The organism is Chloroflexus sp. (assembly GCF_034431535.1).
Lineage (GTDB): Bacteria > Chloroflexota > Chloroflexia > Chloroflexales > Chloroflexaceae > Chloroflexus.
This window is the reverse complement of sequence record NZ_DAOUDC010000014.1, coordinates 57,672-102,035: the sequence shown is the minus strand read 5'-3', so window position 1 is coordinate 102,035 and position 44,364 is coordinate 57,672. Positions and strand designations below refer to the sequence as shown.

The window sequence follows — 44,364 nt, the reverse complement described above, 5'->3', positions numbered from 1 at the left end:
GTGTGAGACTAGGGTAGTGTGAGACTAGGGTAGTGTGAGACTAGGGTAGTGTGAGACTAGGGTAGTGTGAGACTAGGGTAGTGTGCTGCCTGAACCTCTTCGCATAAGTTTCTCTAGGCAAGCGTTTCATGAGGTAATTGCTTTACAATGAGGGAAATTCCCCCATCCACATCCCTGCCAAAACACACAAGACAAACGAGGGTAGATGTGGTTCGATGAGTGAAGGTATCAATTTTTCCTACGTCTTGGTAGGAGGAACTATGACCTTTGACTACAACCAACAGCAATGGAATGCCTTAGGCCAACTTGATCCGTTCTGGGCGATGACCGGTATGTCCCGTTGGGATTTGGCCGACTTCTTTCAGACTGGCCGGCATCAGGTAGCGCAGTTGCACGAAGAGATGCAACGTCTCGATTATCCGCGCCGGTTTCAGCGCGTGCTCGATTTCGGTTGCGGCATCGGGCGGGTGGCGCCGGCACTGCGCGAGCATTTCGCCGAGTATATCGGTCTTGATGTCGCCGAAAGTCTCATTCTCAAAGCGCGTGAGTTGCACCGCGATTTGCCCAATGCCCAGTTTCTGGTGAATACGGCCAGCCGGCTCGATCTGCCCGATCATAGTATTGACCTGATCTGTTCCTTCGGTGTCTTCCAGCATATTCCCGATCAGCAAGCGATCCTGCATCTCTTCAGCGAATTTGCGCGGGTTGTAGCGCCGGGTGGATTGATCTTTACGAACGTTTGCCACCATATTCACTGGCCATACCGCTTGCAACTGCGCCGCCGCGCCTACACTGCCCTAAAGCGTTTAGGCTTCCCTGATCACGTACTCTATAACCGCTTTAAGCTGTACCCGCAGTCGGTGCATTCAATTCCGCTACGCCTTTTGTATGCGCATCTGCAAACGCTCCCCTTGCACGTGCGGGTGATGCGCCCGCAGTCATCGCTCGATGCGCCGCACCAGTTATGGGAATATGCGCTGACCAAGGCGGAGATTTCATAGAAAACACTAATACACCGCTAATCTTTTTCTAATAATTGCCGTCTATCTTCCCGAATGTAAGCGGATCTCCGCGGCAGATTGTGCAGTTGCCATCATAAGGGGAGGTAGACGATGCGTGCGTTTCGCATCATCAGCTTGCTCGTGATGTTGGCGCTGATTGCCGTTGTGGGCGCGGCGCCGGCGCTGGCACAAGAGAACCAGCGTGATCTCTTCTTCTACACCCGTTATCCAGCCCAAGAAGCTACTGTTGGTGATGTTGTCACCGTTAAACTCACCCTTGGCACCGATACCACGCCGCAGATCGTGCGCCTTGGCATGCGCGAAGCGCCAAGCGGCTGGAATGTCACCTTCCGCGGCGATGGGCGCGTGATCCAAGCGGCCTACGTTGAGCCGAACAACAACGCGACCTTTGATCTGCGGATCGAGCCGCCGTCAGATGTGAAGGCCGGTTCGTACCGGATGGTAGCGGTGGCGACCGGGGTGAACCAAGAGGTGGCGTTGCCGATCGAGTTGACGCTGAAGGCCAAGACGGTAAACCCCGCTGGTCTTACTTTCAAAGTCGATCTGCCGACGTTGCGCGGTTCGCCTTCGACCACCTTCCGCTACAACGTGACCCTCAAGAACGAGAGCAGTGAAGAGGTGCCGGTGAGCTTGCTGGCCGAAGCGCCGCGCGGCTTCCAAGTCGATTTCAAGCTGTCGGGTCAGAGCATTACTAGCGTGCCGTTTGGCCCCAACGAGTCAAAGAACCTCAGCGTGGAAGTGCGCGCGCTCAACACGGATGTGCCTGCCGGTACGTATGAAATCGGCCTTTTGGCCCGCGGCGGCGATTTGCAAGCGACTACCCGTCTTGTGGCCGATATTACTGGCCAACCGCAGTTGCTGCTGACCACGCCTGATGGCCGGCTATCCGGCGAAGCGCGGATCGGTGAAAAGACCGATGTGAAGCTGATCGTGCGTAATACCGGCAGTGCGCCGGCTCGCACCATCGAACTGAGCGCCTCGCCGCCGGTTGGGTGGACGGTCGAATTCGAGCCGAAGCAGATTCCTGAGCTGGCCAACGGTCAACTGGTCGAAGTCACCGCGAAAGTGCAGCCGTCGAATCAGGCTATCGCCGGTGACTATCTCGTCACCTTTACTGCCCGTCCGGCTGAGGCAGCGGTAGCCACCAGCGAATTCCGGTTTACGGTGTTAACCTCGACGATTTGGGGGTTGGTTGGAATTGCTCTGATTGCAGTGGCGGTGGTTGGCGTCGGCGTGGCGGTGATGCGGTTTGGCCGCCGGTAATGTAAAGCCGCACGGCTGTGCGGCTCCGTGGTAAAGCCGCACGGCTGTGCGGCTTTCCAAAATAACGGGGAAACGATTATGACCGACGTGGTGATTGAATGCCGTGATTTGACCAAACAATACGGCGCGTTTACCGCCGTCGATCATCTCAACCTAACCATGCACAAGGGCGAGATTTTCGGCCTGTTGGGGCCGAACGGCGCCGGCAAGACGACCACCATTCTGATGCTGCTGGGCCTGACCGAGCCAACGAGGGGCAGTGTGAAGGTGTTGGGCCTTGATCCGGCCCGCCAGCCGCTCAGCGTCAAGGCGCGGGTGGGCTATCTGCCCGATCAGGTCGGTTTTTACGACAACTTGACCGCGCGCGAGAACCTGAATTACATCGCCAAGCTCAATGGCATCCGCGAGCCAGAGATGAGCAAGCGCATCAACGAGGCGCTCGATCAGGTTGGGTTGAGCAACGTGGCCGACCGGCGGGTCAAGACCTTCTCGCGCGGTATGCGCCAGCGGTTGGGGGTGGCTGAGATTTTGATCAAGCAGCCGCAACTGATCATCATGGACGAGCCGACGCTGGCGCTTGACCCGGAAGCGGTGCGCGAATTTCTCGATCTCATCCGCCAGCTTACGGCGAGCGGCATTACCATCCTGCTCTCGTCGCACCTGTTGCAACAAGTGCAGGCGGTCTGTGATCGGGTCGGTCTCTTCCACCAAGGGCGCATGGTGCTGGAGGGCACGGTCGGCGAGCTGGCCCAGCGCGTGCTCGGTGGCGCTTACCGCATTCACGTTGAAGCCGAGGGGGGCGATGCAGTGGCGGCGGTGTTGCGCGCCTTGCCCGATGTGGTGAAGGTGTCGGCCAACGGCTCCCAATACAACGTCGAGGCGCGCGCCGATCTGCGTGCCGAGATTGCTCGCAAGGTGGTCGAGGCGGGTGGCAAGTTGCTTGGCCTGAGCGTAGACACCCCAAGCCTCGATGAGGTGTATGCGCGCTACTTCCAGAAAGGAGCGGCCTATGCAGCACGCGCGTAGCCTAGCGCCCGTGCGCCAGCGCGAAGGGTCGCCGTGGACGGGGTTGTGGGCGGTGGTGACCAAAGAGATGGCTGATTACCTGACCAGTGCCCGCATGATGATCCTTGAGGCGCTGATCTTGCTCACCGCCTTTGGCACCGTCTACGCTGCGTCGCAGAATCTGCGCGCCGGCGCCGGTACGAGCGATGATTTTCTCTTCTTGCGCCTCTTTACCACGGCCCGCGAGCCGCTACCGGCCTTTGTCGGCTTCCTTGGCTTGCTGGTGCCGTTGCTCGCGATTGCGCTGGCGTTCGACTCGATCAACGGCGAGTTCAATCAGCGCACGCTCTCGAAGGTGTTGGCGCAGCCGATCTACCGCGATGCCCTGCTGTTGGGCAAATTCTTGGCCGGCTTGGGCACGCTGGCTTTGGCGCTGACCGCGATCTGGCTGCTGATCATCGGCATGGGCCTGCTGCAATTGGGCGTGCCGCCGAGTGGTGAAGAGACGGTGCGTATGCTCTGGTTCTTGCTGATCACCATCTTCTACGGCGGAATCTGGTTGGCGTTAGCGATGCTCTTCTCGATCATCTTCCGCCAGCCGGCCACCGCGGCGCTAGCTGCGATTGCAGTCTGGCTCTTCTTTACCGTCTTCTGGGGCATCATCGCCAGCCTGCTAGCTCGCACGCTGCAACCGGCGCCGCCGGGTGATACGCAAGCGCTGATCAACCAAATTCAACTGGAACTGCTGCTCACCCGGCTGTCGCCGAACACCCTCTTCTCAGAGGTGGCGCTGGCGATGCTCAACCCGGCGGTGCGCGCCTTAGGCATCGTACTGCCCATCCAGTTGCACAACGCCATTCCCGGCACGCCACTGCCGGCTGAGCAGAGCATCTTGCTGACGTGGCCGCACGCCACCGGCCTGATCGCGGCGACGATCGTGCTGTTCGCCATCGGTTACATCCTCTTCCAACGCCAAGAGGTGCGGGCGTAATGATTGTGCTGGGGCGAACAATCCTTCGCCCCAGCATTCCATCTCCAGCCCTATCCCACAATCCCCCAATCGTCGTACAATACAGATAGCTATTGTCGGGCTCTGCCTTAGATGAAGAAGAGATAGGCAGCGATGAACAACGTATTGGCGATTGCGCTGGGGGCGGCGATTGGCGCCAACCTCCGCTACGGCATTGGGTTGTGGGCGGCCCAACGCTTAGGCACGGCGTGGCCGTACGGCACCTTCATCATCAACCTGCTGGGCTGTCTGCTGATTGGCATGTTGCTGACCCTTGCCGCCAACCGGCTGACGCTCAGCGAACCGGTGCGGCTGATGTTGGTGACAGGCTTGCTCGGTGGGTTCACCACCTTCTCGACGTTTGGCTACGAGAGTTTTACCCTCTTTAGCGCTGGCAACTGGCTGGCGGCGGCGGGGTATGTCGGCGGGAGCGTGGTGGGCGGCCTGATTGCCGTGGTGATTGGGGTCGGGCTTGGGCGCTGGATTGGCGGGTAAGGAGTTTGGCGCAGGATAGTAGGTGAGGGCGACGCCTAGCGTCGCCCTTGCCGCCTTGAGAGGAGGTCTCCAATGGAGCAGGCCGTGACACAGCAGCTCTGGATCTATATCGATGAGGGTGACAGCCAGCAGGGGCGTACCATTGCCTCGCGGATTGTCGATACCCTCCGGGCTGCCGGTGCGCCGGGAGTGACCGTTTTGCGCGGGGTGGGGGGCTACGGCACCCACGGCGTCTTTCATAGCGATCTGCTGGTTGATATTCCGAGCCGGTTGCCGCTGATCATCACGTGCATCGACCGCACTGATCGCTTGCAACGGGTGCTGCCCAAGCTGAGCGAGATTGTGCAGGAAGGATTGATCGTTCTCTCACCGGTGCAGGTGGTGAAGGTAGGCCGGCGCGCCGGCGGGCTTTTTCCCTCCCACCTGACCGTCGCCGATGTGATGAATCACGATGTGGTTTCAGTGACGGTTGATACGCCGGTCGGCGAGTTGGTGCGGTTGCTGCTCGAACGCGGCTTGCGGGCGATGCCGGTTGTAGATGGGCAGCGCAAGGTGGTGGGGATGGTTACCGACGCCGATTTGTTGCAGCGTGGTGTCAGCCAGTTGCCGCTGCACTTGCAGCAGTTATTGCCGGGTGATGAACGGGCGGCGCAATTAGCAGCGATGGCGGCGCGTCCGGAACAGGCCGGCGATGTTATGACGCCGAACCCGCGCACCATTTTGGCGACGGCTTCGTTGGCGCAAGCGGCGCTAGTGATGGCTGAGCATGATCACAAGCGGTTGCCGGTGGTGGATAACGAAGGCCGGCTCGTCGGGATCATTAGCCGGTCGGATGTACTGCAAACCGTGGCGAATAATTTTGCGGTAAGCGCCGAAACGACTCCTGCTGGTCTCAGCACAGCCAAGACGGTCGGTGAAGTGATGGTGCGCGATGCGCCAACCGTTACTCCTGAGACGCCGTTGATCGAGACGCTCGATCGGATTTTATCGACGCCGCGCCGGCGCGCAGTAGTGATCGACAATGAACGGCGCGTCATTGGCATCATCAGCGATGGCGATATTCTGCGCCGGGCAATGCGACCGGTAGCGCCGGGCTTGTTGCAACGCTTCGCAGTTTGGATCAGTGGCGGCGCTCGCCCGCCTGAGTTAGAGCTGGCGCTCAAGAATCAAACCGCCGCCAGTGTGATGACGAGTCCGGTGATTACGGTGACACCGGATACCCCGATTGCAGCCGCGGTTGAGCAGACGATCGCGCACCGGATCAAGCGGTTGCCGGTGGTCGATAACGATGGCCGGTTAGTGGGGATCGTTGGGCGAGCGGCATTGTTGGGGGCGTTGTTGGGCAGTGGGCGGTAGAGACAAGGAGAGGGGCGCAGCATTGCTGCGCCCCTCCTGTTGCCTTTACCGTTATCCCTACGCCAATGCGGGGCTTTCTTCGACCTTCTCTTGGTCGATTTCGCGCTGTGAGCGCAACCGCAATTGATCCTCGAGTGTATCAACGATCACCGTATCGCCATCTTGGAACTGCCCAGAGAGCAACCCTTCGGCTAACGGGTCTTCAATCAGATTGGTGATCACCCGGCGGAGCGGTCGCGCGCCGAAGGCCGGGTCGTAGCCGCGGCGGGCAAGGAACTCAAGCGCGTCTGGTTGTACGACCAACTTGATCTGGTGCTCATCGAGCTGCGTTTGCACCCGCCTGAGCATCAGTTGGGTGATCGACTGGATCTCCTCGCTGGTCAGCGGATGGAAGATGATCGTCGCGTCAATGCGGTTGAGGAACTCAGGCCGGAAGAGCATTCTGAGCGCCTCATCAACCTTGCGCCGCATATCGGTCTGATCAATCTCGTTGACATTACCGCCGAAGCCAATCCGTGACGCGCGGCGGATGTGCTCGGTGCCGACGTTGCTGGTCATGATGATGATGGTGTTGCGGAAATCAACCCGCCGGCCTTTGCCATCGGTCAGGTGCCCATCTTCGAGCACTTGCAGCAAGAGATTAAAGGCATCGGGGTGCGCCTTCTCGATCTCGTCGAACAGCACCACGCTGTACGGCTTGCGGCGGACGGCGTCGGTCAGTTGGCCGCCTTCGCCATAGCCGATATAGCCGGGCGGCGAGCCGACCAGCCGCGAGGTGGTGTGGCGCTCTTGGAATTCGGACATATCGATCTTGATCAGCGCCTCTTCGGTGCCGAACATAAACTCGGCCAGCGCCTTGGCCAGCTCGGTCTTACCGACGCCGGTCGGGCCAAGGAAGATAAAGCTCCCGATCGGGCGCTTGGGATCTTTCAGGCCGGCGCGTGCGCGGCGCACTGCTTTCGAGATGGTAACAATCGCCTCGTGCTGGCCGACGATCCGGCTGTGGAGGAACTCCTCCATGTGCATCAGGCGCTGGGTCTCGTTGCCGGTCAAGCGCGTCACCGGCACACCCGTCCACATCCCGACCACTTCCGCGATATCCTCTTCGGTCACGTAGGGCCGGTCGTAGCGTTCATCGCTGCGGGTGCCGAGTTCGGCCTCAATCTCTTGGATGCGCTGGAGCATGCGCTCTTCGCGCTCGCGCAGATTGTCGGCCAGCTCAAGTTGCTGATCTTCCAGCGCCGCCTCTCGCTCTTTGCGCAGGGCTTCGAGACCGCGCAGGGCATCGCGCAGGCGCGGTGGGGTGGCCGAGCGATACATACGCACGCGCGAAGCCGCTTCGTCGATCAAGTCAATCGCCTTATCCGGCAATTGGCGGTCGGGCACATAGCGGGCCGACAGCACCGCCGCAGCGCGGATCGCCTCGTCGCTGATCTGCAACTGGTGGAAATCTTCGTAGCGCGACTTGATCCCGCGCAGGATCTGGATGGTATCCTCGATCGACGGCTCATCGACCATGACCGGCTGGAAGCGCCGTTCGAGGGCGGCGTCGCGCTCGATATACTTGCGATACTCATCGAGCGTAGTCGCGCCGATCGTCTGCAACTCGCCGCGCGAGAGGGCCGGCTTGAGAATATTGGCCGCGTCGAGCGTCCCTTCCGCACCGCCAGCACCGATGATGGTGTGGAACTCGTCGATAAAGAGGATACAGCGCGACTCTTTGATCTCGTCGATCACGCGCTTGAGCCGCTCTTCAAACTGGCCGCGATACTTGGTGCCGGCGACCAGCGCACCCATATCGAGCGTTACCACTCGCTTGCCTTTGATGCTATCGGGCACATCGCCTTGGACAATGCGCTGGGCCAAACCCTCGACGATCGCCGTTTTGCCGACGCCAGGTTCGCCGATCAGGGCCGGATTATTCTTCGTGCGGCGCGAGAGGATCTGGATGACGCGCTCGATTTCGTGCTGGCGGCCAATGATCGGATCGAGCCGGCCCTGTTCGGCCATCTCGGTCAGATCGGTGCCGAGCGCATCGAGGTACGGCGTCTTCGACTGGCGTTGGGCCGGCGGCGTACCAGGAGTAGCCGCAGCGCGCGTTTCGCTGCTGGCGCCAGCGGTGCCGTGGCGTAGGGTGCGCATCACCTGATTGCGCACCTGCTCGAGCGACACACCCAGAATATCGAGCACGCCGGTGGCGACGCCTTCGCCATTGCGCACCAACCCTAGCAACAGGTGTTCGGTGCCGATATAGTGATGGTTGAGGCGATTCGCTTCTTCAATCGCGTACTTAATCACCTTCTGAGCGCGGGCCGTCAGCTCTTGGTCGGTGACCATCGTGTTCTCGCCGGGGCCAACGATAAACTCAACCGCACTGCGCGCCTGCGGCAGCTTAACCCCTAGCTCATCGAGCACGCGGGCCGCGATCCCTTCGCTCTCGCGGATCAGCCCCAGCAAAATATGCTCGGTGCCGATATATGGATGGTTAAACGCGCGCGCCTCTTCGGCGGCTAATTGCAACACCTGCTTGGCGCGCTTGGTAAATTTGCTGTACAGATCAGACATACTCTTCTCCACCTGCTAGACTGGAGGAAACGACTATTGGGCCTGACAGACCGGGGAATACGAGTATTGCCCTCCCGTACCGTTGCGATTAGTTGAGAGCGCCATCTCAACTAAGCAACGGCAGGGGCTAGCCATCATCCTCCGCTTCTGCGCCGCTCTCGGACAGCTCGTGTTGGAGCCGCAGACTCAATCCCATCCGCTTCCGCGCCGGATCGATCCGGATAATCCGGGCTTGCACCACTTGCCCTTCGCTCAATACCTCACGGGGGTGCTGGATCCGCTCATCACCCATCTCTGAAATGTGGATGAGACCCTCTACCCCATCCTCGATCCGGGCAAACGCGCCGAACGAGGTGAGTTGTGTGATCGTCCCTTCGACGATCTGGCCCAACTGGTACCGTTCAGCCACCTTCGTCCACGGCTCGCTCTGGGTGCGCTTGATCGACAACGCGATCCGCTTGCGCTCGTGATCGATGCTCAGGATCGATACTTTCACCTTGCTGCCGACCTTAAGCACCTCGGCGGGGTGTTTCACCCGCGACCACGAGATCTCAGAGAGGTGAACAAGGCCATCAGCGCCGCCAATATCGACGAACGCGCCAAAATCGCACACCGACGAGACGATGCCTTCGCGCACATCGCCCTCGCGCAGTGACGACAGCAACTCATCCTTCTTCGACTCGCGGGTTTCAGCGAGCGCCTGCCGTTCCGACAAGATCAGGCGGTTGCGGTTACGATTAATCTCGATGACCTTCAACGGCAATTCGACATTAACCAGACGGGCCATTTCGGATTGCTTCTGTGTTTCCGAGCTGCGGCTAATGCTCGACACCTGTGACGCAGGCACAAACCCGCGCACCCCGTCGAGATCGACCAGCAGGCCGCCCTTGTTGTAGTTCTTGACACGGGCGTAGATGATCTCGCCCCGCTCGTAACATTCTTGCAACGCGCGCCAGCTCTTCTCTTGCCGAGCCTTGTCGATCGATAGGATCGCGCGGCCTTCCTTGTCTTCGGATTGGACGACGAAAACAAGTACCGGATCACCCACCTTCAATGCAGCGCGATCCTCTTCACTGAGCGTCTGCATCTCGCGGCTGGGGATGACGCCTTCGGCTTTGGCGCCAATATCGACGAGGATTTCGTCGCGGTCGATCCGCATGATCCGCCCGTCAACCGTATCACCGTGCTTGAGGTTGCGATACGCATGAGCAGGATCGCGCAGGATCTCCTCCATCAGCGCCTGATCGCCGCGATCGAGCAGATCGTTCAGATCAGGTTGGCGAACTTCGTCGTTATCGTTTGAATTATTGCCGGCATGATTCAACTCTTCCATGAAAGATCCCTGCGCAGAAGCGGCGGCGCGCCATTCGACGGGGCTTGGTCGGAGCGATACGTAGCAATATTATACGCCGGGCAGATTTAAAACGCAAGGATCATGATACTATTCCGCTTTCTGATGCAGGCAGGTATCGCCGAGCGCGAGGGCGTAACTGCGGGCCGGCGTGGTAAAGCGCACCGCACTGAGGGGGGGCAGGCCGGCGCTGCGGAGGTAAAAATAGGCTTCTTCGGCACAGATGAGGGTGCCGGGTGCGGTTTGGTGGATGAGGTTCGCGGCTTGTTCAAGCGGTTCGCCGATGGTGTGTAGTCCGATCAGCGGCACGACTGCCACCCGGCCATGACCACTGCTCAGGGCCATCGGCGGTATGGGTAAGCCAGCGGCTTCAGCGCAAGCAATGATGTTGGTCGCCGCCGCCACGGCGCTCCGCATCGGATCGGCTTCACCGGCAAGAGCGCCGAAAATGAGCAGAACAGAGCTGTCGCGCCACTGGAGTAAGGCCTGTTGGCGCTCGACCGGTTCGCTGATCAGGTGGGTTCGGGCCCGCATTTCGTCAAGTTCGTTGGCAAGATGAAGCTGGCCGACTGCCAAGACGGCGATGGCCGCATCGTGTCCATTGACCGGCGGATGCAGGTTGAGCGGATTGATCTGGCGCAGCGCCGGTTGGGTCGGCTGTAATCGTTGCAGGTGCTGTTCGGTGCGCCATTGTTGCAACAGCCGGTTGACGGCATGGCAAACTTCTCCCCACGCGCCAGACCCAACTTCGAGTTTCGCGTCGAGGGGAGTGTGGTGGAAACGATGGGCCAAGGCGCGCATCGCGCGCGCGAGCCGGTAGCGTTCCCAGAGCAGCGTGAGCACACAGCCGGCTAAGGCGATGATAGCGAGTGCCGGCGCAACAAACGCGCTGGCTAACGCGAATACGCTGAGTATGAAGATCAGCGATATGGTTGGTGCATACATCCAGCGGCCCATCATCCACCCGTCTTGCCCGGCTTGACTAACGTTGCTTGCAGAGTACCATACGGGTTCAGGTATGCAGATTGTGCGTAGATTACAGATTGGCGAAAGCTTGTACCCCTATTGTCATTGCGAGCCGCCGGAGGCGGCGACGCAATTTCCCGCGAGCACGGGAGATGCCCGCTCAGGCACGAGTCACGCTGAAGCGGGGGATTGCTTCGGTCGGGCGTCCCTCAGCAGAGCTGGGGGCCGCCGCTTCCTCGCAATGACAAGGGGGACGCGCTGCACTGTGCCGGTGTTAAGCCGTATACCGCACCAGCGCATCGTCCTCGTGGCGTGTGATCAGGCCATCGGCCACCAGCAATTCGAGGTGGGAAATCGTTTCGGCAATCGCAAACCGCGCCTCGTGAGGGGTGAAACGCTCGACGGCAAAGACGCGCTGCGCGACGGCGAAGGCTGTTTCCGCCCCATTGCGCACCGCTTCCAACATGGCAGCTAACCGCTCGTGGTGATGCGCTTGCAATTCGGTCACCCGCTCGGCCCACGCTGTGATCGTCTTGCCGTGGCCGGGCAGCGCCAGCTCGACATCGAGCGTCGCCAATTCGCTTAGCGAGGCGAGATATTTGCGCAACGGATCCGGCTCGCTTTCCGGCCAGATGCCAATATGGGGCGTGATCTTGAGCAACACTTGATCGCCAACCAGCGCCAGCCGGTCGTCTGGGGCGTAAAATACTAATTGGCCGTCGCTGTGGCCGGGGGCATGGATCGCGAGAAAGCGCCGCTCTCCCATCGTGAGCCATGTGCCCGCCGGCAGCGGCGTAAGTGGCGGATGGGGCCGGGTGGCGGCGCGTAAGGTTGCGATTGCGCCGACGACCTGTTGTACGAGATCGGCGGGCATGCCGTGACGGAGAAAATGGCGTAAACTAGGATCATCATGGTCGGCGCGGTGCATCCACACCTCTTCGGCTAGTTCGATCTCGCGCGGCGCCAGCAGCACGCGCGCCCCTGAACGCTCGTACAGCCAGCCGGCCATGCCGAAATGGTCGGGGTGAAAATGGGTGAGGACGATGGTGTGAATCTGGCGCGGTTCGATGCCGATCTCGGCGAAGGCCGCCTGCCAACCGGCTTCACCGGCAGGGGTGTGTAAGCCGGTATCGACCACTGTCCAGCCCTGCGCATCGCGCAGCAAATAGACGTTAACATGGTTGAGGGCGAAGGGGAGTGGCAAGCGTAATTGGTACACGTGAGGGAGCAAGGCAGTGATCATACAGTAGTTCCTGTGAAATGGCGCGGTGCGCCGGCGAACAGCTATCTGCATTATAATACCGCGAGGATGTAGACAATACCACATTTGATGTATGGAACATTTTGAAGCTCATACCAACCAACCGCCGGCATGGCGCTTGCCGGCGATCATCGGCGGCATTGTGGCGCTAGCCGGCGTGCTCGCCTTCGTGATCACCGGAACCGGCTCGCCGGCGCCGGCTGCTGCACCGACGGTTGCACCGACCGTTGAGGCAGCAGCCGGTCATGGCGATTTCAGCAACAGTCCGCCCGCACCGGCGATTTCGGTAGCCGATGCGCAACAGCGCTGGCAAGCCGGCCAAGTGATTTTTGTTGATATGCGTTCGGGAGATGCCTACAAAGCTGCGCATTTGCCCGGCGCGCTCAGTTTGGCCTCGCCCGATCTCAACCAGCGACTGGCGGCTTTGCCTCCCGGCTGGGTGATCATCACCTATGGCGATGCTAGCCGGCCAGAGGCGGGCCAGCGCGGAGCGCAGATCTTCCGTGATCTTGGCTACGGGCCGGTCGTCGCGCTTGAAGGCGGGATTGAAGCGTGGCAGGCGGCCAACCTGCCAGTGGAGCGACCATGATCGATTTGCATATCCATACCAACGCCACCCCCCACCATGCGACGTGGACGCCGGTGGCGTTGGCGGTGGCGGCGGCGGCGCGCGGTTTGACGATGATTGCTGTGACCGATCACAATACCACGGCCAATGTGATTACCACCGCGATGGCCGGGATGCACTACGGAGTGCAGGTGGTGAGCGGGGTCGAGATTGATAGCGCTTTTAACGGCAAGCTCTGGCATACGCTGGTGTACGGCGTTGATCCGGAAGCGCCGACCCTGCTCGATCTGTGCGCTGAGGTCGTCAATCGGAATGCGGCCGATGCGGCGCAATTGCTGCGTGATCTGGCGGCAGCCAGTTTTCGACTGCCCGGCCTCAGTGATCGCGATCGCCCGCCGACGGTGGCCGATGTCGCGCTGGCGCTGGCGCGCAACAATGACTTGCCCGGCCGGGTGGCCGGCGAAGGCGACGAAGAGGCCGGGATGCGCTTCATCCTCACCCACTTCGCAGCGGCGTACCGGCCGTTGAGTGTTGACGAGATTATCAGTGTTGCGCACGATCTCGGCGGGTTGGCGGTGTTGGCCCATCCGGGCCGCGACAAAGGCATCTATGCCATTCCGGCTACTGATGATGACATTGCCGCTTTGGCGGCGGCGGGTCTAGATGGGATCGAGGTCTATTACCCAACCCATGATGCCGCTACCCGCACGCGGTTGCTCGCAGCGGCGCAGCGGCATCATCTGCTCGTCTCCGGCGGCAGCGACTCGCACCATCCCCATCAGGATTTGGCCACGTGGCCGGCCAAGGATCTGACGATTGTGGCCCGGCTGCGACGGTAATTCGAGCGTAACGGGCGCGACGGTTCACCCGATCCGGCGCTGGCATTGGTTGCGCTACAACGGAAGATTGCTACGGAGTTGCGCCCTCTCGCCCTGCCAAGAGTGGCGTGCTCTTTGCTATGCCCAATCCGTGCCAATCCGTCACATCTGTGTGTATCCGTGTCCCATGTTCCTTTGTCGCACTGCCAAGCGGTGCGTACTTCTAGCCGTGCCCAATCCGGGTGTATCCATGTCCCATATTCCCTGACCGCACCGCCTAGCATGCGCTCAGAGCGGGAGATTGCTGAGGTAGCACTTATGATGAACATTCAGTCGATTATTACCCATCTGCCAGTTCACCACCAAGCTGAAGTGGCCGAACTTGCCGTCCGGTATGGCATGCCGCGCCATCGCCACGTCGTACTGGCCGATGGCGTCTTCGATCCGCTGATCAAGACCGATCGGGTCGGTGAAGTCGGGATGGTCGTGCGCCGGCGCGACGGCGGCATCTTGGTAGCGCGCAAAACGTATTATCCACCGGCGATTTTCCGGCTGTTGACCGGCGGCGTTGGGCCGGTGGAACGCATCGCCAGCGCGCTCGAACGGGAAGTCGCCGAAGAGACTAGCCTCACAGTGCAGATCAGCCGGTTTTTGAGCGTTATCACCTACGCAACGCTGGATCTCACACCGCGCCGGTTTGTGAGTTACGTGTTTCTGCTCGATGAAATAGGCGGTACCTTGCACGTCGCCGATCCAGCAGAACAGGTGGCCGAGATGCGTACAGTATTGCCGTCCGAGCTGCCGGCGCTGGCTGCCCGCTTGCGGCAACTGTCTGACCGGACTGATCCGGCGATTAGCGGTAAATGGGCCAGTTGGGGCCAATTTCGTGCCGTGATGCACGAAGAAGTGGGTGCGTTGTTAGCCACTAGCACTTGACATGCTCGCCCTTCCATGTAATATTGTACATAATTGTTAAGATTTGTGTAGATTTATGAGGGATAGCATGCTGCAAACAAGTGGTCTCTGGTTGGCGCTGGCAACATTTCTCAGCATTTGGTGGGGGCATGTCGGGGTGCGTTGGCTTGAGGCCAAGAGTGCCGATATTCGCCCGCCAATGGTTGTGTTGATCATCGCCGGTCACATCCTCAACGTTGCTGCCCTCTTCGCGCCGAATGTCACCATTGGCGGCGTGTGCAGCGTGGTTGGGATCGCGCTGTGGTGGGATGCGTTTGAGCTAGTGCGGCAAGATCGGCGAGTGCGCCACGGCCATGCGCCGGCGAACCCCAACAACCCCCGCCATGCCCGTTATCTGGCCGAGGGCAAGGCGACGCTTCACGACCCGCTCGATCGCGAGCCGAGCGATCCGTTCGTTGATGCGCATCCAACGGCGCATCGCAAACCCGAAATCGCCTCGTAGCACGGTACGGATCAGCAGCACATACCACTGAGGTGATCGCTATGATGTGGGAAGGTTTGGCAATCGGTCTCTTCAGCCTTGGCATTATCGGCTTTGGCTTCTTCTGGGTTATTCGCATAGAGTACCATCTCGGCTACTTGTGGTGGCCGTACCCCTTGCTCTTCGGTATTTCGATCATCGTACTCTCGCTGTTGGTGGCGGATGCGGGTTGGTCTGCGTTGCTCGGCGTGACCGGCGCTTCGTTCATCTGGGGAGCAACTGAGCTCAAAGAGCAAGCCGTGCGGGCCGATTTGGGGTGGTTCCCGCGCAATCCGAAGCCCAAGCCGTTGCCGCCGTTTGCGAACATCATTCGCAAAATCAAAGCGCCCCACCTGTAAATGGGTAGAGTCGGACGGTTGTCCGGTTTTAGACGCAGAGGGGGCAAAGGCGCAGGAGAGCCGGACGGCTGTCCGGCTCCGCGAAGGGCGCAGAGGATTGGGGATGTTGTCCTCTGTGCTCTTCGCGTTTTCTGCGGTAAAATAGCTGGTGCAATCCTCTGTTCGATCGAGCTGGTATCATCGCAACTATGACTGAGCTTGCCGCCCAGAAAGCTGCTTTGCGGGCCGCAATGATGGCGTGCCGCGATACGTTGACCGATCGTGACCGGCGCAGTGCGCAGATCTGCGCCTTGGTGCAGCAACTGCCGGCATTTCTGGCGGCGACGGCCATTCATTGCTATGTGCCGATTCGATCCGAGGTCGATACGAGGCCGTTGATCGTGGTGGCGTTATCGGCTGGCAAGGCCGTCGCAGTACCGGTGGTGGCCGGTCAGCGCCGGCTAGAGCATAGCTGGATCGACAGCCTTGCCGAGACGGAATGGGTGCGCGGAAGGTTTGGCACGCTCCAGCCGCGCCAGATCCGTCTGGCCCAACCCGGCGCGTGGTCGTTGACCATCGTACCGCTGCTGGCGTTTGATCGCGAGCTGTACCGACTGGGGTATGGCGGTGGTTTTTACGATGCATTGCTGACCACTGCGCCTACTATCGCGGTCGGTGTCGCTTTTGCTGTGCAGGAAGTGGCTCGCTTGCCGCGCGAGCCGCATGATATCCGGCTTGATCTGGTTGTCTGCGAGGATGGGATCAGAGGGGCCGCGCAGGGGAGCGCGCGCTCTAGCTCTGCTGGCCGGTAGCGGATTCTTATCTGGCATCGATCTCTGCTCTGCGGTATGATATGAGAAAGAGGGTCAAGGTTCCGTTTGCATTGCTTGTTCGCCAACCCCGATGGTATTCCACGGAAATCTTCATATTGCCCTGCTCGTCTCTCGCAGCGATGTTGATCGACTGCCGTTTGTAATGTCTAAGGAGTCTTGAACCATGCGCGCCACCGATTTGCCAATGATTATTCAGGGTGGCATGGGTGCCGCCATTTCGGATTGGCGACTGGCGCGGGCTGTAGCAGCTTGCGGCCAGCTCGGCGTTGTTTCTGGCACCGGTATCGATACGATCCTGATCCGGCGCCTGCAAGATGGCGACCCTGATGGCGCAATGCGGCGGGCCATAGCGCATTTTCCCGTTCCCGGCGTAGCCGAGCGCGTGCTGGAAACCTATTTCCGGCCGGAAGGCCGGGCTCCCGGTGATCCATACGCGCTGCTGCCGATGTACAACCTGAAGGTGAGTAAAGAGCGGCAACAGGTGGCGATGCTAGCGGCCTTTGTTGAGGTGTGGCTGGCCAAAGAAGGTCACGATCGCCCGATTGGCATGAATTTGCTGACCAAGATTCAGTTGCCCAATTTGGCCCTGCTCTATGGGGCGCTGCTGGCTGGGGTGGATGTGATCATTATGGGGGCCGGCATTCCGCGTGAAATCCCGGCGGCGCTCGATGCGTTGGCGGCTAACCAGCCGGCGCGCCTGACGGCAGAGATTGAGGGTGACGATGGCGCGCCGACGGTATATATCACTTTCGAGCCGGCGGAGCATTGGCCGGGTGAGCCGCCGGCGTTGCGCCGGCCACTGTTTTTGCCGATTGTGGCCAGTGTGACGTTGGCGACCATGTTTGCGCGCAAGATTGCTGGTGTTGATGGTTTGGTGATCGAGGGGCCGACTGCTGGCGGGCACAATGCGCCGCCGCGGGGCGAGTTACAGCTCAACGAGCGTGGCGAGCCGATTTATGGGCCGCGCGATCTGGTTGAACCCACCAAGATCGCTGCGCTTGGTCTGCCGTTTTGGCTGGCCGGCGGCACGGCTTCGCCGGAAGGGTTGGCGGCGGCCCGCGCTGCCGGCGCAATGGGCATTCAGGTGGGTACGCTCTTTGCTTTCTGCACCGACTCAGGCTTGGCTGATCCGCTGCGTCGTTCGGTGCTCGAAGCAGCGGCCCGTGATGCAGTGGATGTCTTTACCGACCCGCGCGCCTCGCCGACCGGGTATCCGTTCAAGGTGGTTCGTTGGGATAACGACCCGACGCAAGGGGTACCGCGCCAGCGGATCTGCGATCTTGGTTATTTGCGCACGATGTATCGCACGCCGAAGGGAACGATTGGCTATCGTTGCGCGAGCGAACCGGTGGCGACTTTCGTCAAGAAGGGCGGCGATCTGGCCGAGACGGAAGGCCGGCGCTGTTTGTGCAATGCGCTGATGGCCAATATTGGGGTGGGGCAGGCGCGCGCCGATATTGGCGCCGAGCCGCCGCTGCTGACGAGCGGCGATGATCTGGTGCGGCTGCGCACGATCTTCGACTTGACGCAGGGCTATTCGGCGGCTGATGTGATCGCTTATCTGCTCGGCGAACGCCCCGCGATGCTCTCCTTCCCGGCGGCGCAACCGGCAGAGCCGGTTACGGCGCCCACGACAGGCCCGCATCGGCGTTAATAGTGAAGTTGGTTGAAATGCGGCGTGGCGGCTCAATTTGAAAGCCTTCATCGGTGGCCGTCACGCCGGCCAGATAGAGATCAAACCCGCGCCCGCCCGGCGGAATCGCGAGAAAAGCCAGCATTGCGCCGTCGGGTGAAAAGACCGGCGCGCGCGCTGTGCCGAGATCGGTCAAGCGCACCGCCGATCCACCAGTGACCGGCATGGCATAGAGATCACTTCCCCCGTTGATGCCAACTGCAAACACTAACCAGCGCCCGTCGGGGCTCAGAGCCGGATCGTAGGCTGGAACCGGCGCTCCCGGTAAGGGAGCAGCTTGGCCGCCGGCAATCCGGTATAGTTGTTGTTGCCCGTCACTGCCCAGTGGAGTTCGCACTACGATCAGCTCACCCGCTGGCAACACGGCGATGCGGCCTAGTTGAGCATTCGGGTCGGCGAAGACGAGTTGGCGCTGGCCAGTGAGGTCATAGCGAAAGATGGCCAGCGGCGCATCGGCTGGCGGATCACCCGCTGGCGGCGCGGCTTGGGCCGCGGCGAGCACCCCGCTGCCATCGGGCAACCATGTTGGGTATAGCGCCCACATTGCGGCATAGACTCGCTCGATGCTGCCGGGAGGCGCCGCCGGATCGTTGCGGGTGAGTTGGGCAATAGTCGCACTTGCGCTATCGGCGACGAGTACATCACTGGCGCCGGCTCGTGGTACAACGTAGGCGATCCGTTCGCCAGCCGAATCAAACACCGCTTGCGTCGCCGGCGGCGCAAGCACTTGGTGGGCCGTGCGTCCTTCCCACAACCAGATACCGCCGCTGTGGCTAAACAAGAGCCGTCCGGGCATTTCGTCGCCGCGCAGGGTGGCCGGTGCGGTTGGCGTTGCCGGTGCGCCGGGTGCAGCGCAGGCGGTGATAAGGAGCAAAAGCAGGATCAGGCAGCGATTCATAGCACCAAAAAATCGTTACTCTTCGACGCGGCGGCGGAGCCACGCCAGCAGGCGTTGCGGCCACCGGCGCGCGCTAGGCGGCGGCTGCTGGATCAGGTCGTCAGGCAGGTCGGGCGGTAACAGGGCGCGCAAGGCCGATGGCACTACCGAAAAGCGCATCGGGGTCGTCCCGATGGGATCGCCATCAACCTGTACCGGCAAGGGCGGGCGGGTGATCACCTCGACCGTATGGGCACGGTAGTAAGCGATGTCGGGATTGAGACTGAAGCGACGGCGCAAGATCGCGATAAGATGGCCGATGGCGTTGATCCCATTATCACCCTTAATCACGCACACATCGAGCAAGCCGTCATCAATGCTGGCACGATGGGTAATCTTGACTAGCCCGCCATACAGTTGCGAATTACCGACTACAATCATCAACACTCGCGCCTTGATCGGGCGACCGTCGAGCAAAATGCGGGCGCGGGTGCCGCGAATCCGCATCACTTCTTCGATGCCGCGCGCCACATAAGCCAAGGCGCCAAACCGTCGCTTTTCGTCGGGGCGAACATTTGCCGTAATCGCGGCGTCAAACCCGATCCCGGCCATCAACAGAAAGTAGCGGTCGCCGGCGCGGCCCAAATCAATGGTGCGTGGCGACCATGCTAACATCGTTTGCGCGGCGGCCCGCGGTTGGAGGGGCAAACCCAATTCGCGCGCCCACACATTCATCGTGCCCAGCGGTAACGTCGCCAGCATGGTCTGGCTCCCGACGAGACCATTCACAACTTCATTGATCGTACCATCGCCGCCGGCGGCCACCACCAGCTCATAGCCGTTAGCGGCGGCTTGCCGGGCAAGGCAACGGCCATCGCCGGGGCCATTGGTCGGCTGCAAATCAACCGTCCATCCCTGTTCCCGCCAGACCTGAGCGGCTGCCTCAAGTTCGGCTTCCAACTGCCCGGCGTGGCCGGCGGTTGGGTTAAAGACAATCAATGTGCGCATGCAAGTGTGCTCTCTGTGTATCAGGCTAAGGTCAGTATAGCAGAATCCCTGCGCGGCGCTATTGCCAGCCGGCAACGCATGGTACAATAAGCGGGCTAAGGAGGGAGATACCGATGAGCCAGTTGCAGCCAGAACCAATTGCGCCTGCGCCGGAAGAGCCGGCCCCGTTGGTGATAGCCGGCCTGCGCAGCGTTGATGATGATGAGCGCGAATGTCCAGTTTGTCAGGCGCAGATGCGCCTCTGGGCCGGATTTTATCGCTGCCGGCACTGTGGTTTTAAGGAGAGCTGCTGTTTCTGAATTGACACGCCGCCATCTTTCCGGTACCATAACCGCTATGCAAACCGCTACGCAGCGGCGATCAACGACCGGGCAGACGCATGAACCAGTATGTAGCGCAATTTCTCGCTTATATGGCCGATGAACGCAATATGTCGGCCAATACAACTGCAGCGTATCGGACCGATCTCGATCAGTTGTGCAGCTTCTTGCAGGATCGCGGGATCGAACGCTGGGCCGATGTTGACGCCGAGGCGATGATGGCCTTTGTGCTCAACCTCAAAGAGAAAAAGTACGCCAACTCGACGGTTGCGCGCCGGTTAGCGGCAGTGAAGTCGTTCTTCGCCTTTTTGCGGGAACGAAACCTCATTAGCCACGATCCAGTCGAGCACCTCGATGCGCCGCGCGTCGATCGCTTCCCGCCGCGGGCGATTTCCCAGCCTCAAGTTGATGAGTTGCTGGAGTTGCCGTTGCAAAACGGCACCCCCGAAGGGTTGCGCGATAAGGCGATGCTCGAAGTGTTGTATGCGACGGGGATGCGCGTCAGTGAGTTGGTCGCGCTGAATGTTGATGATGTCGCCTTTGATGCCAAAACCGTGCGCTGTTTGGGCCGGCAAGGCCGCGAACGCACGGTTCCGTTGAGCGATCCGGCGGTGACGGCGCTGGAAGAGTATCTCGATATCGCGCGCCCGCAATTGGCCCGCCAGACGAGCAGCGATGATGAAGCGCTCTTTCTCAATCATCGCGGCAAGCGGTTGACCCGCCAAGGCTTTTGGCTCATTCTCAAGAGTTATGCCGAACAGGTGGGCATGCACGATTTGACGCCGCATATGTTGCGCCATTCCTTTGCCGCCCACCAGTTGCGTAGCGGGGTTGATCTGCGCGAGTTGCAGGAACGCTTGGGCCACGCCTCGATTGCGACCACGCAGATTTATACCCATTTGGCCGGAGAAACGCCGCCGGCGAATGCGGCCAATAACGGCCATGCCCATCATTCGTAACGCTGCGCCGCCGTGTAGAGTTATTGCGGCGAGGCCGAGGCGGATCGCGTGAAGTGGTTGCGCACCCTGCTGGCCTGTGCTATACTCGTTGAGCGTTGGCGATGAACCGGAGGAGTACGTCGCGATGAGCGCCCAGCGAGCCGGGGATGGTGCGAGCCCGGCGGCTCAGAATGGCGGAACGGCGCCGGGGAGCCGGAATTGGCGTTGAGGTGAGCGGCTCGCGCCGCTAACCGGGGTGGAACCGCGCGTCAGGTGTGATGCGTCCCCGGGCGACATGTTCGCCCGGTTTTTTTTGTGTGCGAAGGAGGAATCGCTGTGCCGGCTACATCACTCGACCAGATTGTGGCGCTGGCCAAGCGCCGCGGCTTTATCTTCCCCAGCAGCGAGATTTATGGCGGCTTGCAGGGGGTGTATGATTACGGCCCGCTCGGCGTTGAATTGAAAAATAATCTCATCGCCGATTGGTGGCGCACCAACGTCTACGAGCGCGATGATATGGAGGGGTTGGATGCCGCGATCTTGATGAACCGGCTGGTCTGGAAGTATTCCGGTCACGAAGAGACTTTCAACGATCCGCTGGTTGATTGCCGCGTCTGCAAGATGCGCTGGCGTGCCGACCATATCCACGGTGTTTGCCCCAATTGCGGTTCGCGCGATCTGACCGAACCGCGCCCGTTTAACATGATGTTCCGCACCCAGATCGGGCCGGTGGCCGATAGCGGTTCGTTTGCCTATCTGCGCCCCGAGACCGCACAGGGCATTTTTGTGAATTTTGCCAATGTGCTGACCACGACGGCCCGCAAGCTACCGTTTGGGATTGCCCAAGTCGGTAAGGCGTTTCGCAACGAGATCAACCCGCGCAACTTCCTCTTCCGGGTGCGCGAGTTTGAGCAGATGGAGATCGAGTATTTCGTGATGCCCGGCACCGATGAAGAGTGGCATCAGCGCTGGCTTGAGGCCCGGCTGGCATGGTGGGAGCAGATCGGCATTCCGCGCAGCCGGATCACGATCTACGATGTGCCCGCCGATGAACTGGCCCACTACTCGAAACGCACCTTCGATCTGATGTACGACTATCCTAACATTGGCGTGCAAGAGATTGAGGGGATCGCCAATCGCACCGACTACGACCTTGGCTCGCACAGCAAAGATCAAGACCAGCTCAACCTGACTGCGCGCGTCAATCGCAACGAGGATAGCATCGCCCGCTTGACCTACTTCGATCAGGCCAGTGGCCGGCACGTGGTGCCGTATGTGATCGAACCGTCGGCAGGGGTGGGGCGCGCGATGCTGGCGGTACTGTGCGAAGGGTATGCCGAAGAGCTGACCAAGACGTTGCCGGCTGACAAGCTGGCCGTGGTTGGCGAGGCGCTGCAATCGTTCCTCAAGTCGGTGGGGCGCAGCGAGAAGATCAGCGCTGAAGCGCGCGATGCGATTCTGGCGCGTGGTGAAGAACTCGGCCAAGCGTTGGCCGAGCGGTTGCCCGAAGTCGAGCAGTTGCTGGCGATGCCGGGAGCGGATCAGATTGAGGTGGGCAAGAAACTGCGCGGGCAAGCCCAACCGCTGATCGACGAGCACTACCGCACGGTTTTGCGGCTCAAGCCGCGGCTGGCCCCGATCAAAGCCGCGGTCTTCCCGCTCAAGCGCAACCACGACCAACTGGTCGCCACCGCCAAAGAGGTGCGCCGCCGGTTGCAGCTTGGCGGCGATATGCGCACCGTCTACGACGACACCGGCGCGATCGGCAAGCTCTACCGCCGGCAAGACGAGATTGGCACGCCGTTCTGCATCACGGTTGATTTCGACACGATCGGTCAGGGCAAAGATCCGGCCTTGGCCGGCACAGTCACGGTGCGCGATCGCGATACCATGGCCCAAGAGCGGGTGCCGATCGCCGAACTTGAGCCATATCTCCGCGAGAAGCTTCGCGCATAGTCACTTGTAGCGCTGCATGGCAGTGCGGCGTCACGGCAGTGCGGCGCTACAAGAGCCAATGGTACACCGCAGTCTGGCCGGTGTTGTCGGTGATCTGCACCGCTAACCGGCGGCTCGCGCTGATGGCCACCGGGTCGTGATACCTAAACTGCCGCCATGCGCGCGGGCCGAGATCGCTAGCGAGGCTGGCTGCCTGCCATGGCCCGTCGTCAAGCGCTAACGCTACGCTGGCAATGCCCTGCCCGGCCGACCACGCCACCCCGCGCAGCGGTTGATGCTTGTCGCCTTGAAGAACCTCACCGAGGTTGAACAGCCGGCAATCAATGCCTAACGAACCATCGCGGTGCGCGGCAGACGGCGCTGCTTCGGCTGAGATCAACGTGATCCGCTCGATCCATTTCATCCAGTACGCGCCGGCCCAGCCGGGTACTACCAACCGCACCGGCCCGCCGTGCAGCGCCGGCAGCGGTTGGCCGTTGACCGTATACGCCAGCATCGCATCTTGCCAGAGCTTAGCGAGCGGGATATAGCGTACCAGCGGTTGCTCGCCATAGCTCCAACAGGCGGCAAAAGCGGCCTGAGGCTTGACGCCGGCGGCTTCGAGCAAGAGGGCAACCGGCACACCGATCCACTCGGCGTTGGCAATGGCTGCGTAGCGGTCGTCGCCGTCGTCGCGCCCAATGAGCACGGCAAAGAAGCTGCTGATCGGTTTGTGGAGCAGGTCGTCGTAGTCAATCACCAGCGGATGCCGGACGAGGCCGTCAATTGTCAATTCCCAACTAGCCGGGTTCAGGTCTGGTAGCGGTTGCCGGTTGCGCGCAAAGAAGTGCTCTATGTTCGTCACTGCTGCGTCGAGGATCGCCAGTGGCGGGTCAATGATCAGCGGGTGGGCAGAGCGCTGGCGGAGCCGGTTGTCTTTGACCAGCGATTGGATTGGCGACGTGAACGGGAGCGTCTCAAGTGACATACGAGCATCCGTTGGTGTAGAGTGCTTGCTCAACTACCGGCAGTATAGCGACGCCGGCTGCAAAAATGATGACAATCACCGGCGTTAAGACTACAAAACGTTTAGCCGTGCAGGTCAATTTGACGAGGGGTGAAAGGGTGTGGTAGAGTACTTATACTATGAGTATTCAAAGCATGATGTAACAACGGTGTTGTTTCGCAAATGCTGCCCGATGAGTGGTTGGGCATAGCTGTAGCGTTGAATCATCTCGCTGCACTGATTGCGCAACCGCATCGATTGGCGGCGAGCGGGTGGGTGATGTCTTCGCAGAAACAGCCTCTCACCATTGAGCTAGCTCTGCTTGGGTTCGTGCGGCAGCAACCCATACACCCGTATGAGTTGTTTCAGCAGGTGCAAGCGCGCGATGGGTTAGGTTGCATTTGGCGGATCAAGCAAAGTCATCTGTATGCGATACTCGATCGGCTAGAGGCAGCAGGCTATCTGTCCTATCAGCTTGAGCTGCAAGCGAGCCGGCCACCGCGCAAAATCCTCTCGTTGACCGAGCAGGGTGAAGCCATCTTTGCCGAATGGTTAAGCACGCCGGTGGCGCATGGCCGTGATATCCGGTTAGAATTTTTAGCCAAATACTACTTTGCCCGGCGTGAAGGCAAGAACGTGGCGGCGCAATTGCTCGCGCGGCAGATCGATACATGCCGAGAATGGTTAGGAGAGAATGATACGAAGGCTGCAGTATTGCCGGCAACGTCGTTTGAACGGGTGGTGTTGCAATATCGAACGGGTCAGTTGCAGGCTGTATTGGCGTGGTTAGAGGGGTGCCGGCAGACTCTGGCAGAGGTTGTTGAACGCTAACAGGATGTACATCATGATTCGATCGCTCTGTCTTCTCCTTCTCACGCTCTGGATGCTGACCGCGTGTAGTACCCCCCCAGCGACTGCCGCTCCCGAGATTACGGTCGCAGCGGCGGCTGATCTCACCCCGGCGTTTCAGGAGATTGGGGCACTGTTTACCGAACGCACCGGGATTCAGGTGGTGTTCAATTTCGGCTCGACCGGCCAGCTCGCCCAACAGATCGAGCGTGGCGCGCCGTTTGATGTGTTTTACGCCGCCAACAAGAGTTTTGTCGAAGATTTGGCTGCGAAGGGGGCCGTCGATGCGTCGTCGATGACCATCTATGCCCAAGGCCGGATCACGGCCTGGACGCGGGCCGATCAGGCGTTACGACCGCAGCAGCTCACCGATCTGCTCGATCCGGCTTACCGCCGGATTGCGATTGCCAACCCAGAGCATGCTCCGTATGGGCAGTCAGCGCGTGAGGCGTTGGAACGGGCCGGGATCTGGGAGCAGATCAAAGACCGTCTGGTGTTTGGCGAGAATGTGGCCCAAACCTTGACGCTGGCCGACACCGGTAATGTCGAAGCAGCGATTGTCGCTCTCTCGTTGAGCGTGCAGAGCAATGGCCATTGGGTGCTAATCCCGGCTGAATTACATCCTGATCATCCACTGATCCAGATAGCGGCGATTGTGGCAAGCTCAAAGCAGCGGGATGCTGCCCGCCGGTTTATGGAGTTTGTCAATAGCCCGGAAGGGCACGAGATTATGAAGAAGTACGGCTTCATCTTGCCCGGCGAGATTATTGAGCCTGCGAGGTAGCGGGGTATGAATTGGCCGGCATTTTGGCTGTCATTGCAGGTAACTGCTTTTGCGACCTTCTTTATTGGTGTGATTGGGCTGCCAATCGCTTTCCTGCTTGCACGCACCGTGTTCCCCGGCCAGATTGTGGTTGAGACGTTGTTAATGTTGCCGCTCATTCTGCCGCCGAGCGTGATTGGCTACTATCTCTTACTGGCGCTGGGGCGGGGCAGCCCGCTGGTGGAATGGTTTCAGATCCGCATTTTGTTTTCGTGGCCGGCGGCAATGGTGGCGGCGGCGGTGGTAGGGTTGCCGCTGATGATCCAGAGCAGCAAAGCCGCGCTGGCGAACGTTGATCTGCGGCTCGAGCAGGCGGCGCGCACGTTGGGGGCCAGCGAACTGCGAATCATTGCCCGGATCACATTGCCGCTGGCGCGGCGCGGAATTGTGGCCGGCCTCGTGTTGGGAGGCGCGCGGGCGCTGGGTGAATTTGGCGCTACCTTGATGGTGACGGGTAATATTCCTGGCCGTACCCAAACCTTGCCGGTCGCGATCTATGATGCGGTGCAAGCGCAACGGTACACTGACGCTAACTTGATGGTATTGGTCATGACTGCTGTGGCCTTTGTTGGCTTATGGTGGGTGCGCCAATTAGAACGCCCGCGTCCGGCGCTAGCCGCTACGCAGATCACGATGCAGGAGGAGACCGATGCAACCACGCTTGTCCGTTGATATCCGGCGTCGGTTCGACCATCTGACGCTGCGCATGCAGTTTCAGGTTGAAGCCGAGATCCTCGTACTGTTTGGGCCTTCGGGGGCGGGCAAAACGCAGACCTTGCAGGCGATTGCCGGCTTGATGACCCCGGATGAGGGGGTGATCAGCCTTGGCGACACGGTGTGGTTTCGCCGCCGCCATGGTGAAACGCCGGTCAACTTGCCGCCGCGCTGGCGCCGGGTTGGCTACGTCTTCCAGCATTATGCTCTCTTCCCGCACATGACGGCGCTGGAGAATGTCGCGTTTCCGTTAGGCAATAGCGCGCAAGCCCGTCGTCGCGCCCACGAGTTGCTCGATCGCATGCATCTGGCTCATCTGGCCCAGCGCAAACCGCACGAATTGTCGGGCGGCCAACAGCAGCGGGTGGCGATTGCGCGTGCTTTGGCGACCGATTCACCGGTCATTTTGTTTGACGAGTCATTCTCGGCGCTTGACCAGCCGGTGCGCGACCGGTTGCACGCCGATCTGCGCGCCTTACAGGCCGAGCGCGGTCTGATCGTGATCTACGTCACCCATAATCTCGATGACGCTTTTGCTGTTGGGCGCCGGATCGCGATTGTGCGCGAGGGTCAGATCGAGCAGATTGGGCCGTTGGCCGAGGTCTGCCGGTATCCGGCTAATGTGCGGGTGGCGCGGGTGTTGGGCATGTCCAATCTGATCACGGCGCGGGTGATTGGAATTGACCTTGATCGGGTCTGGCTCGATTGGCAAGGATGGCAGATCGCTGCCGCGCTGCCGCCGCAACCGCCAGCGTTGGGGGTAACGGTCACAGCCTTTATCCGGCCCGAAGAGATCTGGCTCGTCTACCCTGATCGTCCGCTGAACCGGTTTGCCGATCACAACCTGCTGCCGGGTCGGATTGGCGAGCGGCGGCCGGGCCGGCGGCTGTTTCAGTTGCAAGTCGCGGTTGGTGCGGCGATGCTTGAGATAGCCCATCCCTACACCGCGTATACTGATCTTGATACCGCAGTAGGGAATGAGGTGCAGATAAGTGTTCACCCGGAAAGCGTCGTCATTGTGCCAGAAACCAGCCAAACCACGCATGATCTACGATCTCACCCGTCCGATCACATCCGGCATGCCGGTATATCCGGGTGATCCGCCGGTGCAAATCACGCCGCTTTCTAGCCCGCCATGGCAGATCAGCGCACTGCACCTAGGCAGTCACAGCGGCACTCATCTCGATGCGCCGCGCCATCGATTCGCCAGTGGTGCCGGAATTGATGCGATTCCGCCTGAGCGGCTGATCGGGCCGGGGATCGTGATCGATGCCCGCGGGTATGCGGCCAATGCGCCGATCGGGCCAGAGGTCTTGGCCGGCGTGGCGTTGCCGGCGGGCCTGATGGTGGTCATCCGCACCGGCTGGGAAGTGTATTGGGGTGCCGATGAGTACGACCGCCATCCATATCTGAGCGCCGGATTGGCGCAGGCGCTGGTTGATGCGGGCGTCACACTGGTGGCAATCGATGCCTTCAGCGTCGATTCGACCGTTGACGGCAGCGATGCCGCCCATGTTGGGTTATTAGGGAATAACATCCTTATCGCCGAAAACCTCTGTAATCTTGCCGTATTGGCATGCGGCGTCCGCTATACCTTCGCTTTCCTCCCCCTGCCTCTCGTGTATGCCGATGGCGCACCGGCGCGAGTGCTGGCTTGGCACGAAAGATAAATTGTTTTCTAACCAAAGTGCTATTCAAAATCGATGTAGTTTATGTTATGATAATGGAGTGTAATGTGTTGTTGGCTTTACGACATGTCTCGTGTTGCGGAATAAAAATAGATAATAGTTTTTATTATATCTGAAAGATGTTATTTGTTTGTTTATGTGGTTTATTCTTAAAAAATAATAGTTATTTGTTGTAAAGCGACGTATAAACATGATACATATAACGTCTTTATTATATTTTTGGCTTACGCGGTTATGATGAACCTCTATCAAGCGCAGGGGCGGCAATGGCAAACTAGCTGCTCATTGATGAAAAACTGCGCGCGCATCCGCTGCTGGCGAGCAAGCCTGTTGCGATCTTGTAACAGATGCTCGCTACAGTAGTCAGTACGCACAGCAACGTTTGGTCTGTCGCGTCACGAGATGGGGTCTGTGAGTAGTACTGTTGCTAGAGGAAAATCCAGCTTTCTGGCAAAAGATCTGGACGATTTCCCGCCAAAAGCAACCTCAGTCGAGTATGATGAAAAAGAATCTTTTCGCAGTGTTCTCGTGGCTTGACGCTCGCACATGGTAAAGGTGGATTGTTCTCTTATCATCGCTTCGCTGGCGGAGCATTGGCGCAGGTTCCATACCTCATCATTGCTGCGGTGACGAAGCCTCTTGCAGCTATGCAAACGGTCGTCGAACAAGAACGTGGACGTTTCGACCAGCAACGCCGTCGTACCTATCAGATCGCCGGTTCGCTGGGTGTCTTGATGGTGGTGGTTGATATTGTCAAGCAGAGCCTTGATCATACGCAGCCGCTCTTTGTGCGTCTCATCTATATTACTAATGATCTCTTCCTGATTGCGGTTTCTCTCTCCGTGGTCTGGTTCGTCACCACCCGGCGCGGCAAATTAACGACCGTGGAACGGCTGATGTTTATCGCCTTTGCCGCCGAGTCGTTGTTGTTTAACGGCATTGTGCCGCCGCTGCTCGGCCAAACCCTCGAGTTGCGCTGGGAGCAGACCGTTAACGACGATATCTGGTTCTTGCTTATGATCTGCACGCTCGGCTTTCACCTCTTCCGCCATCGGACCAGCGTGATGATTGTCACCGGTTTGTACGGTCTCTCGGTGATCATTCTGGGTGGCCAAATCCTGTTCAATATGCCGCACGAACCGGTAGAACCGGGGTTGCGCGCCTTGCAAGTGTATGGCATGGGCGCGATCTTTCTGTGCTTTATCTATATTGTCAGCCGCTACCGGGCGCAGACGCAGCGCCTGCAGATAGAGTATGAGCTGATGGAAGAGTGGGCATTTGTCGATATGCTCACCGGGTTGGCCAACCGCCGGCGTTGCGAACAGGTGTTGCAAGAGGCGATTGCGCGCCATCAACGGTACGCCGAACCATTTACGATCTGTTTGTGGGATATTGACCACTTTAAGCAGATCAACGACACTTATGGCCACGAAGGCGGCGATCAGATCTTGCGCCAGATGGCTCGTTTGGCGCGCACGACCATTCGTGCGACCGATGTCGTTGGGCGGTGGGGCGGCGAAGAGTTTTTCTTGCTGCTGCCCTGCACGCATCTCGCGGAAGCTGAGCAGCTTGCTGATCGTTTGCGTCATCATATTATGGGGCACATAAGGCTTAGTGATCGCGTCGTCACAGCGAGTTTCGGTGTGGCCGAATATCACCCCAGCGACGATCAGACCAGTCTGCTGGCGCGAGCGGACTCTGCCCTGTATGAGGCCAAATCGACCGGACGCAACCGGGTCGTTGGTGCTGAATTGTCTCCTTTGTTTGCGTGAAAAAACCGCAATATATCTACCCTAAGCCAGTCCTTGCTTCCCGTTTACAGAAATGTGAAGATAATGGAAGCATGGTTTTGTCTGCCATCATGACGGCGGTTTGCCGAGCTGCCGTTATTGGGCGTGAGCAGCAGTGAACGTTTATTCCTGTTTTGCGATCGACACGTCGATCGGTTACGGATGGTGCTCAGCGATCGCGTACTGACAGCGAATGATCGTGACATAATGGGTAACGAGCACGCAACTGTCATGGGTTGGTGAGGCGGCGACAGAACGGGTTGAGCGATGCAAACCCTGCTCGATCAAGAACGCCAACGCTTTGAGCAGCAACGTCGTCGCACCTATCAAATTGCCGGCACCATCGGCATGTTCATTGTGGCGGCTGATAGTGCCTCGTTGACGGTTGATCAGCAGTTGGCGTGGTGGGTGCGCCTGATCTCTATTGGCAACGATTTGGTGCTGATTACCATGTTGCTGGTCATTATATGGCTGGTTACAACCTACCGCGGTTCATTGGCGACGGTCGAGCGGGTGATTTTATTACTTTTTCTGCCGAATCGCTGCTCTTCAACGGCATTGTGCCGCCGTTGCTCGGCCAGCCGCTTGCCCAACGCTGAATTGAAACCGTCAATGACGATATCTGGTTTCTGTTGGTGATCTGCACCCTCGGTTTTCACCTCTTCCCTAGCCATACTGGCGTGCTGGTGGTCGCTAGCTTGTACGGGATATCGATGATCATTGTCGGTGGGCAGATGGTGCTAGCCGACCTGCAAGGCGTTGATCTGGTGCCGGGATGGTGGTCGCTGCAAATCTACGGGATGGGCGCGATTCTCCTCGGCTTTATCTATGTGATCAGCCGGTATCGGGCCCATGCTCAACGCTTGCAAGTCCAGTATGAAATGGTCGAGGATGGCCAAAGCCACTGGACGCAATCGGGTTGAGATCGGGATCAATTGACGTAACAGCGAGACAATGGATCAGGAGCATCTGCAATCGATGCTATAATAGCCACTACGTTGAACAAGCAAGGGGTTCTGTATGAGCATCGAGCAGATTGTTGCCGGGTGCGTGGTACAGCTTGAGAGTATCCACACCGCGCGTGAGCGTGCGATCGCGGCAACTCGCGTCTTAGTGCGGCAAAGCGCCAACAGTATTCGCGCGGCCCATCGCGGCGATTTTGCCACGGCCCGCCATCTCTTAGCGGTGGCCGAGGGTGTCGTAGCCGAACTCAATGACGCTACCGCCAGTGTGCCTGAAGTACGCTATGCCGGTTATACCCAAGACGCCTTGAAAGAGTACGCCGAGGCGCATCTGGTGCTGGCCTTTTTGGCCGGTGACGAGCCGCCAACTGGTGAAATGATAGGTGTTGAGCCGGCGGCCTATCTCAATGGTTTGGCCGAGGCGGCGAGCGAGCTGCGCCGGGCGATCCTTGATGGGTTACGCCGGGGTGAGGTCGCGCGCAGCGAACAATTGCTGAGCGTGATGGACGATATCTACAGCGCATTGATCACGGTCGATTTTCCCGAAGCGATCACTGGCGGGCTACGGCGCACTACTGATGCGCTGCGGGCGGTGCTTGAGCGCACTCGGGGCGATGTGACCACGGCGATCCGGCAGGAATATTTGGCGGCGGCGATGCGAGCGTTGGAAGCACGGCTTGGGTAGCTGGCAATGATGGTGGTATGGTGCAGGTTGATCAGGAAATGCAGGGTCGTCGCGATAAAGTAGTGAGCGCCGCCGATGCCGTGCAGGTGATCCGCAGCGGTGATACTGTCGCGACGGGTGGGTTTGTCGGCACCGGCTTTGCCGAAGAGATCGCGATCGCGTTGGCGGAACGGTTTCGCGCCACCGGTGAACCGCGTGATCTGACGCTCGTCTATGCGGCGGGGCAGGGTGATGGGAAAACGAAGGGCTTGAACCATCTCGGCCTGCCCGGTTTGGTGCGCCGGGTGATTGGCGGCCACTGGGGATTAGTGCCGGCCTTGCAACGTCTTGCCGTCAGTGGGCAGATTGAAGCCTATCATTTGCCGCAGGGCGTCATTACCCACCTCTACCGTGACATCGCCGCCGGCAAGCCGCGCACGATTACGCGCGTCGGTCTCGGCACATTCGTCGATCCGCGTATGAGCGGCGGCAAACTCAACGATCGCACCCAAACGGATCTGGTTGAACTGATCACGTTTGATGGCGAGGAATATCTAGCCTACAAGACCTTCCCGATCCATGTCGCCATTCTGCGCGGCACGACTGCCGATACCGAAGGCAATGTCACTATGGAGCGCGAGGCGCTGACGCTTGAGGCGCAGGTGTTGGCGATGGCCACGCACAATTCCGGCGGGATCGTGATCGTGCAGGTCGAGCGGTTGGCCCAGCGTGGCACCCTTTCGTCCCGTCACGTCAAGATTCCCGGCATTCTGGTCGATTGTATCGTCGTCGCGCGTCCTGAACATCATTGGCAGACCTTTGCCGTGGCTTACGATCCGGCGCTGAGCGGCGAGATTCGGGTGCCTACCGAGCTGTTGTCGCCGATGCCGCTCACCGAGCGCAAGCTGATCGCGCGCCGGGCGGCATTTGAACTACAGGCCAATGCCGTCGTGAACCTCGGGATTGGCATGCCGGAAGGAATTGCGGCGGTAGCCGCCGAAGAAGGCATCTCTGACCTGTTAACGCTCACGACTGAGCCGGGGGTGATTGGAGGCATTCCGAGCAGTGGGCTCAATTCGGCACCGGTATCAATACCGATGCGATTGTCGATCAACCGGCGCAGTTTGATCTGTATGACGGCGGCGGGTTGGATCTGGCCTTCCTTGGCTTGGCGCAGGCCGATGCAGCCGGCAACCTCAACGTCAGCAAATTCGGCCCGCGGCTGGCCGGTGCCGGCGGCTTTATCAACATCAGCCAAAATGCGCGCCGGGTGGTGTTTGTGGGCACCTTTACCGCCGGCGGTTTGCAGGTGGCCGTCCATGATGGGAAGCTCCAGATCGTACAAGAGGGGCGTGAGCGCAAGTTCGTCGAACAGGTTGAGCACATTACCTTTAGCGGGCGCTACGCGGCCAAGCGGGGCCAGCCGGTGCTCTACGTCACCGAGCGCGCCGTTTTCCGGCTCACTCCTGCTGGCATTGAGCTGTGCGAGATTGCTCCCGGCATCGACCTTGAACGCGATATTTTGGTCCAGATGGCGTTTCGCCCGGCGATTGCCGCCGATGTGTGCGTGATGGATGCGCGCATCTTTCGGGATGGGCCAATGGGGCTGCGGGCAGAACTGGTTGGGTTGCCGCTCGAACGGCGTTTCAGCTACGACCCGCACAGCGGCATTCTCTTTATCAACTTTGAAGGTCTGCGCATCACCCGACCGGAACAGATTACCGCAATTGCCGATCATGTTGACCAACTGGCGCGCTGGGCCGGCCAGCGTATGGCGGCGGTGGTCAACTACGACAACTTTAGCATTACGCCGGAACTGTTGCCGGAATATAGCGCGATGGTCGCGCACTTGATGGAGCGGTATTACACCCGCGTCACCCGTTATACAACGAGCGCCTTTTTGCGGATGAAGATCGGCGATGCCTTGGCGGCGAGGGGGGTGGCGCCGCATCTGTTCGAGCAGCAAGAAGAGGCATTACGCGCGTTGCGCGCGTCGCCAGCCACGGATGCCGGTTAAGCGCAGGCCGCACCTCTAATCGGTATCCGCCTTCCCCATGGGTACCCGAATCACCACGGTGGTGCCCGGTCCATCGCCAAATTGCAAGGTGGCCCCGATCTGACGGCAGAGGCCCTGCACCAATTGCATGCCAAGGCTGCCGCCGCCAGTATTGACTGTGGGTGGCATACCGACGCCGTTATCAGCGACTTCAACACGCAAGGCATCACCCTCTTCATGCAACCGCAAACTGATGGTGCCATCTTTGGCGCCATGGGGAAAAGCGTGCTTGACGCTATTCGAGACCAACTCGGTGACAATCAAGCCCAGCGCAATTGCCTGATCGATATTGATGCTAATGCCGTGGCTAACTTCGCTGGCCAGCCGGATCGGGCTGCCCCGCATACTGAGCGAACGCCAGACGCTGGTGGCAATATTTTGCAAATACTCGCCAATGTCAATGTGGGCCAGACTCTCTGAGCGGTACAGTTGTTCATGCACTAACGCCAAGGCGCGAATGCGGTTTTGGCTATCTTGAACCGCGGCGCTGACCCGTTCGTCACTAATATTTTCGGCTTGCAAGCGCAAGAGGCTTGACACGATCTGCAAATTATTTTTGACCCGATGATGGACCTCGCGCAGCAGCAGTTCTTTTTCCGCCAGCGCGGCGCGCAGTTGGGCCGCAACCGCTTGCGGCCCCGACAAATCGGTCACCACCGCGCACATATGGGCTTCAGTCTCGTCGCGCAAGGCGCGCAACGAGATCTGCGCCGGTCGCTGCGAACCATCAACCGCTTGCAGGGTAATTGGCCCTTTGCTCGAACCGGCGGCGCCGGCAGAGAGCAATTCAGCACAGAGCAGCCGGTCAGCCGGTGCGACCAGATCGAGCAACGAGCGGCCCGTCAATTGATCTTGGGGCAGACCGGCCATTTCAGCGAACTTGCTATTGCAATAGAGAATGGTGCCATCGGCCAACAGGGTCAAGGCGCCTTCATTCATGGTTTCGACCAACACCCGGTAGGGATGTTCGGCGCCGCGCAGAGTGTAGATCAACGGGCCGCGCGGCCCATCAATCACCAGCGCATCAGCTTCGCCCATCTGTAAGGCCCTCACCAACTCTTCCAATTCAGCGAGCCGCGCTTGAAGGCGAGCAATCTCGGTCGGGCTCATCTGTGGCTCATTTCCCATACGGCACTTCCCTATATACTCGCGCGAGGGTGTATGGGGGCAACCCCGTGTGTTGCCGGTACCACGCTCGTGAAGCGACAGTACTTAATCATCATCGGTCAGAATATTCAACGCGGCAGCCACCCGTGGCCAATCCGACGAACGCAATTCACCGATAAACGCGGTAGGTGGGCCGGGTTCGACAACCAGCAGGGTCGGTGTCGCAATAATATGATCTTCGCGTGCCCGATCGGGCTGTTGGTAGACATCGATCACCTCAAGCCGGTAGCGACCGGGCATATACCGCTCGCACAACCGGCGCACCGTGGTAATCGCGCGGGTCGAACGGCTGGTCGCGCCGGCGACGTACAACCGCAGCAATGGTACAACTGGCTGATTGGTGATATCCATCGGCTCAGCTCCCTGTATGTTGCCGGGGTGTTAGATCGAGCCCAACCAGCACCCGTTCCGTGTTCGAGAGATCGCCTACGATTTTGCGAATGGGCGGCGGCAATTTGCGCACCAAGGTGGGAATGGCCAGAATATTGTCGCTGATCGCCCGTTCGGGTTCGTGATGTAAATCGATCACGTGAACCCGGTAGCGGCTCTGCAAATATTGATCGCAAATCCGGCGCAAATTAGCGATCGCGAGCAGGCTTTTGGGGGTCTGCCCGGCAATATAGAGCCACAGATCATATTCATACTCCGGCGCTTCATCTGCCATCGCTGCCCTCTTGGGTAGAGTCGCGGTACCGGCTGGTTGCTAGCCGGCTCTGGATCTGGGCCTGTGCGCGCGCTTCCGACAGGGCTGCTTCCGCGTTCATCTCGTCATTGAGCGCAGCCAACTCGGCTTGCAACGCTTCGATCTGCAATGCCAACAAGCGTTGTTGCAAGGCGTAGCGGCGTTGGTGCTGGAGCGTTTCCCGCTCGCGCAGTTCATGTTCGTGCCGGAGCCGCTCTTGTTCGGCGATGCGCGCTGCACCCACTAGAACTGTCGCACCGGCAGCGTAAATGTCCACCAACCGCAACCCGTGCGCATTCATCACCAGCTCGCGCATCTGATTGGAATGGCGCATGCCACGGGATTTGAGCACCAACAAGCTCCGGTTGCGTTCGCCGTTGGCCTCGTGGTTGCGCAAGACGATCCACGTATCAACCAGCGATGAAATATTGACCTCGCTCTGGGTAGGATCAGCGCCGGCATTGGTCAGACTGGTAGCGAGAGTGGTGACTCCCAACGACTTAAGACCATCGAAGAGGCGGAACAGCATGGTCGTAATATCAACTGGGCGGCTGATGGTATGAAAACCGGAGATCGGGTCGATCACCACCACGCGCGCACCGCACTGTTCCACTGTTTCGAGCAACGTGATCAAGTGAGTCTCTAGACCGGCCAACGAGGGCCGGCTACTGATGATCTGCAACAGGCCGCGATCGCGCCATTGTTGGAGTTCAATCCCGATCGATTGCAGATTGCGCGCAATTTGATCGGCTGATTCCTCGAACGCAAAGAAGATTGCCGGTTCGCCGCGTTCACAAGCAGCGGCGACAAACAACGCGCCAAGGCTCGTTTTACCCGAACCGGTCGGGCCGCTCACCAGAATGGTGGAGCCGCGGTAATAGCCGCCGCCATCGAGCAATTGGTCAAGATCGGGAAAGCCGCTTGAGATGCGTTCGGCGTAAACCGGATACCGCAGCCCGAACGAGGTGATCGGCAGCATAGTGATGCCATGTGGCCCGATCGTAAAGGGATACTCGTTGACGCCGTGCGATGAGCCGCGGTACTTGACGATACGGGCATAGCGGGTCAATACGTGCTCGGTAATCCGGTAGTCGAGCAAAATGACGCAATCGGCCACAAACTCTTCGATCCCAAAGCGGCTCAGCTCTTGCCCGGAACGTTCGGCGGTAATAATGGCGGTCAGGCCACGCTGGCGTAACCAGCGGAAGAGCCGTTGCAATTCGCCGCGTAGAATGGCTTGATTGCCAAACGCGCTGAAGAGGGTCTCGATGGTATCGAGCACGATCCGTTGCGCTCCGATTCGGTCAATCAGCAGACCCAGCCGGATGAAGAGACCTTCGAGATCGTACTCGCCCACTTCCGCCACTTCACCCTGATCAAGCGAGATCTGTTCGATCAGCAACAACCCACGTTGTTCCAGATCGGCGACATTAATGGTCAGATTGGCCGCATTGATGCGCAAATCATCCGGACTCTCTTCAAACGAGATAAAGATGCCGGGTTCGCCGTAGAGCGCCGCGCCGCGGGCCAGCGTCTCAAACGCTAGCAGGGTCTTGCCGCAGCCGGGGCCGCCGCAGATCAAGGTAGGCCGGCCACGCGGCAGACCGCCGCCGGTAATGTCATCGAGACCGCGGATCCCGGTTGGCGCTTTAGGCAAGTTCGTGATGGCAGCAGGCTGTTCCACCAACGTTCCTCTTCTCCTACAACAATGCCGAACCATCCCCGTAACGCACGGCGGCTACCAGTGGCATCATGTATCAGCCGGATCGGTGCGGTTCATCACCTTGGCCGCATGCTTGCCAACCAACGCGCCGCACCCCAAACTGGCCAATTCGGCAATCATGGCCGCCAACTGGTAGCCGCTGCTCTGTGCCGGATCGGGATGGTACAGGCTCAGTACACCAATCACCTCATTGTGTTGCCGGATGGGTAACGACATTCGCTCGCCGAGCAACCCGTTCGGGATAAAATTGCATACATGACTGTCGCCGGCCAGACTCAACGCCCAGCGCCGTTCTCCCCAACACGAGCAGCGCGGTACTGGCCGGTGAACGAGCGGTTCACCCCAGTGACCAACCGGATGGACGAGATCGGTGTCAGGGTTGTAAATCAACAAAGAACCACGGTAGCCGGGTAACAAAGTCGCGCCAGCAGTAATGATGGCCGCATAGATCTCTTGGTGCGAGCGTGCGGCGTTGAGAGTATGGGCAAGCGTGCCAAGAGTAGCGAGCGCCTGTTCACACTGTTCTAACAACGATTGATTGGTTTGTAACCGGCGTTTCGCTTCTTGCAACTGGGTGATCGCCCGTTGCCGTTCGCTGACATCACGAAAAACGATCACGACACCCTCGTTGGCGCCGTCATCGCCGGTAATTTGGGCCACGGTATGCTCAACCAGCAAGCGATCGCCATTCCGGGTCAGGAGCGTGACTGGGGCTGGCAAGCCATTTGCCGAATCGGGATGGGGCGGCGTGCTATCAGCCGGCAAGCCGGTATTGGTGGCAACCAGGGTATAGACGCGCACCAAGGGCCAACCGATCGCCTCTTCGGGGGAAATGCCCAACAGGCGCGCAGCCACCGGATTGACAAAGGTAATCCGGCTTTGCGGATCGGTGACAATCACGCCATCGCCAATGCTGGTCAAGGTGGTGCGGAGATGGCGTTCGCTCGCCTGCAGGCGCCGTTCGAGCCGGTGCTTATAGGCGGCGACAGCGATGGCGACCTCAAGCTCGCGTTCGTCAAACGGTTTGAGCAAGTAGGCCCACGGTTCAGCGAGGAGCGCTTCGCGCAAGGTCTGATCGTCGGCGTGCGCGGTCAAAAAGACGACCGGCACACCCCAACGGCTGTAAATCTGGCGCGCGGCTTCAATGCCGTCCATCGCCCCGCTGAGGCGAATATCCATCAAGACCAGATCAGGCGGCTGGCGTGCTACCGTAGCCAACGCCGCTTCACCACTCGTTACTACATCGGCGACCGAATGGCCGATGCGCCGCAAGGTTTGGCTCAGGTCTTGGGCAATGATTAATTCGTCTTCGACGATCAACACCCGCATGTGTTTTCTCGGAGCTTAGCTGCAAAAGCGGTTAATTGTACTGCTAGTATACCGCTTTAACGATAGTTGTGTTGCGGAAAGATCTCTGACCAGAACCGTACAATGATGACAAGTATCGCCAAGGCGACGACTTGCGACCCGCGCACATGACCCGGCAAGAGCCAGCCGGTGGTGGCAAATCCTTCGCCGATCAGCGTACCGGCGGCGAGAAGAGCGCTGACGGTGAGAAAGAGCATACCGGGTGGTTGCGGCCGGCGGTAACGCACCCGCCAGACGACTAAGGCGATCAGTGCGGTGAGCGCAGCGTAGAGTTGGGTGGGGTGGCGCCATTCACCCCACAGATTGATTGCCCACGGCACCTCTGCCGGCAGACCATAGCCATCGCCGCTGGCCAGTTGGGCGATGGCATGGGTGAGGGCGGCGAGAGCGATTTCCGGCGCTAGTGCATCGAGGGTGGGCCACAGCGGCCAGCGTTGCCGCCAGAGCATCAAGCCGCCGATCACGATGGCCGTCGCCACGCCGGCTAGCGGAGCAAAGGCTTGCAAATCACGCGAGAACAAAGCCCACGGATCGGCCACATAGCTCGGCCATGCCATCAGCGCATAGCCAAGGCGCGCGCCGATGACACCGGCCATCATGGCGATAAAGACGACGATCTCAAGCCGGTCGCCGTCAAGCTGGTAAATGTGGGCAGCGCGTCCGCTGACTTGCAGGATGAGCCAGCCGCCTAACAGCAGGATCAGGCCGGGTGTGTGCAAGGCAAAGGGGCCAATGTTGAGTACAGGAAGCATAGGTTTTGGGAGCGTATGTGGTTACACTGAGCGACAACAGGGTCGGTTGTGTTTGATTGCTTGATGAAGCGAATCATGGGCAGGGCGGCCTATTCACCGAGCAACGGTTCGATCACGCTGCGTAGACTGGCTTCGCTGAGCGGCCCGCCAAAGAAGACCTCCCGGATGACACCGGTGCGATCAACAATGAACGTGGTCGGCAACATCCGGACTCCATACCGCTGGCCGGTCTCGCCGTCACGGTCGAACACAATCGGAAAACTCAACCCGAACTCGCGTTGCATCGTGGCCACGGCGCCTTCATCGTCTTGCACCGTACTATTGACGGCCAGAATCGTCAAGCCACGCTCGCGTTCGGCTTGATAGAGTTTTTCCAACGTGGGCATTTCGGCCCGGCAAGGGCCGCACCAACTGGCCCAGAAGTTGACGATCACGACCTGACCGCGCAACGCTGACAGCGGCAGCGTCTCGCCATTGGCCTGCGACAAGGCAATGTCCGGCGCGACAAAGCCCGGTCGCGGGCTCACCGTTACCGGCGGCAGATCCGGTGGCCGGCTGATGACAATCCAGCCGATACCGGCGATCACGAGAATGAGGGTCAACCAATCACGCTGGGGCTTGTTCATAGCATCCATCACCTCAAGCGACGGCCCGCGGGGCGTCGCAGCAATCGTGTCACGGTAGCAGAGCGTTGCGGCCATACTGTTTGCAACAGATACGCTAATTTATGGTATCATATAACGAGTCTGTGACCAACACAGCGTGTAACTCTCACCGATATGATAAGGTCACGCGCACATGTAGGCGCATTGCCGCCGCCAACTGCGCTACAGCGCCGCCAATAAAGCGCACTGTAAGCACAGCTTCCCGTTCTCGTTATTGTGGTTGAGTCTGTTAGTCCGACACGCCATTGCTCGGCGAGGCGCACTGTTCGTTGGGCGCGCCGGTGCGGCATGGTAGCAACGGGCGCCATTAGAGTCGCGGAGCCTTCTGGAACAGGAATATGGAAACGCTTGAACTGTCGCTGATCACGCCACGGGTTTCGCTCATTGCAGCGGCTGAGAACTATGGCCGCTTCGCCATCTCGCCGCTGCAACGCGGCCATGCCTCATCACTCGGGAATGCGTTGCGCCGCGTGTTGATCTCGTCAATTCCCGGCGCCGCCATTACCCGGATCAAAGTGGCGGGTGTGATTCATGAATTTACTGCTATTCCCGGCGTCGTCGAAGACGGTACCCAGTTGGTGCTCAATGTGAAAGGCATCCGGCTGCGTTCGTACAGCGATCGGGCAGTGGCATTGCAGTTGGTCAAGCATGGCCCCGGCCCCGTGTTTGCGGGTGATATTGATACGCCGAGCACCGTCGAGATCGTGAACCCGCAACACTACCTTTGCACAATTGACGATGAGAACACAACGCTCGAAATGCAGTTGACGGTTGAGCGTGGCCGGGGTGTGCAGTTGGCTGATACGGTGAGCGGCATGCCGATCGGCGAGATTGCGGTTGACGCCCTCTTTAGCCCGATCCCGCGGGTCAACTTCTTGGTGGAAGAGATGGGTGATGACCCGCTCACCGGCTACGATCGGCTCATTCTCGAGATTTGGACTGATGGCACCATCAAGCCGGGTGATGCGTTGAGTCATGCCGCCCAAGTCTTGACCCAGTATTTTGGCCGGATTGTGAGCTTGAGCCAGCCGGAAGAGCCTGAACAGCAGCCCAATCTGCCGCCGCCGATTCCGGAAGAGATTGCAAATCGCACGATTGATGAGCTTGGTTTGAGTACTCGGACTTACAATAGTTTGCGCCGCGCGGAGATCCATACCATCGGGCAGTTGTTGCGCCTTGACGATCGTGGCCTGATGGGGATTCGTAATTTGGGCGCGAAGGGGATTGAAGAGATCCACCATCGGCTTGAAGTGCTCGGTTATCGTTCGGGTGAAGCCGCATCCGGCCGGTTGCCCGCCTCATCGTCCGACCATCCTACTCCGCCCACCGGTGCAACCCACGCAGAGGAGTTATAAGACACGCAATGGATGACAAGCGTATGACGACAGGCACCCCCGAATCAGCCGATAAGGCACGCCGGCGCCGGCGCCGGGTGAATGGTGATGCGGGGGCATCAGCCGGGAGCGAAGGCGTGAATGCCTCGCCGGCAACAACTGCCGTGGTCGAAGAACCTGTGACAATGCAGGGTTCTGGCTTGCTGGAAATTGTTCCCGAAGGCCACGGCTTCTTACGCAATCCGCGGCTGAGCCCCAGCAACGATGATGTGTATGTGGCGCAATCCCAGATCCGTCGCTTTAATCTGCGTACCGGCGATATGATCGAGGGGCGCGTGCGCCCGCCCAAAGAGGTTGAACGTTACCCCTCGTTGCTCTATGTCGAGCGGATCAATGGCCTGCCCGCTGAAATGGCCCAGAAGCGACCGCTGTTCGAGCAGTTGACGCCGATCCATCCCAATGTGCAGATTGTGCTCTCGACTGAGCCGAATATTCTCCCAACGCGCATTGTTGATGTGATTGCGCCAATTGGGCGTGGCCAGCGCGGTTTGATCGTCGCTCCGCCCAAAGCTGGCAAGACGATGTTGCTCAAGGCGATCGCTAATGGCGTGACGACCAATGCGCCTGATATTCAGCTCATTGTGCTCTTGATCGGCGAGCGGCCTGAAGAAGTGACCGATATGCGTCGTTCGGTGCAGGGCGAGGTGGTGGCTGCCACCTTCGATGAGCCGGTCGAGCAGCATATTAAAGTGGCTGAATTGGTGCTCGAAAAGGCCAAGCGGCAGGTGGAGCACGGTCGCCACGTGGTGATTTTGATGGACTCGCTTACCCGCTTGACCCGTGCCTATAACATTGCGATGCCGCCGAGCGGGCGCACCCTCTCTGGCGGTGTTGATCCTGCGGCCCTCTACCCGCCCAAGCGGTTCTTTGGCTCGGCGCGCAATATCGAAGATGGCGGCTCGCTCACCATTATCGCTACCTGCCTCGTTGATACCGGTTCGCGTATGGACGATGTGATCTACGAGGAGTTCAAGGGCACCGGTAACATGGAGCTGCATCTCGATCGCAAGCTGGCTGAGAAGCGCATCTTCCCCGCAGTCGATATTCAGCGTTCAGGTACCCGCCGCGAGGATCTGTTGCTCGATCCGGTGACGCTGCGCCAGAGCTGGATGCTGCGGCGGATGGTCAGCATGGTCGGCGAGAATGAGGGCGCTGAGTTGATGCTGACCCGCATGGCCAAGACGAAGAGTAATGCTGAGTTTCTTGCGTCGCTGGGTAAAGTCGGTTCATAATCACCTCGCTATGCGTGCGCATGTCCAGTGATGTCGAGCTGAGCGGGATTGTGATTGCCGGCGGGCGTAGTCGCCGCTTTGGGGTTGATAAGCGGCGGTTACGGCTGTGGGGCGAAGGCGGTCCGCATCTACTCGGCTATGCTGTTGCGCTGTTGCAGCCGCTGTGCGTTGAGACCATTGTCGTGCTCAATGACGCCGAAGCGTGGCCCGATTTGCCGGCGCGGATCGTGCCCGACGAGCAGCCGGGCAGCGGCGCGCTCGGCGGTCTGATCAGCGGGTTGCAAGCCATGCGTGCGCCGGCGGCGTTGGTGATTGCCGCCGATATGCCGTTGATCGTTCCAGCGGCGCTGGCGGCGCTGGCGCGGTGGCCGTTTACCGGCGATGCGCTGGCGCCTACTCCCCCCGGCCAACCTGATCAACCACAGCCCCTGCTTGCTGTCTACCGGCAAAGCGCGCTCCCGCCGTTGCGCCGGGCTTTTGCCGCCGGCGAACGCCGCTTGCAAGCGGCGTTGATGACGTTGCGTTGGGTTGATCCCGGCCCTGCCCTCTGGCATCGTTATGATCCCGTTGCGCGCTCATTGCTTAATCTGAACACGCCAGACGACTTGGTTGCCGCCCAAGCGTGGTTGCGCCAAGTTGAATAATGGCCGGTTGTCGAGTGGTTCCGTTTGGTGTTGCTTGTGTTCCGCGTCAATTTGAAAGAAATGTTATCTGATCATGTGGTGTTTCACAGGTATCATTTATATAGTTGATCTATCCTTGTTAGCACCACGTGGATATTAGTGCATTCGATGACCGAGTTTGACAATGCAGCAGCGTTCTTCTCCCAATGTTGTGGTTGGGTCGTCCGCCGACCCTGTTTCGTCGGCGTTAGAGGTGTTGTGGCAAAAATTGCTAGTGGCGTATGACAGCGCCTGCGCTATCAGTGGTTGCCAAGTAACCACGGTGTTATGCCCGGTCTTGATCGATCCGCACGGGCCGGCAGAGCCGCACAATGCGCTGTTGTTGCGCGCTGATTTGCAGATCCTCTTTCATGCTGGCCTATTGACGATTGATGCAATGACGCTGGAAGTGCTGGTAGCCCCGGAGTTGCGGGATAGCGAGTATGGCGCGCTGGCCGGCAGGCGGCTGCGCCAGCCCAACCGGCTGGCGTTGCGGCCCAACCGACACTTGTTAGCGATGCATCACCGTTTGTTCCAGCTCGAACAGCCAGCAACTGATGCGCTGGCCGTCCAACGACCGCTGCTGCGCCAATTGTTAGCTGTGCAGAGTTGGGTGAATAGTCTGACCTTTAGCCCCGATCAGCACCTGCTCGCGACCGGTTCATGGGATGGCATGCTGCGGCTCTGGCGGTTGCCTGACGGCCAATTGCAGCGCGTCATTAGCGGGAATATTGGCGAACTTAATGCCGTTGTGTTTAGTCCTGACGGCCAGCGGATTGCGGCGGCGGGCCGCCAGCACGGCGCGCGGATCTGGCGCGTTGCTGATGGTGAGCTTCTCGTACATTTGGGTGATGACCAGCGTCACGGTGCGTTTTTTAGCATTGCCTTCCAGCCGCACGGTGATTTAATTGCCACCGGCGGCTGGGATCCGGCGGTCTATTTGTGGCACGCGACTGATGGTAGCTTGAACAGCGTATTGCCCGGTCATGAGGGGGTGATCAATAGCGTTGCCTTTAGCCCTGATGGCAATCTGCTGCTATCCGCCGGCCATGATCGAGTCTTACGGCTCTGGCAGATGCATGATCGCTCATTGGTGCGGGCGATGCGCGGG

43 protein-coding genes and 1 pseudogene (1 of these 44 cut by a window edge) are annotated in these 44,364 nt (G+C 59.6%); 30 read left to right on the top strand and 14 right to left on the bottom strand.

The window, feature by feature from the left end; translation table 11 throughout:
- Positions 1-260: 260 nt before the first annotated feature.
- The 6 genes from U9R61_RS04180 (at position 261) to U9R61_RS04155 (ending at position 6,150) form a co-directional block, all read left to right on the top strand.
- Positions 261-1,001 carry a class I SAM-dependent methyltransferase gene (locus tag U9R61_RS04180; RefSeq protein WP_322487567.1) on the top strand — a complete coding sequence of 247 codons (741 nt, stop codon included), beginning with the start codon at positions 261-263 and terminating at the stop codon, positions 999-1,001.
- Between the two features lie 111 nt (positions 1,002-1,112).
- Positions 1,113-2,285, top strand: a complete 1,173-nt coding sequence (locus tag U9R61_RS04175; protein WP_322487566.1) for an NEW3 domain-containing protein — start codon at positions 1,113-1,115, stop codon at positions 2,283-2,285.
- A gap of 78 nt (positions 2,286-2,363) precedes the next feature.
- Positions 2,364-3,311, top strand: a complete 948-nt coding sequence (locus tag U9R61_RS04170; RefSeq protein WP_322487565.1) for an ABC transporter ATP-binding protein — start codon at positions 2,364-2,366, stop codon at positions 3,309-3,311.
- Positions 3,295-4,281, top strand: a complete 987-nt coding sequence (locus U9R61_RS04165) for an ABC transporter permease (protein ID WP_322487564.1) — start codon at positions 3,295-3,297, stop codon at positions 4,279-4,281. Before U9R61_RS04170 ends, U9R61_RS04165 begins: the two co-directional genes overlap by 17 nt.
- 132 nt (positions 4,282-4,413) lie before the next feature.
- On the top strand, positions 4,414-4,794 hold the full coding sequence (gene crcB, locus U9R61_RS04160; protein ID WP_322487563.1) for a fluoride efflux transporter CrcB: 381 nt from the start codon (positions 4,414-4,416) through the stop codon (positions 4,792-4,794).
- A 72-nt stretch (positions 4,795-4,866) separates the two neighbouring features.
- A complete protein-coding gene (locus tag U9R61_RS04155; RefSeq protein WP_322487562.1) occupies positions 4,867-6,150 on the top strand; it encodes a DUF190 domain-containing protein in 1,284 nt (427 codons plus the stop codon).
- A gap of 57 nt (positions 6,151-6,207) precedes the next feature.
- Here the strand turns inward: U9R61_RS04155 and U9R61_RS04150 are convergent, their stop codons facing one another.
- The 4 genes from U9R61_RS04150 to U9R61_RS04135 form a co-directional block, all read right to left on the bottom strand.
- The gene (locus tag U9R61_RS04150; RefSeq protein WP_322487561.1) at positions 6,208-8,715 is read right to left on the bottom strand and encodes an ATP-dependent Clp protease ATP-binding subunit; all 2,508 of its coding nucleotides are present in this window, start codon (positions 8,713-8,715) and stop codon (positions 6,208-6,210) included.
- Positions 8,716-8,842: 127 nt separating this feature from the next.
- A complete protein-coding gene (gene rpsA, locus U9R61_RS04145; RefSeq protein WP_322487560.1) occupies positions 8,843-10,048 on the bottom strand; it encodes a 30S ribosomal protein S1 in 1,206 nt (401 codons plus the stop codon).
- Between the two features lie 108 nt (positions 10,049-10,156).
- Complete coding sequence (locus U9R61_RS04140; protein ID WP_322487559.1) at positions 10,157-11,011, bottom strand: phosphate regulon sensor protein PhoR; 855 nt, start codon at positions 11,009-11,011, stop codon at positions 10,157-10,159.
- 295 nt (positions 11,012-11,306) lie between these two features.
- On the bottom strand, positions 11,307-12,275 hold the full coding sequence (locus U9R61_RS04135; protein WP_322487558.1) for an MBL fold metallo-hydrolase: 969 nt from the start codon (positions 12,273-12,275) through the stop codon (positions 11,307-11,309).
- 91 nt (positions 12,276-12,366) lie between these two features.
- On the opposite strand from U9R61_RS04135, the gene U9R61_RS04130 reads away from it, so the two are divergent.
- From U9R61_RS04130 to U9R61_RS04100, 7 genes are all read left to right on the top strand, one after another.
- Positions 12,367-12,882 carry a rhodanese-like domain-containing protein gene (locus tag U9R61_RS04130; protein ID WP_322487557.1) on the top strand — a complete coding sequence of 172 codons (516 nt, stop codon included), beginning with the start codon at positions 12,367-12,369 and terminating at the stop codon, positions 12,880-12,882.
- Entirely contained in the window at positions 12,879-13,700 is an 822-nt protein-coding gene (locus tag U9R61_RS04125) for a PHP domain-containing protein (RefSeq protein ID WP_322487556.1), read from the top strand. The genes U9R61_RS04130 and U9R61_RS04125 overlap by 4 nt, the downstream gene beginning before the upstream one ends.
- A 297-nt stretch (positions 13,701-13,997) precedes the next feature.
- The gene (locus U9R61_RS04120) at positions 13,998-14,615 is read left to right on the top strand and encodes an NUDIX hydrolase (RefSeq protein ID WP_322487555.1); all 618 of its coding nucleotides are present in this window, start codon (positions 13,998-14,000) and stop codon (positions 14,613-14,615) included.
- Positions 14,616-14,682: 67 nt separating this feature from the next.
- The gene (locus U9R61_RS04115; RefSeq protein WP_322487554.1) at positions 14,683-15,096 is read left to right on the top strand and encodes a DUF4491 family protein; all 414 of its coding nucleotides are present in this window, start codon (positions 14,683-14,685) and stop codon (positions 15,094-15,096) included.
- A gap of 41 nt (positions 15,097-15,137) precedes the next feature.
- Positions 15,138-15,473: a DUF4491 family protein gene (locus U9R61_RS04110; protein WP_322487553.1), complete on the top strand. Its 336-nt coding sequence runs from the start codon at positions 15,138-15,140 to the stop codon at positions 15,471-15,473.
- A gap of 188 nt (positions 15,474-15,661) precedes the next feature.
- On the top strand, positions 15,662-16,264 hold the full coding sequence (locus tag U9R61_RS04105) for a 5-formyltetrahydrofolate cyclo-ligase (protein ID WP_322487552.1): 603 nt from the start codon (positions 15,662-15,664) through the stop codon (positions 16,262-16,264).
- A gap of 184 nt (positions 16,265-16,448) precedes the next feature.
- The gene (locus U9R61_RS04100) at positions 16,449-17,939 is read left to right on the top strand and encodes a nitronate monooxygenase (RefSeq protein WP_322487551.1); all 1,491 of its coding nucleotides are present in this window, start codon (positions 16,449-16,451) and stop codon (positions 17,937-17,939) included.
- Here U9R61_RS04100 and U9R61_RS04095 read toward each other — a convergent pair.
- Positions 17,905-18,876 carry a hypothetical protein gene (locus U9R61_RS04095; RefSeq protein ID WP_322487550.1) on the bottom strand — a complete coding sequence of 324 codons (972 nt, stop codon included), beginning with the start codon at positions 18,874-18,876 and terminating at the stop codon, positions 17,905-17,907. The two genes, U9R61_RS04100 and U9R61_RS04095, sit on opposite strands and share 35 nt — an antisense overlap.
- A gap of 15 nt (positions 18,877-18,891) precedes the next feature.
- A complete protein-coding gene (locus U9R61_RS04090; RefSeq protein WP_322487549.1) occupies positions 18,892-19,863 on the bottom strand; it encodes a diacylglycerol kinase family protein in 972 nt (323 codons plus the stop codon).
- A gap of 113 nt (positions 19,864-19,976) precedes the next feature.
- Between U9R61_RS04090 and U9R61_RS04085 the strand changes: the two genes are divergently transcribed.
- The 3 genes from U9R61_RS04085 (at position 19,977) to U9R61_RS04075 (ending at position 23,077) form a co-directional block, all read left to right on the top strand.
- Positions 19,977-20,162 carry a hypothetical protein gene (locus tag U9R61_RS04085; RefSeq protein WP_322487548.1) on the top strand — a complete coding sequence of 62 codons (186 nt, stop codon included), beginning with the start codon at positions 19,977-19,979 and terminating at the stop codon, positions 20,160-20,162.
- Positions 20,163-20,242: 80 nt separating this feature from the next.
- Complete coding sequence (locus U9R61_RS04080; protein ID WP_322487547.1) at positions 20,243-21,142, top strand: tyrosine recombinase; 900 nt, start codon at positions 20,243-20,245, stop codon at positions 21,140-21,142.
- Positions 21,143-21,457: 315 nt separating this feature from the next.
- Entirely contained in the window at positions 21,458-23,077 is a 1,620-nt protein-coding gene (locus U9R61_RS04075) for a glycine--tRNA ligase (RefSeq protein ID WP_322487546.1), read from the top strand.
- A gap of 46 nt (positions 23,078-23,123) precedes the next feature.
- Here the strand turns inward: U9R61_RS04075 and U9R61_RS04070 are convergent, their stop codons facing one another.
- Positions 23,124-24,044 carry a molybdopterin-dependent oxidoreductase gene (locus tag U9R61_RS04070; protein WP_322487545.1) on the bottom strand — a complete coding sequence of 307 codons (921 nt, stop codon included), beginning with the start codon at positions 24,042-24,044 and terminating at the stop codon, positions 23,124-23,126.
- A 297-nt stretch (positions 24,045-24,341) separates the two neighbouring features.
- Here U9R61_RS04070 and U9R61_RS04065 point away from each other — a divergent pair, with 297 nt between their 5' ends.
- From U9R61_RS04065 to U9R61_RS04020, 10 genes and pseudogenes are all read left to right on the top strand, one after another.
- The gene (locus U9R61_RS04065; RefSeq protein ID WP_322487544.1) at positions 24,342-24,893 is read left to right on the top strand and encodes a PadR family transcriptional regulator; all 552 of its coding nucleotides are present in this window, start codon (positions 24,342-24,344) and stop codon (positions 24,891-24,893) included.
- A gap of 13 nt (positions 24,894-24,906) precedes the next feature.
- Complete coding sequence (modA, locus tag U9R61_RS04060; RefSeq protein WP_322487543.1) at positions 24,907-25,695, top strand: molybdate ABC transporter substrate-binding protein; 789 nt, start codon at positions 24,907-24,909, stop codon at positions 25,693-25,695.
- A 6-nt stretch (positions 25,696-25,701) separates the two neighbouring features.
- Entirely contained in the window at positions 25,702-26,406 is a 705-nt protein-coding gene (modB, locus tag U9R61_RS04055) for a molybdate ABC transporter permease subunit (protein WP_322487542.1), read from the top strand.
- Positions 26,384-27,547 carry an ABC transporter ATP-binding protein gene (locus tag U9R61_RS04050; RefSeq protein ID WP_322487541.1) on the top strand — a complete coding sequence of 388 codons (1,164 nt, stop codon included), beginning with the start codon at positions 26,384-26,386 and terminating at the stop codon, positions 27,545-27,547. Before modB ends, U9R61_RS04050 begins: the two co-directional genes overlap by 23 nt.
- Entirely contained in the window at positions 27,492-28,118 is a 627-nt protein-coding gene (locus tag U9R61_RS04045; protein WP_322487540.1) for a cyclase family protein, read from the top strand. Before U9R61_RS04050 ends, U9R61_RS04045 begins: the two co-directional genes overlap by 56 nt.
- A gap of 665 nt (positions 28,119-28,783) precedes the next feature.
- The gene (locus tag U9R61_RS04040; protein WP_322487539.1) at positions 28,784-29,908 is read left to right on the top strand and encodes a GGDEF domain-containing protein; all 1,125 of its coding nucleotides are present in this window, start codon (positions 28,784-28,786) and stop codon (positions 29,906-29,908) included.
- A gap of 285 nt (positions 29,909-30,193) precedes the next feature.
- Positions 30,194-30,565, top strand: coding sequence for a hypothetical protein (locus tag U9R61_RS04035; RefSeq protein WP_322487538.1), 372 nt, complete (start codon positions 30,194-30,196; stop codon positions 30,563-30,565).
- Positions 30,562-30,849 (top strand): hypothetical protein, encoded by a 288-nt coding sequence (locus tag U9R61_RS04030; protein WP_322487537.1) that lies wholly within the window; start codon positions 30,562-30,564, stop codon positions 30,847-30,849. The genes U9R61_RS04035 and U9R61_RS04030 overlap by 4 nt, the downstream gene beginning before the upstream one ends.
- Before the next feature lie 97 nt (positions 30,850-30,946).
- Entirely contained in the window at positions 30,947-31,573 is a 627-nt protein-coding gene (locus tag U9R61_RS04025; RefSeq protein ID WP_322487536.1) for a haloacid dehalogenase, read from the top strand.
- Positions 31,574-31,590: 17 nt separating this feature from the next.
- Positions 31,591-33,569: pseudogene (locus tag U9R61_RS04020) on the top strand (acyl CoA:acetate/3-ketoacid CoA transferase).
- A gap of 15 nt (positions 33,570-33,584) precedes the next feature.
- Here U9R61_RS04020 and U9R61_RS04010 read toward each other — a convergent pair.
- From U9R61_RS04010 to U9R61_RS03980, 7 genes are all read right to left on the bottom strand, one after another.
- Positions 33,585-34,718 (bottom strand): sensor histidine kinase, encoded by a 1,134-nt coding sequence (locus tag U9R61_RS04010; protein ID WP_322487533.1) that lies wholly within the window; start codon positions 34,716-34,718, stop codon positions 33,585-33,587.
- A gap of 102 nt (positions 34,719-34,820) precedes the next feature.
- Complete coding sequence (locus U9R61_RS04005; protein ID WP_066783387.1) at positions 34,821-35,126, bottom strand: circadian clock KaiB family protein; 306 nt, start codon at positions 35,124-35,126, stop codon at positions 34,821-34,823.
- A gap of 4 nt (positions 35,127-35,130) precedes the next feature.
- Positions 35,131-35,439 (bottom strand): circadian clock KaiB family protein, encoded by a 309-nt coding sequence (locus tag U9R61_RS04000; protein WP_066783385.1) that lies wholly within the window; start codon positions 35,437-35,439, stop codon positions 35,131-35,133.
- Complete coding sequence (gene kaiC / locus U9R61_RS03995) at positions 35,429-37,141, bottom strand: circadian clock protein KaiC (protein WP_322487532.1); 1,713 nt, start codon at positions 37,139-37,141, stop codon at positions 35,429-35,431. Before kaiC ends, U9R61_RS04000 begins: the two co-directional genes overlap by 11 nt.
- Before the next feature lie 66 nt (positions 37,142-37,207).
- Positions 37,208-38,509, bottom strand: a complete 1,302-nt coding sequence (locus tag U9R61_RS03990; protein ID WP_322487531.1) for a response regulator — start codon at positions 38,507-38,509, stop codon at positions 37,208-37,210.
- Between the two features lie 56 nt (positions 38,510-38,565).
- Complete coding sequence (locus U9R61_RS03985) at positions 38,566-39,300, bottom strand: prolipoprotein diacylglyceryl transferase (protein ID WP_322487530.1); 735 nt, start codon at positions 39,298-39,300, stop codon at positions 38,566-38,568.
- Positions 39,301-39,389: 89 nt separating this feature from the next.
- Complete coding sequence (locus U9R61_RS03980; RefSeq protein WP_322487529.1) at positions 39,390-40,001, bottom strand: TlpA disulfide reductase family protein; 612 nt, start codon at positions 39,999-40,001, stop codon at positions 39,390-39,392.
- A gap of 302 nt (positions 40,002-40,303) precedes the next feature.
- On the opposite strand from U9R61_RS03980, the gene U9R61_RS03975 reads away from it, so the two are divergent.
- The 4 genes from U9R61_RS03975 to U9R61_RS03960 form a co-directional block, all read left to right on the top strand.
- Entirely contained in the window at positions 40,304-41,320 is a 1,017-nt protein-coding gene (locus U9R61_RS03975; protein WP_322487528.1) for a DNA-directed RNA polymerase subunit alpha, read from the top strand.
- Between the two features lie 23 nt (positions 41,321-41,343).
- A complete protein-coding gene (gene rho, locus U9R61_RS03970; protein ID WP_322487527.1) occupies positions 41,344-42,591 on the top strand; it encodes a transcription termination factor Rho in 1,248 nt (415 codons plus the stop codon).
- Positions 42,592-42,611: 20 nt separating this feature from the next.
- On the top strand, positions 42,612-43,235 hold the full coding sequence (mobA, locus tag U9R61_RS03965; RefSeq protein WP_322487526.1) for a molybdenum cofactor guanylyltransferase: 624 nt from the start codon (positions 42,612-42,614) through the stop codon (positions 43,233-43,235).
- Between the two features lie 163 nt (positions 43,236-43,398).
- Positions 43,399-44,364, top strand: partial view of a WD40 repeat domain-containing protein gene (locus U9R61_RS03960; RefSeq protein ID WP_322487525.1) — the 5' portion only. It continues 351 nt past the right edge of the window; the window shows 966 of its 1,317 coding nt (coding positions 1-966); the start codon lies at positions 43,399-43,401; its stop codon lies off the right edge, out of view.

Bases quoted from the DNA above. Each gene is read 5' to 3' on its own strand.
- U9R61_RS04180 (WP_322487567.1), top strand. From the start codon at position 261: ATGACCTTTGACTACAACCAACAGCAATGGAATGCCTTAGGCCAACTT.
- U9R61_RS04175 (WP_322487566.1), top strand. From the start codon at position 1,113: ATGCGTGCGTTTCGCATCATCAGCTTGCTCGTGATGTTGGCGCTGATT.
- U9R61_RS04170 (WP_322487565.1), top strand. From the start codon at position 2,364: ATGACCGACGTGGTGATTGAATGCCGTGATTTGACCAAACAATACGGC.
- U9R61_RS04165 (WP_322487564.1), top strand. From the start codon at position 3,295: ATGCAGCACGCGCGTAGCCTAGCGCCCGTGCGCCAGCGCGAAGGGTCG.
- crcB (WP_322487563.1), top strand. From the start codon at position 4,414: ATGAACAACGTATTGGCGATTGCGCTGGGGGCGGCGATTGGCGCCAAC.
- U9R61_RS04155 (WP_322487562.1), top strand. From the start codon at position 4,867: ATGGAGCAGGCCGTGACACAGCAGCTCTGGATCTATATCGATGAGGGT.
- U9R61_RS04150 (WP_322487561.1), bottom strand. From the start codon at position 8,715: ATGTCTGATCTGTACAGCAAATTTACCAAGCGCGCCAAGCAGGTGTTG.
- rpsA (WP_322487560.1), bottom strand. From the start codon at position 10,048: ATGGAAGAGTTGAATCATGCCGGCAATAATTCAAACGATAACGACGAA.
- U9R61_RS04140 (WP_322487559.1), bottom strand. From the start codon at position 11,011: ATGTATGCACCAACCATATCGCTGATCTTCATACTCAGCGTATTCGCG.
- U9R61_RS04135 (WP_322487558.1), bottom strand. From the start codon at position 12,275: ATGATCACTGCCTTGCTCCCTCACGTGTACCAATTACGCTTGCCACTC.
- U9R61_RS04130 (WP_322487557.1), top strand. From the start codon at position 12,367: ATGGAACATTTTGAAGCTCATACCAACCAACCGCCGGCATGGCGCTTG.
- U9R61_RS04125 (WP_322487556.1), top strand. From the start codon at position 12,879: ATGATCGATTTGCATATCCATACCAACGCCACCCCCCACCATGCGACG.
- U9R61_RS04120 (WP_322487555.1), top strand. From the start codon at position 13,998: ATGATGAACATTCAGTCGATTATTACCCATCTGCCAGTTCACCACCAA.
- U9R61_RS04115 (WP_322487554.1), top strand. From the start codon at position 14,683: ATGCTGCAAACAAGTGGTCTCTGGTTGGCGCTGGCAACATTTCTCAGC.
- U9R61_RS04110 (WP_322487553.1), top strand. From the start codon at position 15,138: ATGATGTGGGAAGGTTTGGCAATCGGTCTCTTCAGCCTTGGCATTATC.
- U9R61_RS04105 (WP_322487552.1), top strand. From the start codon at position 15,662: ATGACTGAGCTTGCCGCCCAGAAAGCTGCTTTGCGGGCCGCAATGATG.
- U9R61_RS04100 (WP_322487551.1), top strand. From the start codon at position 16,449: ATGCGCGCCACCGATTTGCCAATGATTATTCAGGGTGGCATGGGTGCC.
- U9R61_RS04095 (WP_322487550.1), bottom strand. From the start codon at position 18,876: ATGAATCGCTGCCTGATCCTGCTTTTGCTCCTTATCACCGCCTGCGCT.
- U9R61_RS04090 (WP_322487549.1), bottom strand. From the start codon at position 19,863: ATGCGCACATTGATTGTCTTTAACCCAACCGCCGGCCACGCCGGGCAG.
- U9R61_RS04085 (WP_322487548.1), top strand. From the start codon at position 19,977: ATGAGCCAGTTGCAGCCAGAACCAATTGCGCCTGCGCCGGAAGAGCCG.
- U9R61_RS04080 (WP_322487547.1), top strand. From the start codon at position 20,243: ATGAACCAGTATGTAGCGCAATTTCTCGCTTATATGGCCGATGAACGC.
- U9R61_RS04070 (WP_322487545.1), bottom strand. From the start codon at position 24,044: ATGTCACTTGAGACGCTCCCGTTCACGTCGCCAATCCAATCGCTGGTC.
- U9R61_RS04065 (WP_322487544.1), top strand. From the start codon at position 24,342: ATGTCTTCGCAGAAACAGCCTCTCACCATTGAGCTAGCTCTGCTTGGG.
- modA (WP_322487543.1), top strand. From the start codon at position 24,907: ATGATTCGATCGCTCTGTCTTCTCCTTCTCACGCTCTGGATGCTGACC.
- modB (WP_322487542.1), top strand. From the start codon at position 25,702: ATGAATTGGCCGGCATTTTGGCTGTCATTGCAGGTAACTGCTTTTGCG.
- U9R61_RS04050 (WP_322487541.1), top strand. From the start codon at position 26,384: ATGCAACCACGCTTGTCCGTTGATATCCGGCGTCGGTTCGACCATCTG.
- U9R61_RS04045 (WP_322487540.1), top strand. From the start codon at position 27,492: ATGATCTACGATCTCACCCGTCCGATCACATCCGGCATGCCGGTATAT.
- U9R61_RS04040 (WP_322487539.1), top strand. From the start codon at position 28,784: ATGCAAACGGTCGTCGAACAAGAACGTGGACGTTTCGACCAGCAACGC.
- U9R61_RS04035 (WP_322487538.1), top strand. From the start codon at position 30,194: ATGCAAACCCTGCTCGATCAAGAACGCCAACGCTTTGAGCAGCAACGT.
- U9R61_RS04025 (WP_322487536.1), top strand. From the start codon at position 30,947: ATGAGCATCGAGCAGATTGTTGCCGGGTGCGTGGTACAGCTTGAGAGT.
- U9R61_RS04010 (WP_322487533.1), bottom strand. From the start codon at position 34,718: ATGAGCCCGACCGAGATTGCTCGCCTTCAAGCGCGGCTCGCTGAATTG.
- U9R61_RS04005 (WP_066783387.1), bottom strand. From the start codon at position 35,126: ATGGATATCACCAATCAGCCAGTTGTACCATTGCTGCGGTTGTACGTC.
- U9R61_RS04000 (WP_066783385.1), bottom strand. From the start codon at position 35,439: ATGGCAGATGAAGCGCCGGAGTATGAATATGATCTGTGGCTCTATATT.
- U9R61_RS03990 (WP_322487531.1), bottom strand. From the start codon at position 38,509: ATGCGGGTGTTGATCGTCGAAGACGAATTAATCATTGCCCAAGACCTG.
- U9R61_RS03985 (WP_322487530.1), bottom strand. From the start codon at position 39,300: ATGCTTCCTGTACTCAACATTGGCCCCTTTGCCTTGCACACACCCGGC.
- U9R61_RS03980 (WP_322487529.1), bottom strand. From the start codon at position 40,001: ATGGCCGCAACGCTCTGCTACCGTGACACGATTGCTGCGACGCCCCGC.
- U9R61_RS03975 (WP_322487528.1), top strand. From the start codon at position 40,304: ATGGAAACGCTTGAACTGTCGCTGATCACGCCACGGGTTTCGCTCATT.
- rho (WP_322487527.1), top strand. From the start codon at position 41,344: ATGACGACAGGCACCCCCGAATCAGCCGATAAGGCACGCCGGCGCCGG.
- mobA (WP_322487526.1), top strand. From the start codon at position 42,612: ATGTCCAGTGATGTCGAGCTGAGCGGGATTGTGATTGCCGGCGGGCGT.